This window comes from Synechococcus sp. CC9311, assembly GCF_000014585.1.
Taxonomy (GTDB): Bacteria; Cyanobacteriota; Cyanobacteriia; order PCC-6307; family Cyanobiaceae; genus Synechococcus_C.
The window spans coordinates 2,023,377-2,078,697 of the sequence record NC_008319.1 but is presented as its reverse complement, the minus strand read 5'-3'; the positions used below and the strand labels follow the sequence as shown (position 1 = coordinate 2,078,697).

Below are 55,321 nucleotides of genomic sequence, written 5' to 3'. Positions count from 1 at the left end.
GGCACGTCCACGGCCACCACCGTTGCCAAAGGCGCGGCCGTTGCCATTGCCCCAAGCTCGAGCAATGGTCTGGCCATCGCTGTGATCATTGACTCCTAATCGCGACCACGCGTCACTTGAGAGCTTCTCAATGCGCTGCTCCAGAGCATTCCCTAGATCGGGCTCGCTTAGAACAGCCGAGTGGGAGGCGTCTGTTAGGACAGCGCTCGAAGCGAGAATTGCAGCGACGCTCAGCAGAGTTGTTTTGTTCATGGGTGAAGTGAAATTTGAATGCTTTTTTAGGAATAAGGGCTCAGGAACCTTTGGATAATTCAGCTGTCGTTGCGAGCACGATGGTGAAGAAATCGCCGATCATGTTTTCGCTGAGACCAACCTGACTATCAGGACCAATCCACTTGTTGACGGCTGTGCGTACGTCTTTGTTGTCGTCCACATAAGCGGTCAGCATGCGACCGATGGCCAAGTTGCTGTAATTCAGTAGGTGAGGAGTGGTGTCTGCGATAACACAGCCCACGCTCGATCTTGCGTAAGGGAATGTGGGGACAAGATCAGCATCCGGAGCAGTGTCTTTGCGACTGGCTTTCAGCCAGAGAGTGTCCCCACCGAGAAATTCAATTGTTCCGTCCTTAAGACCTGCAAGAGCCTCTGTGGGGGTCGCGAAGAATTGGAATTGGGCGTCATCAACGGATTTAGCCAGTACTGCCGCTGCAGCCGTGTCTTTCACGACACCAATTGTTTTCCCTTTAAGGCTGTCTGGTGTTCCGTCATTTCCTTTGGGAGCTAAAACACGCGTGCCGCTTGTTGCGAAAGGCAAGCTGTAGGTGAGCGTTCTTTGTCTCTCCCAAGTGAAGGCAACGCCACAAGCAATATCAGCTTCTCCGGAACGAATTTTGTTCAGTCCATCCTGAGCAGACTTGATGGAAACAGGCTCGATCACAATGTCATCGGACTTGTTTTCTGGAGCTGATTTCAGCTGGTCGCGGATGGCATCAAGCACCACGAAAGAAAGGCCTTCGTATTTGCCATCTTTCTTGTCAACCATGGGAAGCACATCGTCCACAACGACGGCTCTGAGCTTTCCGGTCTCAAACACATTGCCTGTCTGACCTGACGCCTCTTTTTCACTCGTGGGAGCAGACTTTTGGCAGGCCACAAGGCCAACAGAAGCGAGCGCGATCAGGCCGGTAGCGGCCGCTTTAAACAAGCGCATGATCGAGATTTGATGATGTACCTATTGGTAGTAATAGACACGGCTTTGGGAGGTGTGCCAATCAGGATTGGATCATGCACGATTGGGATCAGCTTTCAGCCTTTGTGCCGCCGACTTCAACAGGAGCGATTTCTTCGTAGCGATCACCAGGCTTTTCGGTGCCTCGTTGGGATGCGTCTTGGTTGATACAAGCTGCCTTTTGCTCGTCTGTTTTTAGGTACTGACACACGCGAGCCCAAAGTTTGCTGCGGCTCCCGGTGGCACCACGACTGAACAAGACCTCGTCTTCTTGATCAGCGTTTTCATTGATCTCGATCTGACAGAGCTCGCAGCGAAGTTGCGCTTTTGACAGCACGGTCATGGCTCTGGTGAGAGGAAAGAGTTGATCAAACTAATGCCGTGCTTCTGCTGAAAGTGAGTTGAACGATGCTTGTGCTCCGTTCTCCAGAGCGGGGCCACTAGCGTGAAGATTCCCACGTGTTCCTGATTTTTGGCCGCCGGCATGAAGGTTTTCCAAATCATTCGCTGTTGTTGTCTGACAGCCCTTCTGGTCACGTCTTGCTTCGGCAGCCTTCCCGTTCAGGCGGCTGATCTCTCCTTTACAGCCAACGGGCACAGCTTTGTTGCCAATGCCGTCCGGGAGGTGGCGCCGTCGGTCGTACGTATTGACACCGAACGCTTGATTGAACGGCAGCCTTTTGATCCGAATCTGATTGATCCTCTCCTTCGTGATCTCCTGGGAGAACCTGGCTATGGGATTGGCCCTGAGCGACAGAGGGGTCAGGGGTCAGGGGTTGTGATCGATGGGCGTGGTTTGGTTTTGACAAATGCCCATGTTGTTGATCAAGTCAGCACTGTCAATGTGACCTTGTCTGACGGGGAACAGAGAGACGGGGAAGTGATTGGTCAAGATCCGGTCACCGATCTCGCGCTGGTCCGACTGTCTGGACGAGCTCTTCCTTCCCCGGCAACCTTGGGGGACTCCGAGGCCTTGGAGGTAGGTGATTGGGCGATTGCTCTAGGGACTCCCTATGGCTTGGAACGGACTGTCACGTTGGGCATTGTCAGCAGTCTTCATCGCAATATCAGCAGCCTCGGTTTTTCCGATAAGCGTCTGGATCTGATTCAGACCGATGCAGCCATTAATCCTGGTAATTCAGGCGGGCCGCTAGTGAATGCTTCCGGTGAAGTGATTGGGATCAACACGCTGGTTCGCTCTGGTCCAGGGGCCGGATTGGGTTTTGCGATCCCGATCAATTTGGCCTCCCGAGTTGCTGATCAACTCCAGAAGGACGGTGAGGTTGTACATCCCTACTTGGGAGTCCAACTTGTTCCGCTCACCGCTCGGATTGCGCGCGAGCACAACCGTGATCCCAATGCTCTCGTTGAATTGCCTGAACGCTCCGGTGCCTTGGTGCAATCGGTCCTTCCCGATAGCCCTGCTCAACGTGCTGGATTGAGGCGAGGTGATCTCATTGTTCAAGTTGGCAACGACACCATTCGAGACCCTCAGGATTTGTTGAAACAGGTGGATCAAGCTGAAATTGATCAGCCGTTGCTCTTGCAGGTTCTGCGCAATGGGGGAGATCTGCAGCTGTCGGTGAAACCGGCTCCTTTGCCAGGAATGAGCTAAGAGCTCTTGCTACGGTCTCGCCCTCAGCAGCTGATCGATGTCGGATCTCCAAACTCAAATGAAGCAAGCCGTCGCGGAGGCGGCTGTTGCACAGATTCGTGATGGCATGGTGGTGGGCCTCGGTTCTGGGTCTACTGCCGCTTTGATGATTGAAGGCCTCGGGGCCCGACTGGCAGCAGGTCAGCTTCGTGACATTGTCGGCGTGACCACGTCGTTTCAAGGAGAGGTGCTTGCCGCTGAGTTGGGGATTCCTTTGCGTGCTTTGAACGCCACTGATCGCATCGATTTAGCGATTGATGGTGCTGATGAAGTGGATCCTTCCTTTCAATTGATCAAAGGTGGTGGTGCCTGCCACGTCCAAGAAAAGCTTGTTGCTGACCGAGCAGAACGTTTCATTGTCGTGGTTGATTCCACGAAGCTTGTTCGGTGTTTAAATCTCGATTTCTTACTACCAGTTGAAGTGCTCCCAGGAGCATGGGTGCAAGTTCAATCCAGGCTCAAATCAATGGGAGGAGTTGCAGAACTGCGGATGGCAACCCGTAAAGCTGGCCCGGTGGTGACCGACCAGGGCAACCTTGTTCTAGATGTGCGATTTGAGAATGGAATCTCTGATCCGATTGCCCTCGAGCGTGACATCAACAATCTTCCAGGCGTTTTGGAGAACGGCCTCTTCGTCAACCTTGCTGACGAAGTTCTCGTTGGTGAAATCAAGGATGGCGTTGCTGGAGTCCGCAGCCTGGATCGTGTGGGTTAAGGCCGCTTACTGAAGACGGATCCGTACCGAATTGGCATGACTGTGGAGTCCTTCGCTCATGGCCAAGGTCTCCACAGCAACCCCTGTTGCATCAAGAGCTTCCTTGTTGAACTCGATGAGCGAAGTGTGACTCATAAACGTCTCCACGCTGAGGGCACCGCTAAACCGAGCGGCGCCGCAGGTGGGGAGTGTGTGGTTAGGACCAGCTAAGTAGTCTCCGACAGCTTCTGGACTCCATGGGCCAATAAAAATGGCACCTGCGTGGTTGATGCGGTCAGCCATCATTCTTGGTCGCTCGACAAGGAGTTCCAAGTGCTCTGGGGCGAAGCGATCGCTGAGATTTGCGCACTTTTCAAGGCTGTCGCAAGTCACGATCAGCCCCCATTGGCTTAAGGATTGCCGGCAAATGCTCTCGCGTGGATGGGACGCCAGCTGGCGTTCAATCTCCTCAGGGACGGATCGAGAGAGCTCCTCTTCAGTTGTGAGCAGGATGGCAGCTGCCAATGGGTCATGTTCTGCCTGAGCTAGCAGGTCGGCCGCCACCTGCTCTGGTTTGGCCGTTTGGTCGGCGATCACCAAGACTTCACTTGGACCTGCCAGAGAATCAATCCCTACCTGGCCATAGACCGACTTTTTGGCCAAAGTCACGAAAAGATTTCCTGGTCCACTGATGACATCAACCTTCTGGACGGTTTCTGTTCCGTAGGCCAGCGCCGCGATTGCTTGTGCACCGCCGACCCGATACACCTCCCGGATCCCAGCAATGTGAGCGGCTGCAAGAACAGTGGTGTTGATCAATCCGTTGGCACCAGCAGGGGTGACCATCGCGATTCGCTTCACGCCTGCAGCCTTTGCAGGCACGGCATTCATTAAAACTGTGCTGGGGTATGCAGCTCTGCCCCCTGGGATGTAAAGGCCTGCTGCATGGACTGGGCGCCAGCGCCGACCGATTTGCTCTCCGTGAACACCAGAAACGCTGAGGTCAGAGGGACGTTGCCGCTGGTGAAAGTCTTGGATGCGTCGGTGCGCGAGATCTAAGGCATCACGAAGGTTGGCAGGCGTGTCATTCCAGGCTTGCTCCAGCAGACCTGGATCGATGCGAAGAGGTTCTGGGCGGAAGCCATCAAATTTCTCTGTGAGGCTAATAAGAGCTTGATCTCCCTCTCTTTTGACCTGCTCCAAAATTTCTTGGACCCGAAGCTCCGCTTCTCTCTGGGTCGCTCCTGTTGTTCTTGTTGCGATCCGATCGAGTTCTTGTTCAGCTTGCGCTGCGGTGCTGATGCAGCGCATGAGACCGGCAGGCGGATGCTCATTGCTCAGCACTGTCATCACCTAATTAACGTTCTTGCTCAAACTAAGTGGCCCTTGAACCATGTGCTCGATGATTTGCATGGCGGTGGGTTATGGTCACAGATCGTCGAATTGAAATCCGGCTCTGTGGCCAATAACAAGTCATCGAAGAAGCGCGTCGAGATCGGCGAGCGCAATCGCTTACAGAACAAAGCGTATAAATCGGCGCTTCGTACTCTCATGAAGCGCTGTTTCACTGCCTGCAGTGCCTACATCGAGGCCCCAGGAGATGAGGCTAAAACCACGCTGACAACCAGCCTGAACGCAGCATTCAGCAAAATTGATAAAGCGGTGAAGCGTGGTGTGATGCATCGCAATGCAGGAGCTCATCAAAAGTCTCGTTTGAGTATTGCTGTCAAGCGCGCTATCGAGCCAAGCGTTAGCTGATCTCCCCCCGGCACAATGGGCCTGAAGGCGCGTTTCAGGTCCTGATCTGATGTCCACTCCCACCCTGATCGACAGTCACTGTCACATCGTGTTCCGCACGTTTGAAGATGATCTCGATGCGGTGGCTTTGCGATGGAGAGAGGCCGGTGTTACCGCTTTGCTGCATGCCTGCGTTGAGCCTTCGGAGATTCCGGCGATTCGTTCGTTAGCTGATCGTTTCCCTGAGATGCGTTACTCCGTCGGAGTGCATCCTCTCGATACGGAACATTGGGCTGCAGATACCGTTGAAGTTTTAAGCGCCGCTGCCAAGGACGATTCTCGTGTAGTGGCGATCGGGGAGCTTGGCCTTGATCTGTTTCGAGACAAGAATCTGGATCAGCAGCTGTCTGTGCTTAAGCCTCAATTGGATCTCGCTGTAGAGCTGGATCTGCCCGTGATTGTTCATTGCCGCGATGCAGCTGAACCGATGCTGGCTGAACTCCGTGAGAGACAGCTCAGAGGCAATTGCCCGCGGGGAGTGATGCATTGCTGGGGTGGAACTCCCTCGGAAATGGCAGCGTTTCTCGACTTTGGCTTTTACATCAGTTTCAGTGGCACGGTCACCTTCCCGAAAGCTGTTGACACGCACATCTGCGCCAAAGACGTACCGCAAGACCGATTTCTTGTTGAGACCGATTGCCCATTCCTTGCCCCAGTCCCTCGGCGCGGCAAGCGAAATGAACCTGCTTTTGTGGCATCAGTTGCCGAGCGAGTGGCCGAGCTGAGGGGGCAGACTGTGTTGGAAGTGGCGGATGCCAGCACTGCCAATGCCAGGCGCTTGTTCGCGCTTCCCTGACAAAGGTCTCGTTTGAATCGAGGTGGAAGTGTACGATGTTTAATCGGCCTGGCCAAAATGCAGTTTCTGTGTTTTCGGCCCCAGAAGCGTCCATTTCCTTCCGGTTCATTGACGACGTCATCTGTTCAGACCAAAAACCTCTAGAGCCATGGAGTACGGCAGTCGTTCCTTAATTGGGATGGCTGCCTCTTCTTGTGGTGATGGGTTTTGGATTTTTGAATATTTGATGGTCCTTCAGGCCTTTGTTCCCACTTTTCAACTGCAGGTCTCCGCATGAGCAGCAGCGCGATTCAAGTCGCCAAGACCGTCACTTACCTCCCCGATCTAGTGGAGGTACAGCGGGCAAGTTTTAAGTGGTTTCTGGATAAGGGCCTAATCGAGGAGCTGGAGAGCTTCTCACCCATTACGGATTACACCGGCAAGCTGGAGCTGCACTTCGTCGGCAGTGAGTATCGCCTGAAGCGTCCTCGGCATGATGTAGAAGAGGCAAAACGTCGTGATGCGACCTTCGCGTCTCAGATGTATGTAACTTGCCGTTTGGTCAATAAAGAAACGGGTGAGATTAAGGAGCAAGAAGTTTTTATTGGAGAACTTCCATTGATGACTGAACGTGGAACGTTCATCATCAATGGTGCTGAGCGGGTCATCGTCAACCAGATTGTTCGTAGCCCTGGCGTTTATTTCAAAGATGAGCAAGATAAAAACGGTCGTCGTACTTACAACGCAAGCGTGATTCCCAATCGTGGGGCTTGGTTGAAGTTTGAGACTGATAAAAACGACCTGCTGCACGTTCGTGTTGACAAAACACGCAAAATCAATGCCCACGTTTTGATGCGTGCGATGGGACTGTCCGACAACGATGTTGTCGATAAGCTCAGACACCCCGAGTACTACAAAAAATCGATCGAGGCCGCGAACGACGAGGGGATTAGCTCCGAGGATCAGGCGCTCCTTGAGCTCTATAAAAAGCTGCGTCCAGGTGAACCACCCTCTGTGAGCGGTGGCCAGCAGCTGTTGCAGACCCGCTTCTTTGACCCCAAGCGTTACGACCTCGGTCGTGTGGGTCGTTACAAGATCAATAAAAAACTTCGGCTCACGATTCCCGATTCAGTCCGCACCCTCACCCATGAGGATGTTTTATCCACCCTCGACTACCTCATCAATCTCGAGCTTGATGTTGGTGGAGCAAGCCTTGACGACATTGACCACCTGGGGAATCGTCGTGTTCGCTCTGTGGGAGAGCTTCTTCAGAACCAGGTTCGCGTTGGCTTGAATCGGCTTGAGCGGATCATCAAGGAGCGAATGACAGTTGGTGAAACCGACTCACTCACTCCTGCTCAATTGGTCAATCCCAAGCCGCTTGTGGCGGCCATTAAGGAGTTCTTCGGCTCCAGCCAGTTGAGCCAGTTCATGGATCAGACGAATCCCCTCGCTGAGCTCACCCACAAACGCAGGATTTCGGCTCTCGGCCCAGGCGGCCTCACTCGTGAACGCGCAGGTTTTGCTGTTCGAGATATCCACCCTTCTCATTACGGTCGACTTTGTCCGATTGAAACTCCAGAAGGCCCGAATGCTGGTCTCATCAACTCTTTGGCTACCCATGCCCGAGTGAACGAATATGGCTTCATCGAGACTCCGTTTTGGAGAGTCGAGAACGGAGTTGTTCAAAAGAGCGGAGACCCGATTTACCTCTCTGCGGATCTTGAAGATGAGTGTCGCGTCGCTCCCGGTGACGTTGCAACTGATGCAGACGGTCAAATTTTGGCTGAGCTCATCCCTGTTCGTTACAGGCAGGACTTCGAAAAAGTTCCGCCTGAGCAGGTCGATTACGTGCAGCTCTCCCCGGTGCAAGTGATTTCAGTGGCAACGTCACTGATTCCTTTCCTGGAACATGACGATGCCAACCGCGCCTTGATGGGGTCCAACATGCAGCGTCAGGCGGTGCCTTTGCTCCGTCCGGAACGACCTCTTGTTGGTACTGGTCTAGAAACTCAGGTGGCTCGTGACTCAGGCATGGTCCCAATTTCACGGGTGAATGGGACCGTCACCTTCGTTGATGCCACGGCGATTGTGGTGCGAGATGAAGAGGGCTACGACCACACGCATTTTCTGCAGAAATACCAGCGCTCGAACCAAGACACCTGCCTGAACCAGCGTCCCATCGTTCGACAGGGTGATCCAGTGATCATTGGGCAAGTTCTTGCTGATGGTTCAGCTTGTGAGGGCGGAGAAATTGCTCTCGGCCAGAATGTCCTGATCGCTTATATGCCCTGGGAGGGATACAACTACGAGGATGCGATCCTTGTGAGCGAGCGTTTGGTTAACGATGATCTATACACTTCCGTTCATATCGAGAAGTATGAGATTGAGGCTCGTCAGACTAAATTAGGGCCTGAAGAGATCACCCGTGAAATCCCCAACGTTGCCGAAGAAAGCCTCGGTAATCTCGATGAGATGGGGATTATTCGGATCGGTGCCTTTGTGGAAAGTGGAGACATCCTTGTCGGCAAAGTCACTCCGAAAGGTGAATCTGATCAACCTCCCGAAGAAAAACTGCTGCGTGCGATTTTCGGAGAGAAAGCACGTGATGTCCGCGACAATTCTTTGCGCGTTCCCAGTACCGAACGTGGCCGTGTCGTCGACGTAAGGATCTACACCCGTGAACAGGGTGATGAGCTACCCCCTGGCGCCAACATGGTGGTGAGGGTGTATGTGGCCCAGCGTCGCAAAATTCAGGTCGGCGACAAAATGGCTGGTCGCCACGGTAATAAGGGAATTATCAGTCGGATTCTTCCCCGTGAAGACATGCCGTACTTGCCTGATGGCACTCCAGTGGACATCTGTCTCAACCCCTTGGGTGTGCCGAGTCGTATGAACGTGGGACAGGTCTTTGAGTTGTTGATGGGGTGGGCGGCTGCCAATCTCGACTGCCGCGTCAAAATCGTTCCCTTCGACGAGATGTACGGCCCTGAGAAGTCCCAACAAACAGTTCAGGCTTACCTCAAGGAAGCTGCGAGTCAGCCAGGAAAAGATTGGATCTACAACCCCGAAGATCCAGGAAAACTCTTGCTGCGCGATGGACGGACTGGCGAACCCTTTGACCAACCTGTTGCTGTTGGATATTCCCACTTCCTTAAGTTGGTCCACCTCGTGGACGACAAGATCCATGCGCGCTCCACTGGCCCTTACTCCTTGGTGACTCAGCAGCCATTGGGTGGTAAGGCCCAGCAAGGGGGTCAGCGTTTGGGTGAAATGGAGGTGTGGGCACTTGAGGCCTATGGCGCCGCCTACACGTTGCAGGAGCTGCTCACTGTCAAGTCGGACGACATGCAGGGACGCAACGAAGCTCTCAACGCCATCGTCAAAGGCAAGCCCATTCCTCGTCCAGGAACACCTGAGTCCTTCAAGGTGCTCATGCGTGAACTCCAATCTCTTGGCCTGGATATCGCTGTATTCACCGACGAGGGCAAAGAAGTGGACCTGATGCAAGACGTGAATCCTCGCCGTAGCACCCCAAGCAGACCCACGTACGAATCCCTAGGCGTCGCGGATTACGACGAGGACTGACGGATCAACGAACGAAACGACACAACCGCCTTCATTCTTAAACGCCAATGACAAACAGCAATCTGCGTACAGAGAACCACTTCGACTACGTCAAGATCACACTCGCATCACCTGATCGGGTGATGGAGTGGGGCCAGCGCACCTTGCCGAATGGACAGGTGGTTGGAGAAGTGACCAAGCCTGAAACCATCAATTACCGCACGCTCAAGCCTGAGATGGACGGCTTGTTCTGCGAAAAGATTTTTGGTCCCTCTAAGGATTGGGAATGCCATTGCGGTAAGTACAAGCGAGTCCGTCACCGCGGCATTGTTTGTGAGCGCTGTGGCGTTGAGGTCACGGAGAGTCGGGTGCGACGGCACCGCATGGGCTTCATTAAGTTGGCGGCCCCCGTTTCTCATGTTTGGTATCTGAAAGGGATCCCCAGTTATGTGGCCATCCTTTTGGATATGCCTCTGAGGGATGTTGAACAGATCGTTTATTTCAACTGCTATGTGGTGCTCGATGCGGGCGATCACAAAGACTTGAAGTACAAGCAGTTGCTTACCGAAGATGAGTGGCTAGAAATTGAAGATGAGATTTACGCAGAAGATTCAGAAATTGAGAATGAACCCGTCGTTGGGATTGGTGCCGAGGCGCTGAAGCAGCTGCTTGAGGATCTCCAACTCAATGCTGTTGCTGAACAATTACGTGAGGAGATTGCTGGCAGTAAGGGACAGAAGCGCGCAAAGTTGATTAAGCGCCTACGGGTGATCGATAACTTCATCGCCACCAACGCCCGCCCTGAATGGATGGTGTTGGACGCGATTCCGGTTATTCCCCCAGATCTTCGCCCAATGGTGCAGCTGGATGGAGGCCGTTTTGCAACCTCTGACCTTAATGACCTCTACCGAAGGGTCATTAATCGCAATAACCGTCTCGCCCGCCTTCAAGAAATTCTTGCTCCGGAAATCATTGTCCGCAATGAAAAACGGATGCTCCAAGAAGCGGTTGATGCCCTCATCGACAACGGCCGACGCGGTCGCACTGTTGTTGGAGCTAACAATCGTCCGCTTAAGTCACTGAGCGACATTATTGAAGGCAAGCAGGGTCGTTTCCGCCAAAACTTGCTGGGCAAGCGTGTGGACTACTCCGGTCGTTCCGTCATCGTGGTGGGCCCCAAGCTGAAGATGCATCAGTGTGGTTTGCCTAAGGAGATGGCAATTGAGCTCTTCCAGCCGTTTGTGATCCATCGCCTGATTCGTCAAAACATCGTTAACAACATCAAGGCGGCCAAAAAGCTGATTCAGCGAGCTGATGATGAGGTGATGCAGGTGTTGCAGGAGGTGATCGATGGTCACCCAATCATGCTGAATCGCGCCCCCACTCTTCACCGGCTGGGGATTCAAGCTTTTGAACCCAAGTTGGTGGATGGCAGAGCGATCCAGCTTCACCCCCTTGTGTGTCCAGCGTTCAACGCTGACTTTGACGGTGACCAGATGGCCGTGCATGTGCCGCTCGCAATCGAGGCACAAACGGAAGCGCGCATGTTGATGTTGGCTAGCAACAACATCCTTTCTCCAGCAACGGGTGATCCAATCATCACGCCATCCCAAGACATGGTGCTGGGTTCCTATTACCTAACGGCTCTGCAGCCCCAAATGCACCCTATTGAATTCGGTGATCGCTCCCGCACCTACTCCAGCCTTGAAGATGTGATTCACGCCTTTGAAGACAACCGAATCACCCTGCATGACTGGGTTTGGGTGCGCTTTAACGGCGAGGTTGAAGATGAAGATGAGCGTGAAGAGCCCATCACCACTGAGACCCTCAGCGACGGCACGCGCTTTGAACAGTGGACCTATCGCCGTGACCGCTTTGACGAAGACGGCGCTTTGATTAGCCGCTACATCCTGACGACTGTTGGACGTGTGGTGATGAATCACACGATCATTGACGCGGTGGCAGCCACCTAAAGCCCCTCTCACAAAGCTTTCCCTTCCCTTCTGTTCCAAGCGCTGTCATGACCTCAACTCCTTCCAAATCCCGCAAGTCTGCTAAAGCCGCCAAGGCCGCCAAAGCTGAAGCCGCAGCTTTTGCTAAATCTCGGGCACTTTCTAAAACACCGCCTCCCTTCCGTAACCGTGTTGTTGATAAAAAGGTCCTGAAGGAACTTGTTGCTTGGGCCTTTAAGAATCACGGAACGGCTGCTACCGCGTCGATGGCTGATCAACTCAAGGACCTTGGTTTCAAGTACGCCACTCAGGCGGCTGTGTCGATTTCGGTGAACGACCTTAAGGTCCCTGCTGCGAAGAAAGATCTGCTCGATCAGGCTGAAGAACTGATTACTGAGACCGAGGAGTCCTACAGGCTTGGTGTCATTACAGAGGTTGAGCGTCACACCAAGGTGATCGATACCTGGACTGAGACCAACGAGCGCTTGGTTGATGCTGTCAAAAAGAACTTCAATGACAACGATCCGCTCAACTCGGTTTGGATGATGGCCAACTCCGGGGCTCGGGGCAATATGTCCCAAGTCCGTCAGCTGGTGGGCATGCGCGGTTTGATGGCGAACCCTCAAGGGGAGATCATTGACCTTCCGATCCGCACCAATTTCCGAGAGGGACTCACGGTCACGGAGTATGTGATTTCTTCCTACGGCGCCCGTAAGGGATTGGTGGACACCGCGCTGCGTACTGCTGACTCCGGTTACCTCACCCGTCGTTTGGTAGACGTCGCCCAAGACGTGATTGTTCGTGAGGACGACTGCGGAACCATGCGCTCGATCATGGTTAAGGCGGAGGACGGTCGTTTTGGCAATCGTCTGGTCGGACGGTTGACCGCTGATCAAGTGCTTGGAGCTGATGGTGAGGTCATTGCTGAGCGCAACAGCGAAATTGATCCACCCCTCTCTAAACGCTTTGAAGCTGCTGGTGTCTCAGCGCTGATGGTTCGTTCTCCGCTCACTTGTGAAGCGAATCGTTCCGTATGCCGCAAGTGCTATGGCTGGGCTCTTGCCCATAATCAGCTGGTTGATTTGGGCGAAGCGGTTGGAATCATCGCCGCTCAATCCATTGGCGAGCCTGGTACTCAGCTCACCATGAGAACATTCCACACCGGTGGTGTGTCAACCGCTGAGAGTGGCGTGGTGCGCTCAAAATTTGAAGGCACTGTTGAATTTGGATCGAAAGCGAAAGTTCGTCCCTATCGCACACCGCATGGTGTGAATGCACAGCAGTCTGATGTGGACTTTTCGCTCACGATTAAGCCCAGTGGAAGTGGCAAGCCACAGAAGATCGAAATCACGAATGGTTCCCTTCTGTTTGTTGATGATGGTCAAAAGATCGCCTCTGACGTGACAGTGGCAACCATCGCGGCTGGTGCCGTGCAGAAGAGCGTTGAGAAAGCAACTAAAGATGTCATCTGCGACCTGGCTGGTCAGGTCAGCTATGACCCCACCATTCAGCCCCGCGAGGTGACTGACAGGCAGGGCAACATCACCCACAAAGCTCAGCGTCTTGGCCGGATGTGGGTTCTTGCCGGTGATGTGTACAACTTGCCGCCAAACGCGCGCCCTGTTGTCTCGTCTGGCGGGTCCGTCATCGAGTCTCAGGTGTTGGCGGAAGCCAGTCAGGCCAGTGAGTATGGCGGTGCGATTCGCTTGCGCGAAGCCTTGGGTGATTCGCGTGAGGTGCAGATTGTTACCACCTCAATGACGCTTCGCGATTTCAAGCTTCTCGGTGAATCAACCCATGCTGGTGAGATTTGGAATCTTGAAGCGAAGGATGGGACGCGTTATCGCCTTAACACCATCCCCGGAAGCAAAATCGGTAATGCAGAGGTGATTGCCGAGCTTGCTGATGATCGCTTCCGAACACAAACCGGTGGATTGGTCAAATTTGCCCCGGGTCTTGCCATTAAGAAAGCTCGTTCGGCCAAAAATGGTTACGAGGTCAATAAGGGCGGCACCTTGTTGTGGATTCCTCAGGAAACCCATGAAATCAACAAAGATATTTCTTTGCTGATGATTACTGATGGTCAATGGATTGAAGCCGGCACCGAAGTGGTGAAGGACATCTTCAGCCAGACTGCAGGCATCGTTAGTGTGACTCAGAAGAACGATATTCTTCGCGAGATTATTGTTCGTAGCGGTAGTTTCCATCTCTGCACTGAGAAGAAGGCTTTAGAACGTTTCCAGGGCGATGGCGTCATGGTTAACCCCGGCGAAGCGATCGCCAAGGGCATCAGCTCCGACGCGATGGTGTTTGTGCAGGCGGTTGAAACTCCTGAGGGCACCGGCCTATTACTACGTCCTGTTGAGGAGTACACGATTCCAAATGAGGCCCAGCTTCCTGATTTGGGTCATGTCAAGCAGCCCAATGGACCCCATCTCGGGATCAAGGCCACACAACGTCTGGCCTTCAAAGACAACGAGTTGGTCAAATCGGTTGAGGGTGTTGAGTTACTGCGAACTCAATTGATGTTGGAAACGTTCGACACCACTCCACAGATGACTGTTGACGTGGAAGCGGTTCCTGATAAGAGGGCCAAAACGATTGAGCGTCTTCAGCTTGTGATTCTGGAAAGCATTTTGGTGCGTCGTGACACCATTTCAGACTCCAGCCATGGCTCCACTCACACCGAACTACAGGTGGAGGATGGACAGTCCATTAAGGCGGGTGATGTTGTTGCAACCACTCAGATTCTCTGCAAGCAGGCTGGTGTGGCTGAGATGCCTGAAGCCACAGAAGATGAGCCCGTGCGTCGTTTGATCGTTGAAAGGCCTGAAGACACAATCACGATCAACACCTCTGGAGCCCCTGTCGTCACCGTTGGACAGCGTGTTGTGGATGGCGAAGAGCTGGCTCAGGGTCAGCCCTCTGATTGTTGCGGTGAGGTTGAGCAGGTGAGCGCTAACTCCGTCACCATGCGGTTGGGGCGTCCTTACATGATTTCGCCCGACTCGCTGTTGCATGTCCGCGACGGAGATCTTGTCCAGCGCGGTGATGGCTTGGCTCTTCTGGTCTTTGAACGTCAGAAAACAGGTGACATTGTTCAGGGTCTACCTCGTATTGAGGAGTTGTTAGAGGCAAGAAGACCTCGTGAGTCTTCGATCCTTTGCAAAAAACCAGGAACCGTTGAAATCAAACAGGGTGAAGACGATGAGTTCACCACGGTGACCGTGATCGAATCTGACGATGCGATCGCTGAATACCCGATCCTTCTTGGTCGGAACGTGATGGTGAGTGATGGCCAACAGGTGAACGCTGGTGAACTTCTCACAGACGGGCCTATCAATCCCCATGAGTTGCTGGAGTGCTTCTTTGAAGACCTGCGCAGCCGAAAGCCCTTAATGGACGCAGCTCAGGAAGCGATTGCCAAGCTTCAGCATCGTCTTGTGACTGAAGTCCAGAACGTTTACAAGTCGCAGGGAGTGTCGATTCACGACAAGCACATCGAGGTGATTGTTCGTCAGATGACCAGCAAAGTTCGGATCGAAGATGCCGGTGACACCACTCTTCTCCCCGGAGAGTTGATCGAACTCCGCCAAGTGGAAAACACCAATCAGGCGATGTCGATTACGGGTGGAGCTCCTGCCGAATTCACACCGGTTTTGCTTGGTATCACCAAGGCATCGCTCAACACCGACAGTTTCATCTCGGCGGCTTCCTTCCAAGAAACCACACGTGTGCTCACCGAAGCAGCGATTGAGGGTAAGAGTGATTGGTTGCGTGGTCTCAAGGAAAACGTGATTATCGGTCGCTTGATTCCTGCAGGTACGGGCTTCAGTGGTTTTGAAGAGGAGTTGAGAGCGGAGGCCGGTCCTCATCCCGATATCCTCTCGGAGGATCCTGCTGGTTACCGCCGTATGCAGAATCTTCGCCCTGATTACACCGTTGATATGCCGGCAGCTCCTGCCGCTAAATCGACGGCTTTATTGGATGATCCCAGCGCCGCAGATTTAGAAGCCACCCGCAGCCGCCATGGGATTGAGGCAGAGGCCAGCAATTTTGCTGCCTTTACCCGTCCAGATGCCGATAACGAGCTTGCCGAAGAGCAAGTTCTTGACCCCGCTGCGGTTGAGAATCTTCAGGAGCAAGGTCTCTTAAGCGATGAATGATTCTTTCGCTCGCATGAGCGGCCCTTACCGCTTCAAACTGTTGCTTCTTATCGATTTCGCTCATGATTGAGCCCTCTTTGATCCCAAAGCGGAAACTTCCCCGCTTTGGGTTTCATACCCACACTGAAAAGCTGAATGGTCGTGCTGCCATGCTCGGCTTTATCGCCTTGTTGGTTGTGGAGTTCAAAATTGGTCACGGCTTGTTGATCTGGTGATCAGCGCGCTTCTCGGTCGCAGTAAGTCCGAGCTTGAAGAGTGGGCGGTCGCCCAGGGCCAGCCCGCATTCCGTGGCCGGCAACTCCATGATTGGCTATATGCCAAAGGGGTTCGGGATCTTCAAGGCATCACGGTGCTTCCCAAGGCTTGGCGCGCATCCCTCCAAAACGAGGGGGTGTCAGTGGGTCGTTTGCATGAGCAAGAGCGACGGGTGTCAGCTGATGCCACCACCAAATTGCTGTTGGGCACCGAGGACGGCGAAACCTTGGAAACGGTTGGTATTCCGACCGATCAACGCCTCACGGTTTGTGTATCGAGCCAGGTCGGATGTCCGATGGCCTGTCGTTTTTGCGCCACTGGTAAAGGAGGGTTGCAACGCTCATTAGCGGGCCATGAAATTGTTGCCCAAGTGCTCAGTATCCGAGAGGTCATGGAGCGTCGTCCCTCCCATGTGGTGTTCATGGGCATGGGTGAACCCTTGCTCAACATTGAGGCTGTGCTCGAGTCCATTCGCTGCCTCAATGATGATCTGGGCATTGGTCAACGTCGGATCACAGTGAGCACCGTTGGAGTGCCGCATACGCTTCCTCGTCTTGCTGATTTAGCGCTCAAACAGTTGGGGCGCGCTCAGTTCACCTTGGCAGTGAGTCTTCACGCACCCAACCAAGCGTTGAGGGAGGAGTTGATTCCTACGGCTAAGACCTATCCCTACGACGCACTTCTGGATGATTGTCGTTACTACCTCAACAAAACGGGTCGGCGGGTAAGTTTTGAGTACATCCTCTTGGGTGGGGTCAATGATCATCCGCACCACGCATCCGAACTCGCTGATCGGGTGGGTGGTTTCCAGAGCCATGTCAATCTAATTGCCTATAATCCCATTGAGGAAGAGGAGTTTCAGCGACCAACGACGCAGAGGATTGAGGGCTTTCGGCGCGTCCTGGAGCGTCGCGGCGTTGCCGTGAGTCTGCGAGCTAGCCGCGGCTTGGATCAGGATGCAGCTTGTGGCCAGTTGCGTCGCAACCGACGGTCTTAGAGGAGACTGCAAAAGCAGACTTGATTGGATCCGATGGCACCGATTGACTGGTTTCTGCTGGTCTTTTACTTAATCGGAACTTTGTTCCTCGGGCTTTGGCTGGCTCGACGCAATCAGGGTGAAGATGACTATTTCGTCGCTGGGCGAAGCTTGAGCGGTTGGTTGGCTGGCGCTTCGATGGCTGCCACGACCTTCTCCATCGACACACCGTTGTACGTCGCGGGTTTAGTAGGAACAAGAGGACTGGCGGCGAATTGGGAGTGGTGGGGGTTCGGTCTTGCCCATGTGGCGATGGCTGTGGTGTTTGCGCCCCTTTGGCGACGCAGCGGCGTGATGACAGATGCTGCCTTTACGGAACTCCGCTATGGAGGAGCCACGGCGGCTTGGTTGCGGGGCACAAAAGCATTTTTGCTCGCCCTTCCGATCAATTGCATTGGTATCGGCTATGCGTTTTTGGCGATGCGCAAGGTGGTGCAAGCGCTGGGGATTGTGTCTGATCAGCCCGTGCCAGCACTCGGAGGTCTTCCCGACACGGTGCTGTTGCTCACGATTGTGGCTGTTTTGGTCCTCGTTTATACGGTTGCAGGTGGCCTTTGGGCCGTTGTGATCACTGATTTTGTGCAGTTAATTCTGGCGATGGTGGGGGCTCTGGCTGTGGCTTGGGCCGCCATTCATGCTGCTGGCGGGATGGATGCTCTGCTCACCAGTCTCAATGCTTTGGGGCGTCCCGAGGTGTTGTCGCTTGTGCCTTGGCGTTGGACTGATTCTGGTTTCGATTGGATTGGAGGGGCAGGCATCAGTGCTTCTACCTTCTTGGCCTACCTCACGGTGCAGTGGTGGAGTTTCCGGCGCAGTGATGGCGGTGGTGAATTCATTCAACGGATGCTGGCTACCCGCGATGAACGCCAGGCCCGGTTGGCGGGCTGGGTGTTCCTTGTGGTCAATTATCTGCTGCGCAGCTGGCTCTGGGTTTTGGTGGCCCTAGCCGCACTAGTGCTGCTGCCCGATCAGGCGGACTGGGAATTGAGTTATCCGGCTCTGGCGGTCACCTATCTCCCACCTGTGGTGCTTGGCCTGGTGGTGGTGTCCTTAGTGGCTGCTTTTATGAGCACGGTCAGTACATCTGTGAACTGGGGTGCGAGTTATCTCACCCATGACCTCTATCAGCGTTTTGTTCGGCCTAATGCCTCCCAGAAAGAGCTTCTGTTGGTTGGACAAGCCACCAGTGTTCTTTTGTTGGTGTTAGGGGTGTTAACAGCTTTGATCAGCGACAGCATCGGCACTGTGTTCCGACTAGTGATCGCGATTGGTACCGGACCTGGCGTGGTTCTGGTCTTGCGTTGGTTCTGGTGGCGCATCAATGCTGCGGCTGAGCTGTCATCGATGGTGTGTGGATTTTTTGTTGGCTTGGCCACGTCTGTGATTCCCGTTCTTCAAATCTCGGACTACGGACACAGATTGATGGTCACCACTGCTATTACGGCAGTGGTTTGGGTGGGAGTGATGTTGATGACTCCCCCTGAGTCAGAGGAGGTGCTTGAGCGGTTCGTGCAGCGCGTTCAGCCACCAGGGCCTGGCTGGAGTCATTGGCGTCGGCGCTTTGAGGTGGAGGCGTCTGAATCGCTGCGAGATCTCCTTGCGCGATTTTTATTGAGTAGTTGTGTTCTCTTTGGGGCGTTGCTTGGCTCGGGTGCATTCCTTTTGCACCAGCAAATGGCAGGTTGGTCCGGTTTGATCCTCACGGTTGTGTCCCTGTCTCTCCTCTTGCGCGGACGACACTCTCGTCTTGCCGTTTAGTCACCATTCACAATGGATTGAAAACTGGAACCGTGAGTTTTTTTCGCAGCACCATTCTTCCTGTTCTGATCGTGGCTTTATTCGGCCTTGCTTTGTTTGCGGTGAGTGCACGCATCTGGTTGCCTGGTGACATGCTTGCGCCAGCTCCGGTCAGTTGACCTGATGCTTCTACGATCAATGTCATGACCGATCGCCTGCCCCTGGATCGTGAACCACGTGTGGCCAATCTGGCCATCGATCCTGATGTGCTCGCCCGTGAGCTTGAAGCGGAACAGGTTGGTGACCCCCTCGACGAAATCGATCTCGATGATCCAGAGCAGGATGCTCTGGAAGCCATTCGTCAGTGTGATGAAGCTCTGAAGTGGTTGCAGCAGGGGCATGACCAGCGGCTTCAAGGGTTACGGGTGTTCTGTGAACATCGAGATCCCCGTTCGGTTCCGCTTTTACTGCCTCTCCTCGACGAGGTCTGCCCCGTTGTGCGCATGAGCGCTGTCTACGCCCTCGGTCGTAACCCTTCCCCCCCTGCTGTGGGGCCCCTTTTGAAATTGCTGCAAGAGGACAGCAATGCCTATGTGCGCAAAGCTACAGCGTGGAGTCTTGGCAATTATCCCGATGCACCAGTACTGAATCCCTTGATTCGTGCCTTGCAGACGGATGTGGCGGCTGTGCGCTTGTGGGCGTCGGTTTCTCTTGCTGAAGCTGGTGTGACCTCTGCTGCCAAGGCAGATCCGGCGGCTGGTCAGTTGTTGATTAGCTTGCGAATCGACAGTGAATCTGTGGTGCGAAGCAATTGCATCTGGGCTCTCGGCCGCTTGCTTGAACATTTAGTTGAACCACGTCGCGCTGAAGTGATTGAGGTGTTTGTGCGTGCGCTTCTTCAAGATTGCGAAAGGTCTGTTCGCGATGAAGCCCGCACTGCTCTCGAGCAGATGGAATCTCCCGATGTTTTGGATCGACTCCAAACCTTGATGGACGAGGGATTGTTCAGTTGATACGGGGAACTGACACCACAACCCCATCAGCTTCGCGTTATCGCCTTTAACATCTGTTCACTGTTGGGTGTGGTGCATGCCTGAGCGCACGCTTCGTTTCCGAATTCGTCCAGACGGTCGCGTCGAGGAGCAAGTGGAAGGCGTTGTCGGTGACGTTTGTCTGCAACTGACGGAACGGTTGGAATCAGCGTTGGGCACGGTGGAACGCCGTCAGCCAACGTCTGATGCCTACGTCACAACCCAAACCCAGTCCCAGTCCCAGTTTGTCGAGCCTTCCTGATGTCCCATTTCAGTACAGTCAAAACCGAACTTCGCCAGCGTGAGTCCTTGGTTTCCGCCCTCGAAGACCTGGGGTATGAGCCCAAGCAGGGAGGCCATCCCGTTCGGGGATATCGCGGTCAAACCGTAGAAGCTGAACTGGCGGTCACTCTTCAAGATTCTGCTGATTTCGGTTTCGTTTGGAACGAAGCCAATGGCTCCTATGAGTTCGTGACCGATATGGATTTGTGGCGTCAATCCATGCCGATCGAACGTTTTTTGTCTCGCCTCACGCAGCGCTATGCCCTCAACACGGTGTTAAAGGCTTCTCTCACTGAGGGCTTTGACGTTGCCGAGCAGCGTGATTGCCAAGATGGATCCATCGAACTTGTTGTAACCCGTTGGGATGCCTGATTCGCAGCGGGCGGGGGATCAATCCTTGAACGACTCGGCTGGTAATCCCTCTGCTGCTTACAGCGCCTCCTCTCTTGAGGAGCGTCAATCCACAGGTATGGAACCCGTTTTAGGGGGTGCCCTTGCTGAAAAAGCTGTCTGGGTTGATGAGGCTGTTTGTATTGGCTGCAGGTATTGCGCTCACGTGGCCTGCAACACCTTCATTATTGAGCCCAATTTGGGACGCTCCCGAGCGATTCGTCAGGACGGCGATAGTTCTGAGCGAATTCAAGAAGCGATCGAAACCTGCCCTGTTGATTGCATTCATTGGGTTGCCTTTGATGATCTCAAAGGCCTTCAGGAACAGCTTGACTCTCAAGAGCTTTTTCCGCTTGGGTTGCCCTCACCTGCTCGCCCACGACGCATCCTTCCTCGGCAGTCGCACGACTGAATTGCGATGACAACACAGGCTTCCCTGGCTTTGCCAACACGGCGTTTTGGTCGGACAGAACTTGCTATGCCCGTTCTATCGCTTGGGGGCATGAGGTTTCAGCAAAGCTGGTCAGACCTTGAGGCTGACCTGATTACTCAGGAGGCTCAACGCACGGTGGCAGACACTCTGCAGAGGGCAGTGGAGCTTGGGTTTCATCATCTGGAAACGGCCCGGCATTACGGCAGCTCCGAGCGGCAACTTGGTTGGGCCCTCCCCCATTCTCCTGATCCCAATCGCATTGTTCAAACCAAAGTGCCGCCCCGGGACGACCCTGCGGAGTTTGAAGCTGAGCTCGAACTCAGCCTCGAGCGCTTAAACGTTCAGCGAATCGAGTTGCTAGCGATCCATGGAATCAACAGGCTGGATCATCTAGAGCAAACGGTGCGACCAGGGGGGTGTATGGAGGTGGTTCGGCGTTGGCAGCGAGAGGGTCGTATCGATCATGTGGGCTTTTCGACGCATGCTGAAACCAGCGTCATCGAAGCTGCGATCAAGACCGATGCCTTCGATTATGTGAACTTGCATTGGTACTACATCCGGCAAGACAACGAACCAGCTCTTATTGCAGCCCAACGCCATGACATGGGCGTGTTCATCATTAGTCCCACCGATAAAGGTGGCCATCTTCATACCCCTTCGCTGCTGTTGAAGCAGCTCTGCGCTCCCCTTCACCCGATCGTGTTTAACGATCTGTTTTGCCTGCAAGATTCACGGGTTCACACCATCAGTGTTGGTGCATCCAGACCGAGTGATCTCGATCTTCATCTTGAGGCTGTTGGGCAACTTGATCAAGCGGAATCGCTCATTGCTCCGATTCAAGATCGGTTGCAGGCGCAAGCGCGCAAGGCCCTGGGTGAGCCTTGGTTGATGACCTGGCGTGAAGGGTTGCCCCATTGGCAAGACACGCCAGGGGGCCTCAATCTTCCTGTGTTGCTCTGGCTTCACAATCTGGTTGAGGCTTGGGATTTAGAGGGTTATGCCAGGGCGCGTTATGGAATTCTTGGTCATGCAGGACATTGGGCCCCAGGTGCCAATGCTGATGCCTTGGACCAGGAGGTCAGCGAGAAAGACCTCCGCGCTGTTTTGAACCAAAGCCCTTGGGCTGACACGATTCCAGGATTGCTGAGGGGGTTAAAGGAACGGGTTGGTGGTGTCCCTCAGGAACGCTTGTCGTCTGCCTGATTTCCGAGGGGAAGACGGTTGGGTAGCCCAACGGGACGGGGGTAGCTCTTCGGGCAAGGCGCGATGGATTCAATGCGAATCAATGTGCGCAGCCCCCGTCCAGCTGGCAGGTTGATCTGCTTGCAATCCGCCAGTTTGGCTTTGAGAGGAACCAAGGCTCGTTTCAGGTTGGCTTCGTCGTCGTTACTCCAATGGCCGCGATAGAGCAACGCCTGGCCTTGATGAGCCAAAAGGGGCACGAGATACTCCGCGACCACGGGGGGTGTGGCTACGGCTCTGGCCATCGCCAAGTCGAAGGTCCCTCGACAGGACCGCTTCTGACCCGTCACCTCAACCCGCTCGGTGCGTACGTCTACGCGTGTCCCTAAACCAAGCGCGTTGGCCATGGATTCCACGGCCGCAGTTTTGCGGCCGACTGAATCAACAAGGGTGAGCGAGGTCCCGGGTAGGGCAATGGCAACAGCGAGGCCAGGGAACCCGCCTCCAGTGCCGACATCGATGCAGCGACGCGTCAGATCGGGGGTTCGTAGCTCCTTTTCGAGGGGCCAAAGGCTGTCAAAAACCTGGGCAATCCAAAACTCTTCGTTCTCTACCAAACGGGTGAGATTGACTCTGCTGTTCCAGTGGCGTAGCAGGGCTTGCAGCTCTTTGAGTTGCGAGAGCTGGTTTTCATTGGGTTGCCAGCCCAGACACTGCCATAGATCAGGCCCGGCATCAGAAAAGGTATTTGCTTCTGGCATGGCTGCCAGGGCAGCGACTCTTCCTACAATGCACCTTCGTGATTCGGCTTGAACGGGATGTGATGTCGGCCTCGACCCATTACGAACGGTTAGGGGTAGATCGTGGAGTCGACGCTGAGACATTGCGTCGGGCCTTTCGACGACGCAGCAAGACGGTGCATCCCGACACCACTACGTTGCCGGCTGAGGAAGCAGCGCGCCAATTCCAGCTGTTGCGTGAGGCCTATGTCCAATTGGCTGATCCTTCCTTGCGTCGGATCTATGACGCTCAACTCATCCAGCAGGATCAGCTTTGGCAACAACGGCTTACCCCACCGCCTTCGCATGTCGTGCCGCCTTCAACCGCTATTGGTGAGCGGCGACCACTCTCAGGTGGGGAGTGGTTGTCGCTGCTGATGTTGCTAGGGGCTTTGCTTCTTTGTTTATCGCTTGGAGTGGGAGTGGCTTGGAGTCGGGGCATAGAACTTCAGGTTCAGCCCAGTTGGCTGGTGGCCGAGCAGACTCAAGATGAGCCGTTGATTAGGGAAGTCCTTGATGGTGTCGATGCCTCCAGCCGAAACTCCTTTAAATCAGCATTCGCTTCAGGCTCTTGAGCATTGGCTCCAGCAACTTGGAGCGCAGCGTTTAGACGATGATCCGTGTGGCTGGACCTGGGAGGAACAGGGATGGACGGCGGAGATCCGGCTGCAACAAACGGATCTCGCTGTGATCTGGAGCCCTAAGGAAGCACCTCGTCCCTGCGTGTTTCCCTATGGACTGTCCCGCGCTGACGTCGAGGCGGCCCTGCGGCTCGGACCCTGAGGGCTCAGTTTGTGCCGGTACAGCTCACGACTTCTTGCCCTTACAGAAGGTTGATCGCCTCCTGGATGACGGAGTAACAGTGATCGAGCTGCTCATCGCTGATGCAAAGCGGTGGAAGTAGGTACACCACTTGGCCGAGAGGCCGCAGCAGGACACCCCGTTCTCTCGCCAGCTTGCGCAGCACCTTTCCAGCAGGATTGAGGTAGCCCTCTTGGTCGGTGACGACAAGATCAAAGGCTGCGATGGTCCCGGTGACGCGCACATGCCTGATCCCTGGATGGCGAGCCAAGTGCTCTAGGCGCGATCGATGCCTCGCTTCGAACCCCAGGTATTTGTCAGGTTCAGCTTCGAGTAAGTCCAAACTGGCGTTTGCTGCGGCACATCCCAGGGGATTGGCAGTAAAGCTGTGGCCATGCCAGAGCGTCAAGCTCGGATCTTGGCCGACAAAGGCGCCGAAGACAGCACCGCTTGCCATGGTGATTCCCATGGGAAGGAATCCTGCGGTAAGTCCTTTGGACAAAGCGACGAGATCAGGTTGGACCCCTGCCCTCTGGGTTGCTAAAAAATCCCCGCAACGGCCAAAGCCCGTAAGGACTTCGTCGGCGATCAGCAGTGTTTCAGCGTTGCGAACGCGCTTTTCTACTTCTTGCAGAAAGGTGGGGCGCACCATGCTCATTCCGCCGGCGCCTTGGACAAGCGGCTCGAGGATGACAGCAGCAGTGGGTGTCTTGAGAGCTTCTTCAAGCTGGTTGAGTGCTGTTTGTTCGTGCTGTTCGACCTGATCGTCGTCCCACCACGTTGCTGGCCATGGGATGCGGGCGACCGGGAATAACAGTGGGTCAAAGGGTTCGCTGAAAAGGCTGCGCGCCCCGACGGCCATCGCTCCAAACGTATCTCCGTGATATGCCCCGTCGAAGGCGATGATCTGCTGCCTCGGTTCTCCCTTGTTATGCCACCACTGAATGGCGATTTTGAGTGCCACTTCCACAGCAGTGGAGCCGTTGTCGGAGAAAAAGACCCGCTCTAACCCGGTTTTAGTGGCTAATCGATTGGCGAGGCGTTCAGCTTGAGGATGGGTGAATTCAGCGAAAATAACTTGCTCAAGGGTCTCGGCCTGATGAGCGATTGCTTTGGCGATATGAGGGTGGGAATGGCCATGCAAGGTGACCCACCAACTGCTAATCGCGTCGATTAATGGAGGACCTTCATCGCGGTAAAGAAGGGCGCCATCTCCTCGAAGCACTCTTTCTAAAGGGGGCGTTGTGGAGACCTGGGTGAACGGAGGCCAGAGGTGGGGATGGTGGTTCTGAGGCACTTCGTTGTCACAGCTGCCAGTGGATGGATTCGTTTCTGCTGAGCTCAGCGGCACATTTCGCTGTTTTGTTCGGATTCAGTTGCGATCGGGCCACAGTTAAACCAGCGCACAAGTCCAACTTCGACGTCCGTAAACAGCACCAAAATGCCTGTGCACAGGAGTGCAACAGCCACGGCGGCTCCGGTTTGACGGCGATTCATCTCGAAGCCTGGAAACGATTGATCTCGGTTTCGACCTTAGCTTTCACGTTCTGAACATGCCATTGCCTTGTCAAAGCCGCGGCATTGAGTTCTTCCAGAGGTGGTAATTCGCACAGCAAAGGAACCTCGCCGAGTTCGTTCAGAGTGCGGGGATTATCGGCATGGTGAGGGCCATTGATCACCAGTCCAAGGATCGGAATGCTCCGTTTCCTCAGTGCTTCCAGGCTGAGAAGCGTGTGGTTCAAGGTGCCAAGTTCACTGCGGGCTACCAACACCACGGGAAGCTGCCACCGTTCGAGTTGTTGGATTTGTAGCCAGTCGCGTGTGAGTGGCACCATCAGGCCTCCAGCGGTCTCTACTACCAACGGTCCATCGATAGCTGGCAACTGAAGCTGGTTGAGATCAATGCACTGCCCCTCTCGTTCTGCAGCCCAGTGCGGAGAAACGGGAGCTTGGAATACATAGGCTTCACGATGCCACCTCTGCTTTGGAAGCCCCAGAAGATCGATGACTCGTTGACGATCACCACCACCTTCGGTTCCGCTTTGGACCGGTTTCCAATAGGTGGCCTCTAATCCTTGAACAAAGAGGGCGCTGACAACGGTTTTCCCGACATCGGTGTCTGTTCCGCAAATCACCAATCGAAGGGGAGGCGTGTTCATCGCTCGATCACCAGGAGTTGGATCAACCAGGTCAATCTGACTTGCCCGTCTGTTGAACGCTCAGGCCACTGGGCGCTGAGTTGACGCCATTGCTTCACGCTGAGAGCTGAGCGTTTGCTTGTGCCGGCGCCAATGGTTCGCATGGGTCGCAAGAGAGCTGTGATGTGGCTGGCTTGTTCACTGAAGCTGAGCTGTTGTTGTTGTCTGATTTGTTGCTTTGGCAAACAGTCCATCAACGCTTCGGTTGTTGGGAAGCGAAGAGCTGAACAGGGAACTGCGGCTTGACGGGCCGCTTCGTGCCACTGCGGGAAGCAGCCTTCAACGGGCAACGCCACGACTAACCAGCCACCTGGGGCCAGACACTCGAACCATTGCTTCAGAGTTGTTCCTGGATCGGACAACCAGTGGAGGCAGAAACTGGAGGCGATCAGCGTTGGAGCGACGTCCCAGGATTGAAGGGGTTGATTTAAATCCCACAGCTGGGTGTGATCTGGACGAGAGCTACGAGCCAGCATGGATGGGCTTCCATCGATGCGTTCCACCACCCTGCCTGGGTTTCGTTGTTCGATGGCGTCGGCCAGCAATCCCGTTCCACTCCCGAGATCCAGCCATCGCCCCAATGGAATAGGGAGTCGTTGGCAGTGCCCAGCCAGTCGCCAGGCCAAGGCTGTTTGAAGACGCGCTGCCCGGTTGTATTGGGTTGCTGCGCCATCGAAGCTGCGTAGAACCTTCGCCCCCCAGGTGTTGCTCATCGCTTTTCAGGGGGCTGATCAAGCCATCGCTGGATGCGCATGAGTAAATCTGGCACCAACAGTGCATGGCCGCTACCAGGCAGGCACCAGTGCTCTGCTGGATGCTTCAGTCGGGTCTGAACTGCATCGCGCAGCTCTTGCTGGGCGGCGGGCACCACAATGGCGTCTTTCTCTGCTTCTACCACCAGCACTTTGGTTGATGGTTGCAGTCCTATCGGTAACTCTGCGCTTGCGATGAGCTGATCTAAGTCGTCGGTTAAGCGTTGACGGCCCTCTTGCGATAGCCCTTCATGAATGGGGCCGCTTGGGAGGCCGTCTGGTGACGATGGCGCTGCCGCTCGCTTTAAGAAGGTGGTGAGCATTTCGGCTTCAGCGTCGCTACCAAGGCAGCGGCGCATGCTCTTTAAACCGGTTTTGAGAGCACGACCTTTGGGCCCTTCCGGCACAAATCTGGAAAAACTTGCCAGCAACACCACATCAGTGGCTTGAGCCAAGACGGCCTCCGGGAGCAAATGTGGCCCCAGCGAGTGAGCAATCACCACGCGGCGTTGCAGCTCAATGGCATCTTGATCGTCATGCCAAAAGGGCATGTGCTCTTGTCGCTTTCCATAACCACGTTCGCCGCTTTGCCAAGACCAATGGTGATGCTTGAAATGTCGGATCCAGGACACCCATGCATGGCTGTCTCCGCTCCAGCCATGCATGGCGATGACCTGTTTCATTTGGACGACCTATGCGCTCAAAGAGAGGGCGTGCAGTAGTGCATCCAATGTCCCATCGGGCAGGAGCCGACGCACTACCAAACGGAGTCGGGCCGTTCCTTCGGGAACGGTGGGGGGGCGGATCGCAATGCTCAAAAGTCCCTCTGCTTCCAGGGTCTTTTGTCGATCAAGAGCTGCTTGGTCTGAGCCGATGACAAGAGGAAGAATTGGACCTGTCCCGCCTGGACGTGTCCATCCAGCAGTAGCGAGCGCGGAGCGCCACTGTTGGCTCGTTGCTAGGAGCTCTTCCGACCAATGGGGATGGCGTTGCATCAGCCTTAACGCTGCGAGAGCTGCTGCGGCAAGGGGTGGTGCTAACGCCGTGGTGTAGCGAAAGGCGCCACTGGTTTGGAGCAGGGTTTCCCCGAGGTCTGCATCACAGGCCAGAAAGGCTCCACCGCTTCCAAAGGCCTTCCCAAAGGTGCCACTGAGCATGGTCACAGCCTTGTTTGGAAGGGCATGGCTGAGGCCACGTCCTCCATCTCCCAAGACGCCGAGGGCATGGGCTTCATCGACTAGGAGTCGGGCCTCATGGCTAGAGCAGAGCTCTGCCATGGCACTCAGGTTGGGACTGGTTCCCTCCATGCTGAACAGACTTTCTGTGATCACCAGCGGTTGGTGCCCTGGCTGCCGATCCCGGCAGCGTTCCAGCTTGTGGTTGAGATCGACAAGGTCGTTGTGGGCAAAGCGCTGAAGGCGCGCCCCACTGGCTTGCACTCCTGTGAGTAAGGAGTGATGGCAGAGCCTGTCCGCCAGCACTGGTGTATGGCGGTCGGCGAGTGCAAGAACGGCGGCAAGATTGGCTTGAAAGCCGCTCGGGTAGAGCAGAACGCGATCTCGATTTAACCAGTGCGCTAGTTGTTGTTCGAGTTGGTCATGCACCGGGCGGCTGCCGCTCACCAGCCGGGACCCACCGGCTCCCACGCCGCTTCGGTTGATCTCTTCGGTCGCTGCCGCAATGAGCTCTGGGTGCCGAGCCAGATTGAGGTAATCGTTGCTAGCTAAATCCACAAGGCAACATGGCGTTTCATCTCCTTGATCGGTCGCGTTGACCGGAAGAAGCCCTGATCCATCTGGATTGGGCCTCCAAGTGCGGAGCTGACGTCGGCGTGCTTGAGACGGGCTACTCATGTTGGCCAGTTTGCTGCTCCCTGCTCGCGCAATCTCTAGGATCCAGCGATGGTGTCACCGGATGTTTCCCAGCTGTTTCCATTCCCTTTGGATGGGTTCCAGTTGGAATCGATTGATGCCTTGAATCAAGGGCATTCCGTTGTGGTGAGTGCGCCCACGGGATCTGGCAAGACTTTGGTAGGCGAGTACGCGATTCATCGGGCGATTGCCCATGGCCAAAAGGTGTTTTACACAACACCGCTCAAGGCCTTATCCAATCAAAAGTTGCGCGATTTTCGCGAACAGTTTGGAGCTGAAAATGTTGGCTTGATGACGGGTGACTTGAGCGTTAACCGCGAGGCTCGAGTGGTGGTGATGACCACCGAGATTTTCCGCAACATGCTCTATGCCGAAGCGGATGAGCATGACGATCCTCTTGCCGATGTTGAGTCGGTCGTGCTCGATGAGTGTCACTACATGAATGATTCTCAGCGGGGCACCGTCTGGGAAGAATCGATCATTCACTGTCCACCTTCAGTTCAATTGGTGGCGTTGTCCGCCACCGTGGCCAATGCGGGGCAACTCACCGACTGGATCGAGAAGGTGCACGGTCCGACGCGTCTGGTACTCAGTGATTTTCGTCCGGTCCCTCTGCAGTTCAGTTTTTGTAGTGCCAAGGGTCTCCATCCACTTTTGAATGAACAGGGAACTGGAATTCATCCCAATTGCAAGGTTTGGCGTGCTCCAAAAGGGCATAAACGTAAAGGTCGTTCGCCAAGGCCGCCTCAGCCGGAAGCACCACCGATCAGCTTTGTGGTGGCGCAAATGGCACAACGGGAGATGCTCCCCGCCATTTATTTCATTTTCAGCCGCCGTGGTTGCGACAAGGCCGTTCGTGACCTTGGAGTTCAGTGTTTGGTCACGGAGGCCGAGCAATCCATCATTCGCGAGCGGCTGGAGGCTTACACCGTCGCAAATCCTGAGGCTGTTCGCGATGGCCAGCATGCTGATGCTTTGCTGCGTGGGATTGCATCCCATCACGCTGGAGTCCTTCCTGCCTGGAAAGAGCTGATCGAGGAGCTTTTCCAGCAGGGGTTGGTAAAGGTGGTGTTTGCCACCGAAACGTTGGCGGCGGGCATCAATATGCCAGCGCGCAGCACTGTGATCGCCTCGCTCTCGAAGCGCACGGAACGGGGGCATCGCCCCTTGATGGCTAGTGAATTTCTGCAGATGGCTGGTCGCGCGGGCCGTCGCGGCTTAGATACGCAGGGTTACGTGGTGACGGTTCAGAGTCGATTTGAGGGGGTGCGTGAGGCGGCTCAGTTGGCTACGAGCCCCTCTGATCCGTTGGTGAGTCAATTCACCCCCAGCTACGGCATGGTTCTCAACCTGTTGCAGCGTCACGACTTAGCTAAGGCCAGAGAGCTGGTGGAGCGCAGCTTTGGCCGCTACCTCGCCAGCTTGGATTTGGTGGAGGAAGAAGAACATCTTGGTGAGTTGCGGATGCAGCTAGCCCAGTTGCAAGGCACGGCAGGTGATGTGCCGTGGGAAGACTTTGAGGACTATGAAAAACAGCGCGGCCGTCTCCGCGAGGAGAGGCGTCTGCTCAGGATTCTTCAGCAGCAGGCTGAAGAAACCCTGGCCCACGAACTGACGATCGCCCTCCAGTTCGCAAGCGTCGGAACCTTGGTAAGCCTTAAATCTCCCCGGCTGCGTGGAGGGGTAACGCCGGCCGTGATCGTGGAGAAATGCGATGGCCCCGGGCAGTTCCCATTGCTGCTTTGTTTAACGCTGGACAACGTTTGGATGATGTTGCCTTGTCAGGGGGTCGTGAGTTTGCATGCGGAATTGAGCTGTTTGCAGGTTGATGGCGTGAAGTCGCCTGATCTCAGCCGTTCCGGCGAGCTCCGTCATGGTGATCAGGACAGTGGCCGTTTGGCATTAGCGGTGGCTCACATGGCACGTCGTCATGACATGACCACAGCTCAGTACGACTTGGCTGGCGAAGTGTTGTCTCAGGTGCGCTTAGTTCAGGAATTGGAAGATCAACTGGAGGGGCATCCGGCTCATCGCTGGGGAGATCGCAAGCAACTCAAGAAGCACCGGCGACGTATGGAAGATCTTCAGCACGAAATTCGTGAGCGCCAGCAATTGCTCCATCACCGCTCCAACCGGCACTGGGAGATATTTTTAGCTCTCATTGAGATCCTGCGGCACTTTGGCTGCCTGGATGACTTGGAACCAACGGAGATAGGTCGCACCGTTGCCGCTCTTCGTGGTGACAACGAGCTCTGGCTTGGTCTGGCACTGATGAGTGGTCATCTCGATGAGTTGCCTCCAGCAGAACTGGCTGCAGTGTTTGAGGCCATCAGCACGGAGGTCAATCGTCCAGATCTTTGGAGTGCATTCCCGGCGCCTCCTCTTGCGGAAGAGGCTCTGCATGATTTGTCTGGTATCCGTCGGGAGCTTTTGCGGGCTCAGGAGCGTTTCAAGGTGGTGGTGCCAGCTTGGTGGGAGCCTGAATTGATGGGCTTGGTGGAGGCTTGGGCGAAGGGAACATCCTGGAATGATCTGATTGCTAACACCTCTTTGGATGAAGGAGATGTGGTGCGGATCATGCGGCGCACGGTGGATTTACTGGCTCAGGTGCCCTACTGCGAGGCGATTAGTGAGCAGCTGCGCAAAAACGCCCGTGCGGCCTTAATTGCGATTAATCGTTTCCCGGTCGCGGAGGCTGACCAGGTACTGAAGGCCGCGGCTGCCGAATCCAGCGGTCTCAATGCCGCGACTGAACGGGCTGCCTGACCGCTTCAAGGATTCGTCATGGCTGCGGGATCAATAATTCGATCGAATTCCGTTGCATTCACGTAGCCCAGTTCTAGGGCTGCATCGCGCAGGCTTGATCCCTGTTCGTGGGCATACTTAGCGATCGCACTGGCCTTGTCGTACCCGATCACAGGTGCAAGCGGAGTAACGAGCATCAGGGATTGCTCCACATCGCGTTGGATCCGACTGAGGTTGGGTTTGATGCCTTCCACCATTGCCACCCTGAAGGAATGGCAGGCATCGGTGAGCAGCGTGATCGTTTGCAGCAGGTTGAAGCCGATCAGTGGTTTGTAGACATTCATCTGCAGGTGGCCGCCAGCCCCGGCCATTGCAACGGCTGCATCAAGGCCGATCACCTGGGTGCAAACCATCGCCATCGCTTCGCACTGGGTGGGGTTCACCTTGCCAGGCATGATCGAACTGCCTGGTTCGTTCTCAGGCAAATGCAATTCCGCTAGGCCGGCGCGTGGGCCGCAGGCGAGGAGACGGAGGTCGTTGGCGATCTTCAGCAAGCTCACCGCGAGGAGTCGCAGCTGGCCCATGGCATTCACTAGGCCGTCATGGCTTGCCATCACAGCAAACTTGTTCGGAGCCGAGATCAAGGGCAAGCCGCTCAAGCGTGCCAGTTCAGTCGCTGCTTGGTAGGCGAAGCCTTCTGGGGCATTGAGGCCCGTTCCAACCGCGGTGCCACCGAGCGGGAGCGGGTATAGCTCCTGCAACGATGTTTCGATTCGGTTCCTGGCACTGCTGAGTTGATCGCGCCAAGCAGAAGCTTCTTGGCCAAGGGTCAGCGGCACCGCATCCTGTAGGTGGGTCCTGCCAATCTTCACGATGTCTTGCCAGGCCTCACTCTTGGTGGCAAACGCCTCGCTGAGTTGTTGGACTTCCGGCAACAGCCGGTATTGAATGCCGGCTGCAGCAGCGATGTGGATCGCTGCTGGGAAGGCGTCGTTGGTTGACTGCGAGCGGTTGACGTGATCGTTGGGGTGTACCGGCTGATGGCTGCCTAATGGTTCTCCCACGCTTCGCGACACCAGGTTGCTGATCACCTCATTGACATTCATGTTTGTTTGGGTGCCGCTACCCGTTTGCCAAACCCTTAGGGGGAACTGATCGTCGTGACGACCCTCGGCAATGTCGGCCGCCACCTTCACGATCAGGTCGCGTCGGTTGTTATCCAACACCCCCAGGCGAGCGTTCACGATCGCTGCCGCCTGTTTGATTTGCGCTAAGGCATGGATTAGATCAACAGGAATGCGGTCATCGCTAATGGCGAAGTTTTGGAGAGAGCGTTGGGTCTGCGCCCCCCAGAGGGCTTTGGCCGGCACCTCTACAGGCCCCATGCTGTCGTATTCAGTCCTTGTTGTTTGGGTCATGACTTTGCGTCAGGGCGAAGGACCACCACGATGATGAGCAGCATCCCGCTCACGCTCACCACCACATAAATCCAGTCGGCATAGGGAGTCCAGAACATTGACTCAGAGGCCGAGTCGGTCCCAGACCACCCCTAGGTTGGCTTGGTGCAGCTGGGTGCTGAAACACTCCGCCAGTTGGTCTGCATTGAGCTTGTTGCTCACCTCGGGATCGCTTTGAAGGTTGGCGCGGAAGTCACCACCATTGGTGTTCCAAGCGCTGTGGGCGTTGCGCTGCACCACTTCGTAAGCATCCTCCCGGCTCATACCCCCATCCACGAGGGCAAGCAGTACCCGTTGGCTGAAGACCACCCCGCCGTAGACATTCATGTTGCGGATCATGTTTTCTGGGTAAACGCCGAGGCCAGAGATGACGGCGGTCATCTCTCGCAGCATGAAGTGCAGGGTGACAGAGCAGTCCGGCAGCATCATCCGTTCTGTTGAGCTGTGGCTGATGTCACGTTCGTGCCAGAGAGCCACGTTTTCCAGAGCCGCCACAACGTAGCTGCGCAGCACGCGCGCTAATCCGCTGATCCGTTCGCTGCGAATCGGGTTGCGTTTATGTGGCATGGCCGAGCTTCCTTTCTGCCCCTTGGCGAAGCTTTCTTCGACCTCCAGAACATCAGTGCGCTGCAGGTTGCGAATCTCGGTTGCGAATCGATCGAGCGAGGCTCCAACCAGGGCGAGGATCTGCACATAGTCGGCATGGCGATCGCGGGAGATCACCTGAGTGCTTGCCGTGTCGGGAGTGAGGCCGAGAATCTCGCAGGTGAGCTTTTCCACCTCCGGATCCGTATTGGCGTAGGTGCCCATTGCCCCGCTCACTTGGCCTACGGCTACATCACGCTCAAGGCGAGCCAGACGCTCACAATTTCGGCGGGTTTCGGCCAACCAACCAGCCAACTTAAAGCCAAAGGTGATCGGTTCTCCATGGATCGCATGAGAACGGCCGATCATCACGGTGGCTTTGTGTTCGGCCGCCAGCTTGGCAATCGCTTCGTCCAAGGCTCTCAACTCCTTGCGCAGAAGAACGACTGAGGCTTTCAACTGCAGCGCCAGGCCTGTATCGAGAACGTCGCTACTGGTCATGCCGACGTGGATGTACCGTCCTGCATCGCCAACGTGCTCATTCACATTGGTCAAGAAAGCGATGACGTCGTGGCGGACCTCGGCCTCGATCTCAAGGATCCTTTCCGGTTCAAATGCCGACTGTTCGCGAATCGTTTGCATCGCATCCTTTGGGACACGACCAAGCCTGCAGTTGGCCTCACAGGCTGCAACCTCAACATCCAGCCAACTTTGGTATTTGGCACGGTCTGTCCAGATCTCGCCCATCTCGGGCAGGGTGTATCTCTCGATCAAGGGCCAGCGCGTGGCGACAACTCAACCAATGTATGGCGCTGAAGGCTTGAACATTGCAATTAGCTCTAAGCCGATGTGAGGCGGCGATGCTCAACTTCCCACTGAACGTTCTGTCCCCAGGCTTGCTGACGCACCCAGCAGAGGCCGCCACGACATTCAATGACTTGAAAGGGTGGGAGGTCTTGGGGGTGATTGTCGAGTGTTACAAAAGATCCAGGGGCCAATAGCTCAAGTACGCGGTTCGACGCCTCGCTGGACTTGCGACAAATTTTGGCCCGAAGGGACTGGCGGCGTCCGCTTTTGATGTTGAAGATGTTGTTGGCTGACACGGACTTGCGTGCGGCTTGCGAAGATCTTCAGGGAAGTCTGCGGAACTCCGGGTGGAACTCCGGTATTTGTTTCGGTTTCACGGTGCTTTTATGTCGAAATGGTTCGTAAACAGCGTTTAGATCTCCACATGCTGACGTTGGGCTTGGCTGCATCCCGTCAGCAGGCGCAACAGCTCATACGCGCCGGCAAGGTCAGAGATCATCGGGGTCAGCTGCTCGACAAGCCAGGTCAAACCGTTTTGATCGATCTGGAATTGATTGTGGAGCAGCCTCCTCGGTTTGTGTCTAGAGGTGGTGAAAAGTTGCTAGCAGCGTTGGAGGCTTTCCCTGTCTCGGTGGAGGGGCGCACCTGTCTTGATGGTGGAATTTCGACGGGTGGCTTCACCGATTGCTTGCTGCAACACGGAGCCCATCGGGTTTATGGCATCGACGTTGGCTATGGCCAGACTGCCTGGAGTTTGCGTATTGATGAACGCGTTGTTCTCAGAGAGCGCACCAATTTGCGTCGACTGACCGCAACTGAGCTCTACGGGCCTGAAGATGAACTCCCCACTCTGGCTGTTGCAGATGTGTCGTTCATATCATTGTCACTTGTTCTTCCAGCTATTCGCGCCTTGCTGAAACCGCAGGGGAGTGAAGCATTGGTGTTGGTGAAGCCTCAGTTTGAGGTGGGCCGCGATCGGGTAGGTAAAGGTGGGGTGGTGCGAGATGGATTGGCTCACAGGGATGCGATTGCCTCAGTAATCGCTTCCGCACATTCCCTGGGCTGGAATGCCCTGGGAGTTGTGGGGTCACCGATTACCGGTCCTGCCGGCAACCACGAATACCTGCTGTGGTTAAGCGAGCTTGAACCACAACAGATCTCAGATGAAAAGGTTCGACAGGTAATTCAGGACACCCTGAAATCAGAGGGCTGAACTGTCACGATCGCCGGTGCGAATCCTTACGACCGTGTCGACAGAAGAAACAAAAATCTTGCCGTCGCCAATTTCTCCGGTTTTCGCTGCTTCCGCAATGGCGTTGATTACTGCCTCGACGCGGTCATCGTCGATCACAACGTCAACTTTCAGCTTCTGCAGAAATTCAACAGTGAATTCAGAACCGCGATATCGCTCTACTTGACCCTTCTGGCGACCGAATCCGCGCACTTCGCTTACGGTCATGCCAACGATGCCGGCATTAACCAAAGCCAATTTGACGTCCTCAAGTTTGAAGGGACGGATGACGGCTTCGACCTTTTTCATGATTTGTTGAGTGATCGTTCGCTTGAGTGTGTCAGGAATTGAGCTGGGATGACAGGGCCGGGAGAGGAGAAAGGTTCAATCCGGCGTTTGAGGCATCTTTAATAAGCTCATTGGCATTGGACCAACTCACCGTGGCAAGGCCCTCAGCGAGTTGGTCCCAATGGGACTTCTCGAAGTGAGTTTGAAGCCACAACATGCCGTGAACGCTCTCAGGCTGTAGACGGAGAGCCTGTCCCTCGGTAATCAGACTGAGATCCATTGAAAGCAAGTCCAACACACCCCTATTAGGCCTGAATTCCGGTCTATGAGTTGTACGTGTTGATACCAAATCAAGCAGCGCTGAGCTCCACTCAACAGTTGTGGAGGGCTGGCTTTAGGGTCAGTCGCTGGAGTTTTCCGTATTCGTTCAATGAGCAATCCCGCCACTGAGCTCACCAAAACTCCTCTGTATGGCGAAAGAGCTATCGCAGATGCGGAGTTGATCTGTTTCGACAACCCAAGGCCCGGGCGCCCCTATGAGGTGTCAATCGAATTGCCGGAATTCACTTGCCTCTGCCCCTTCTCTGGTTATCCGGATTTCGCGGTATTGCACTTGATTTATCAGCCTGGACCTCGAGTGGTCGAGCTGAAAGCGATCAAGTTGTACATCAATCACTTTCGCAACACTTCGATCTCCCATGAAGAGGTGGCGAACAAAATTCTTGATGATTTAGTGGCGGCCTGTGCTCCTGTTTGGATGCAGCTCGAAGCTGATTTCAACCCTCGTGGCAACGTTCATACGGTTGTGAGAGTCAGTCACGGGACTCGTCAACCCTGCTGATCAGTCTTGGCAATTCGGCAGCTAAGCCAGCGAGATTTCGATTGCAAAGTCCGCCAATGTGCAGCTTTCTGTTGGATGGCTGAAATGGTGCTGGGTCGAGCACGGCCCATAGCTGTCGGGTTGCGATCAAGCTGAGGCCTCCGCCAAGCAATGTGATCGCGAAACCTGCATAAACGAGAGGGACACCTGGGTCACGCTTAAGGAGCAGCCCGCTTGCAGGCATGATGTTTGCCACCCTCAGGGGAAGTCCTTTGATTTCAGTGGATGCTCCGCCAGGTCGGAGGTTGCCGAGCAGAGATCCGTCTGCATCGAACACCTGAACAGGGCCTTGTTCACTGCTTGTGCTCATCAGCACAGGTTCGGATCCATCCGGCCGTGTGGGAAGCACCAGACCCCAAATTTGTTCACCGAGTTCGGGAAAACTACGGAGGGGTAATTGCAGTTCAGGACTCTTGCCGATCTGCACGGTGATCGCAGCTAGCGACCAATCCGCTTGATAAACAGTCATCCCTCGATAGCGGAGCGGATGATTCACGCTGATCATGCGCTGCTCTGAAGGCCCTCCTGGTGGATCGAGCCTCAGCGTTGATCGGAATTGTTCGGTGCGTCCCGCTGGATCACGCTCAATCGCGAAGCGCTCGAGGGTGAGCGAAAGCCGGTTGTTGCCAGATGGATCAAGTAGGTCGAGAGCTCGGCCGGGCGCAAGGAAGCGTTCCAAGCGGTTTCCTGAAAGTGCTCCCCATGCAGCCCCGATTAGCAGCAGCACCAAGCCGGTGTGAACCAATAAGGGTCCAACCTTGCCAATCACGCCGCGCCGCGCCGCCAGGCGATCCTCATTCCTCTGGACCTGCCAGCCTTGCTTTTGAAGTTCCTCGCTCAGTGTGTCTAAGGCCGACTCACCGTTGGAACAGAGAATGGATTCGGCCAACGCTAACTTGCTCAGTTGCCTGGGTTGGCGGTAGTCAATCCAGCGCGTAGTGGCGAGCAGTGCTGGCCATTGACGACGCCAGCTGCACAAGATCAAGGCCAATCCCAGCCAAGCTAAAAGGCTTAAAAACCACACGCTCGAATAGATGCTGTCCAACTGCAGTTGCAACATCTGTTCGCCATTGATCATTCCGAGCCATGGGTCTGCATTAAAACGCTCGAGATACAAATCAGGCGCTTCGTTCTGCGGAAGAATGGTCCCAAGGGCGCTTGCTCCCGCAATCAGCAGAAGGAGCAGAATTGCTAATCGAAGATCCGAGAGCAGGGCGAAGAGTCGGCGCAGTGCAGGCATCGGATCAGGTCAATCTTGCTAACAACGTGAGCGTGCCTGTGGCAAGCAGGACCACCCCACTGATTGGAGGAACCCACCGGCCGATGGGCCGTAACGCCAGCAACCGTGGGAGTGAGGCTGCCAAGTTGCCCGCAAGGAGGAGAGGTAGCACTTGACCAATCCCGAAGCTTGTGAGCATCAGCACTCCAAGGAGGGGACGTCCCGTGCTGGCAATCCAGCCAAGTAGCACAGCCAGTACCGGAGTTGTGCAGGGTGAAGCAGCGAGCCCAAACGCCAATCCGGCTGCAACCGGGGCTAGCGGAGCGGGCACCTTGCTGGTCCAACGCATCGGGTCGGGTCCTGCGGGAAGGGGGATTCGAACCACGCCCAGAAGATTGAGCCCCATCACCATTGCTAGGACTGCAACAAGGGTTGGTACCAAACCAGGGATTTGACCGTAGATGCGGCCCAGCAATCCACTCAGGCTGCCCAGCACAACCAGGGCTCCCACGATGCCAGCACAAAACGAAAGACTGCGTTGCCAAGGCTTTTGCTTGCTATCGAAGCCGGCTAGGTACGCGAGCGTGACAGGTAGCAAAGACAGGGAACAGGGGCCCAGGCTGGTTAAAGCTCCTCCGGCAAAGACAAGAGCCACCGTGATTGGACCAGGCTGCTGCAGCGCATGGTTGAGCAGTTGCTCGCTGCTGCGGGCAAGGTCGGACAGTGCCAGCTCGAATGAGGAAATGGTTGTACCGGTGCGACCGGGATCAATTCAAGATCACCTTATCCATGACGCTGTTGCTCGCGAAGGCTGCGACTACCGATTAAGCCAGTGGATTCGAGTGAGCATCGGATTAATAAGCCAATAATCACCATGCTGGAGAGCAATGAATTGCCTCCGTAGCTGACCAGAGGTAGGGGAAGGCCTGTTGTGGGCATGGCTCCGGAGGCCACTGCAATATTCATCAATGACTGCCCCACGAGAAGGGTTGAACAGCCAATGGCTGTAAGTCTTGCCTGGTTGCTTCGGCAGCGCAAAGCAACACGAAGCCCTAAGAAGCCCATCAGCATCAAAAACACAAGCAACATCACAGACCCCACGAAACCAAACTCTTCGGCATAGACAGCGAAGATGAAATCTGTGCTTTGAATGGGCAGATATTGCAGTTTCTGGGTTGATAGGCCGAATCCCTGGCCAAAAATCCCACCTGATCCAATCGCGAGCAGGCTTTGAATGAGTTGATATCCATCACCCTGGGGATCGTTCCAAGGATTCAGAAACGAGATCACTCTGATGCGTTGGTATTCATTAATCAGGATGCTGCTGATTCCGAGCATGCCTCCAGCTAGTGCGGTTCCAAACAGTTGAAGCAAGGGAAGCCCTGCAGAAAATGCCATCAACCAGATCAACAGACCGATCAGAGCCGCGGTACTGAGATTCGGCTGTTTGAGGATCAGTAGAACGAGGATGGCGAAGCTTGCTAGCCAGAGCAGTTTTTGATCGAGTGCGTTCCGTTTCCAATGGGCGAAGAGGTTGGCAGCTTGAAGAACCACAAATGGTTTGACCAACTCTGATGGTTGGATCTGGATGGGACCAATCACGAGCCACCGACTTGCTCCATTCACGGTGGTGCCCATCACCAAGGTGGCAGCCACCATCAGACAGCCGATCCAGAGACCAGGGCCGGCGATTTTGAGCCAACGTTTCAGTGTTGTAGATGCAACGAACGTCATCAGGCTCCAGCTAGCCACCATCCAGACCAATTGGCGTTTGAGGTAGTAAGCCCCTTCTCCCTGTTCGCGAGCGGCAACCCACCAGCTTGCAGATGCCAATACCAATAATCCAGCAACACACCAGATGGCAGTGAGACTGAGCAGGAGCCTCGCTTCTGTTGGCCAAAGAGACCAATTGAGAGGTAACAAACGTTGCCAGAATCCATGCGGAGTGGATGCTGAATCCTTAGGGCTTTTAAGACCCCCCTTCCGCTTGGGTCGGCTCTTTCTGGAGGTCACGCTGGTGTCGCTCAAGAGATCTAGAGATGAAGAGTCCGGCTTCTATTGAGCCGTCCTCTGAACGTTTTGCCAAGCCAAAACAACAAAAAACCCGACCTAGGCCGGGTGGGTGTGATGCATTGAAACGAGTTGGTGATTAATTCCCAACGTTGACCTGAAGGCCACCTGTACAAAGTTCAACTTTGATGATGCGGCCACCTTGCTTCTGGATTCGCTGTTGTTCAGCGAACCAGCTCTCGTAGGGAACCCACTTGGTGAAAAAAGTGTTCTGCAACTCTCGCTGCGAACGGACCTTCTCAGGAGAGGGGATGCAGGCTGTGACCTTGAAGAGACGCATCAGTTGCCCAGACCAGAACAGATGTAGTCGAAGTAGACACCCATCTCTTTGCCGGCATCAGGGCCGACCAGGGAAGCGGTGACTTCTTTCATGGCTTGGATGGCCTGGACGGTTGCGCCGATCGGAACTCCCAAGGAGTTGTAGGTCTCTTTGAGACCGTTCAGAACACGCTCATCAAGGATGGAGGTGTCACCAGCGAGCATCGCGTAGGTGGAATAGCGCAAGTAGTAATCAAGGTCGCGTATGCAAGCTGCATAGCGACGCGTGGTGTACATATTGCCGCCTGGACGTGTGATGTCTGAGTACAGCAGGGATTTGGCTACAGCTTCTTTGATGATTGAAGAAGCATTGGCACTGATCGTTGCTGCAGCTTTAACTCTCAGTTCACCACTGGTGAAATACTGCTCGAGGCTGGTCATGGACGTGGTGTCCAAATACAAGCCTTGAACGTCGGACTTGTTAATAACGTTGGTGATCGCGTCTTGCATGGATCAGATGAAGTGGCGTGGAAGATTGGTGATTCCGATGATTCAGGCGAGAGCGCCGATCACGTAATCGAAATAGAAGCCAGCCTCTTCGGCATCTGAGCCCGTGAGGATACTCATGGCAACTGATTTCATTTCGCGCACGGACTCAGCCATGGCTTCAAGAGGTGTGCCAAGAGAGCGATAAAGCTCACGGGCACCAATCACGCCAATCTCTTCGATCGGTGTGACATCGCCAGCAACGACGCCGTAAGTGACAAGACGGAGGTAGTAATCCATGTCACGCAAGCAGGTTGCGGTCATCTCTTGGCCGTAGGCATTGCCACCAGGGGAAATGACATCGGGACGTTTCTGGAACAGCTGACCACCTGCTGTTTTGACGATGCGCTCACGGCTCTCGCTGAGAACCTGAGCGACACGCAAACGGCGTTGTCCGCCACTGACAAAGGACTTGATCTGGTCCAATTCGCCAGGATTGAGATAGCGGGCTTCGGCGTCCGCGTTGATGATCGAGTTGGAGACGATGCTCATGCAGTTCTACCTCGAAACAAGCGGCCGCCCGAAGGAGGCCGATATGCCGGTGAATGTGGGGTGAATATGGTGATCTCTAAGAGATCAGTAAGCAGCTTAAGGGCTGCTTGGGGGTTGGACGGGTAATCCAGGCCGAAAAGGGTGCAGATGTTGTATCTGTTGACCTTTCTCGAAGAAATTGGAAGTGGCAGCAGCCGTATCCAACTTTCGCCCCTTCATTCTCCTTCAACAGCAAGAATCGCCTCTGAGTCGGTAACAGATCTTCATTGCTGCCGAATTGGTTGCATGCCTCCTTGTATTAAGAAGTTTATGGGCGATACTCCTGAATTCACAAACACGAAATGCAAAAGGTTGCTTCGAGTGTTTCAAGCCCTTTTGTCTTCCGTTTTGGAGAGCTGGGGTGTTGATTTTTGAGTACCTTCTTTCAAGGGTTAAGGTTTATTTGTCTGCTTGTTTTGCGTTTGCAGGCATAATATGCATTTATTTTGCGAGGAGTAAGTATTCCTTGCTTTGGTCTAATTGATCAATGTACCCAATGGTTGTTAATGGGCGGGCTGTTGTATGGCTAGGTCTTGGATCATTGAATGAAGCTTATAGGGGCGAATCCATGGGTGGGTTAAGCCCTGCATTCCCTCTGTAAAGCATTGACGTGCGGATAACGGTGGCTTGGTCCTGTCCTGGTGACGTGTTCATTCCATTGATTTGTGGAACTTCATCTGCATCTTCTTCCTTCCTTTTATTGAGGAAGTAAAGAGTTGCTTGTTGTTGGCCATCGCGAGCACGGGTGATTAAAAACTCTGAGACTTCTGCGGGTGTGCTGGCGCGACCGAGTAATGCAAGGCCTGCTGCCGCAGCTGCGCGGAGAGGAGACATGCTGAATAAGCGGTTTTGAAAAGCATCGCCCATAGCTATAGATTTCACAAATCCCGAGAGGTCAATATCCATGTTGCGTAATTGTGATTCGGCTGTGTCTAAGCGCTCATTGTCAAGGGGTATCCTGTTTAAAAGTTGTCTGTAAGTTTCGCTTACCGCAATTTGTAGTTCTTCCTCGGTGAATGGAGCTTTAAGTTGAATAGATGAGGAGATTCCACCTCTACGTGAGAAGCCACTCGCATCTTTCGTCTGAAGAGCATTCGCTAGGCCAGGCTGTTGTCTTTCCTGTATTGAAACTGCAAATGCTTGTTTGCTGAAGGGTTGACTTGTCGTTGAGTCGAATTTGGAGCGTGAGCTTTCTTTAGAGGGGAAAACTAAAGCTTCAAGTTGGGAGCCAGTGGTGAGCTCGGTGGGAGCAAGTATTTGCTCTCCCCTCATCTTCTTCAAATTGCTGAAGGGTGTTCTTCCTGAGAAAGAACTGAGCTTGATCTGGAGAAGGCGATTGCAATCAGCAGGGTTTCGACGTTTCATCAGGTTGCTAATGGCCTGACGTTGACCTTCTTCTGCTCGTGTCTTCAAAAATTCAGCTACCTCAGATGGGCTAGCCGTTCTTCCAAGGAGGGCCAGACTTGCGGCAGGTGCAACTTTTAGTGGGGCGATTCGAGAGAGCCTTTGTTGGAATGTGTCGCTCATTGCGACGGCTTCTATGAATTCCGCCAAATTAATATCTAAGTTGCGTAGTTTCGACTCAGCACTAGTAAGCCTCTCGCCTTCAAATGGTATGAAATCCAGTAGTTGCCTGTAAGTTTCTTCGACCGCATATTTTAATTCGTCTTCAGTGAATGGAGGCCTGAGCTCAATCCAGGACGAAATACCTATTTTGCTGGCGAAGCCTGCTACATCCTGGCTGTCAAGAGCTCGACTCAGACGTGCACCTGGCACCTCTGGAGATGCCGACCCTTTGAAACTAACTTTCGCAGTCCAAGAGGGTTGCTTTTGATTAGTTGTAGTGCTCTCAGGTTTGGTGAGTGCGATGGACGATTCACGGGAATCAGATTTGGGGAGTGGTGCCGATCGAACCCAATTATCAATCGAGCTGTTTGCTTTGGACTGAAGATTCCTTGGGGTTATGTCACCAGTAGTCTTGAAGCTGCTTCCTGATTTGATTTCAGGGCGTGTTCTTAGGTTGAACTCAATTTGGGCTTCAAGATTGAGTTGCTCTTTCCATGTCGGCGCACGTCGACTGGTGAGGTCCTTTGGAGTGATGAAGCGTTCGTACGGAACGGTGTCATCACCGAAGCATTCTGAAAACTCTGGACTATTGATAAGAGCATCGACCAAGCCATAGAAACCCTGACGCGCAGCGGTGTCGAATAGAGCATCGATTTCCCAGCGGCCAAATGTGGGGCGACCAAGCAGACGCCGGTGCATGACTTCGATGGCCTTGGTGATGTACAGGCCTTCCCAGTAGCGACGACGGAATGGACTCGACCGAGCAACTAGGCGAATGAATTCACGCAGATTGATATCACCGTTTTCAAGTCTGTTTTCTGCGCTTTCAACTCTCTCAGTGGCGTAACCGGTATTTCCAAGAACCTGAACATAAACAGCTTTAATCACTGCTTGCGTACTTGACTCAGTCCCACGGATGCTGGGTTGTCCAGCTCGGCGTGGGATCGAGTTCCCCCCAGTTGCGATCTGTTGAAGACGCACAACCGTGGGCCCAAGTCGGCGAGGTCTGCTACTGCGGAACTGGGGGCTGTCCATTTGACCCGGTTGGGTCAGGCCATTACTCACCAATAGTCGCCTGGTGTCGTATCCGAAGGGGGCTGGGCGTGTGGAAACTGATGCAGTAGCCGACGGGAAAATCGCTCCGTATTGATTGCCGATTGGATCATTCCCACCTCCGTAGACGTGCTGGTCTCCTAAAGGCTGTCGGTAGGCCGCATAAAGGGTGACGTATTGAGGTGCAGACTCAAAAGGAGCGCTAAATCGGAATAGGCGGCGATTTGAACCCCAGCCAGCACTTTCCTGTGCCTCTTCGCCGAGATCACGGAGGTAAGGAACGGTCTCTTCTCCGAAGGTTTGGGCGTACTCCGCACCGTTGATCAAGACATCGACAAGACCATTGAGGCCTTGATTGCTAACGATCGAGAAGGCCTTTCGAAATTCTTCGAGGGAACTGATTCCGCGGCCAAGAAAATGTCTGTAAGCAAGTTCTACGACTCTGCTGTTGACGAAGCGGCCATAAAACTGGGTCCTGTATTCCTTGCTTTTCCCCAGTGCGCGAATGAATTCGCGCATGGATAATTTGCCCTGAACGAGCTGGCTGGCTTCCACTTCACAAGGGGTTTGCGAGTAACCCTTAGCGATGTCCCGTTCGAAAACCTGCCTGTAGGCAGCGCGAATAATCTCCGCTTTTTCAGCGCCGGAAAGTCCTGAACGCATTTCAAAACGCTGAGCTGTTTCGGAAGCCAACGCATAGATCGCAGGGAGTTGAAGACCCTGGCGTACGGAACTGCCTAACTTCTGACGTGTCGAAGGTGTTGGGACTGCAAGCTCTTTGAGCAGGACGTCAAAGCATTCGATGGTGAGACGACGGGCCTCAGGGCGATCCCTTAATAAGGCGGCAGATGCTGCACGCATTTCTTGGAGGGCCACGTTCGTTGCCAGCAGGGAGCAACCCTTTTCAAGTAGGTCCCTTAATCCGCGTGTATTGACAGCAAGAATGCTTGGGTCTCCGGCTACTAAGGCGTAGCCGACATAGCGAAGGAACCAACCAAGATCGCGCACGGATTTGCGCATGTTCCCTGGGCCGTATTTCGCCACACTGATGGCTGTGAAACCAGTTGGCAAAACGATGCGTACATCACCATCGTCGTTGCCCTGGAGCAGTCTGCTCAGGAAGTTGCCCTTGCTAGCGCTGGACTCAGTGCCTGTGAAGGTGCGCACTGAGTCTTGAAAAGCAACCTGATCAGCGGCTAATGGAGTGGCGTCTTTGGATGACACCTCTCCAGAGCTAAGTGGCGCCTCCAAAAACGAGAGGGGAGTGCCGCCTACAAAAATTCGATTGGCGGCACGGGCAACGATTGATTCAGCATTGCTTGCTAAGAGGCGAGCTGCGTCAAGTCGATCATTCCCACTTCGGAAAAACGTGATCAGAGTGTCGAGCTCACCACCGTCTGGAAAGCGGTCCTGCTGCTCAGCCTGACGGACACTGGAGAGCGGCAGGGTGTCGTACAGCTGAGGGGAAACCCTTGGGCTGCCGCTACTGGCGGTCACTGTCATGAACGAGAGCAAGCCGGATTGCGTCAGGTTACGGCCCATCTCTCAGGGTTCTGGGCAGCCATGAACAAATGTTTGCAGCTCTGATGAGGTTTTGGGTGCAAGGGCGAGCTCCCGTGAAATGCTCCCTTGAACGACTCCTTCCAGAATTGGCGGCTTTATGAACACTCCTCCCTCGGATGTAGCGACTCCTGTGGTGAGCGCTTTTTATGACCGCTTTCCCTATCCAGGAGACCCCCTTCAAGACGGCCCTCCCCCTGGATACAACTGGCGCTGGTGCCACGACAGCGTGCTCGCTGTTGTGCGAGGAGGACTTGAATCGCGGGATTCAAACCTTGGTCCGATTCGAATTCTTGATGCGGGGTGTGGCACTGGCGTCAGTACGGACTATCTCTGCCATCTCAATCCAGGGGCGGAGATTTTGGCCGTGGATATCAGTGCGGGAGCACTCGACGTGGCACGAGAGCGCTTGCGTCGTTCAGGCGGCGCTGAACAGGTTCGATCCCTGCGTCAGGAACAACGAAGCCTGTTGGACCTTGACGATGAAGGTTGTTTTGATTACATCAACTCAGTAGGTGTTTTGCATCACCTGCGCGACCCGCTGGCTGGATTGAAAGCGCTTGGACAGCGTCTAGCCCCTCATGGACTTTTGCATCTGTTTTTGTATGCCGATGCTGGCCGTTGGGAAATTCACCGTACGCAGCAAGCCCTGGCGCTTTTGGAAGCGGGGATAGGTGCGGACGGCTTGAGGTTGGGGCGTGAGCTGTTGTCTGAATTGCCTGAGACCAATCGTTTGCGCCGTATCCACGAACAACGTTGGGCGATTGACACCCATGCGGATGCCAACTTTGCCGACATGTATTTGCATCCTCAAGAAACCAGTTATGACCTCGAAAGGTTGATGGCTTTAATTAAGTCATCAGGCCTTTACTTCGCTGGGTTTTCGAACCCTTCTGTCTGGGACCCAGCTCGATTGCTCAAGGGTGACTTGCTATCAAGAGCGCAATCTTTACCGCCATCAGACCAATGGGCACTTGTTGAGCAGCTCGACCCTGATATCAGTCACTTTGAGTTTTTTGTGAGTGCTCAACCTGTTCATCCTTTGTGCTGGGAGAACGATGAAACGCTGCTTCAAGCGTGTGGTCGACGCCAGTCATGTCTGTGGGGGTGGCCTTCCAAAAGCATGCTGGGTCCAGATCTCGAACCCATCTCCCTTTCAGATGAGGAATTGAGCTTGCTCCGTCTAGTGGATGAAAACCCCAACGTTCCACTAGGAATCCTTAGTGGAGACCACACAACTGCCTCTTTAGCCAGAGAGCTCATGAGCAAAAAATTGCTTTTGCTCGAAGCCGATGATGGGTTGTTTAGTGGAATCACGTGATAGATTCCGCCCGCTTTCTCAGGCGCACTTTGCAAGCCTTGCCCTCCTCAGATTCAGCTGCGGTTAATAACCCGGCTGGAAATGGAATGGAGTCTTTCGCTCGGCTTCAAGTGCGTTTGTTGCTGGCCACAGTGATCGTGTCTGTCGTTGCGATTTTGTTCGCTTCGTTTTACTTCGATCTTTTTGTTGCCAGAAGCCTGCTTGTTGGAGCTGTCGCTGGTCTTTTTTACTTGCGTCTACTCGCCCGCAGCGTGGCCCGGCTCGGTGGAGGTTCCCGTCAAGTTGGTCGTTTTCAGCTCGTTGTTCCGATTGTCCTCATCGTTTCGGCAGCTCGATTCCCCCAACTCGACCTCTTACCTGCATTTGTAGGTTTTCTCCTGTACAAGCCCGCCTTGATTCTTCAGACCGTTTTCGACGGCTGATCTCGCGCATCCCTCTTCTGCATTCATGGCTTTGCTGCCTTTCACACTGCCGTTAGCCGAACTGGAGGTTGGTCACCATCTGTATTGGCAGATCGGTAACCTCAATCTGCACGGCCAGATTTTCCTCAGCTCTTGGATTTTGATCGGTGCCCTGCTGGCCTTTGTGCTGGTTGGTACTAAAAATCTTAGTCGCGATCCAAAAGGTGCGCAGAACCTTCTTGAGTTCTTGTGGGATTACATTCGTGATCTCTCTCGTGATCAGATCGGAGAGAAGTACTACCGCGAATGGCTCCCGTTCATCGGCACCCTGTTTCTGTTCATTTTTGTCAGTAACTGGGGTGGCGCACTGATTCCTTGGAAGGTGATCGAACTCCCAGAAGGAGAACTTGGTGCTCCAACTGCAGACATCAACACCACGGTGGCGATGGCTCTGCTTGTGACACTGGCCTATTTCTACGCCGGTTTGAGCAAGAAGGGTTGGAGATTCTTCGAGCTGTATGTGGAGCCGACCCCCATCATGCTCCCGTTCAAGATCATCGAGGAATTTACCAAGCCTCTGTCTCTTTCTTTCCGTCTTTTCGGAAACATCCTTGCTGATGAACTGGCAGTAGGTGTGCTTGTTTATCTGGTGCCCCTGATTGTTCCCCTTCCGGTGATGTTGCTCGGCCTCTTCACCAGCGCTATTCAGGCTCTTATTTTTGCGACTCTTGCGGCCTTCTACATCGGTGAAGGTCTTCACGAAGCGCATTAGTTGATCAACGGCCTTTTCGAAGGCTCGTCTGCTAGAAAATTTTGCGCGCAGGTCCGACCATCAACATTCGGGCCCACTTTCCTCAGTGAAGGTGTCCCTGCGCAGGGTGATCTAACTCCCACTTCATAACTCTCAGCGCCTTCCGGCGCGCCCCCAAACGCACTCAACATGGATTCCATCACTTCTGCAGCCTCCGTCGTTGCTGCTGGTCTGGCTGTAGGCCTGGCTGCCATCGGTCCTGGTATCGGTCAGGGCAGCGCTTCCCAAGGTGCTGTTGAAGGCATTGCTCGTCAGCCTGAAGCCGAGGGCAAGATCCGCGGCACCCTGCTGCTTTCTCTGGCATTCATGGAGTCTCTGACGATCTACGGCCTTGTGGTGGCCCTGGTGCTTCTGTTCGCCAACCCATTCGCATGATGCAGAGTTGGGGGCCGTCCCTTTTTTTAGGGTCGCTCCCCGTATAACTCTCTACGTAATTCCTTGCTCATCTCCAGCTCACCTCTTCCATGACCTGGCTTCTGTTCGCTGAAGCGGCGGTTCCGGAGGGAGGTCTCTTTGACCTCGATGCCACCTTGCCTTTAATGGCTATTCAGGTGGTTCTCCTAACCTTTCTGCTCAATTCTCTGTTCTTCCGGCCAGTTGGCAAGGTCGTGGAAGATCGTGAGGGATATATCAATACGAGTCGTGCTGACGCCAAGCAAAAGCTTGAGCAAGTTCGACGACTCGAGGCCGACCTTCAAGATCAACTACGAGGCGCTAGACAAGCTGCACAATCAGCCATTGTTGATGCAGAAACGGAAGTTGATTCTCTTTACCGCGAGGCATTAGCTGCTGCGGAAACTGAAGCTAATCGCACTCGAGAACAAGCTCGTAAAGAAATTGAGTCTCAACGTGAATCTGCCCAAGCAAAGTTGATGGCTCAGGTTGATCAACTCAGCTCACAGATCATTAAACGACTGCTAGCTGCCTGATGACTCTTTTATTTCCTTTAATTGCTTCTGAGGGTGGATTCGGAATCAACCTCAATCTTTTTGAAACCAATCTGATCAACCTGGTCATCGTGATCGGTGTTTTGTATTGGTTTCTGAAAGGATTTCTGGGGGGGATGCTCGAGCGCAGACGCGAAACCATCCTTAAGGATCTTCAAGATGCTGAAAAGCGTTTGAAGACGGCCACAATTGAACTCTCTAAAGCTCAAGAAGAGCTTTCGGCTGCTCAACAAAAGGCTGAAAAAATCCGCCTTGATGGCCAAGCTCGTGCTGAAGCGATTCGCGCTGACGGTGAAAAGAGAACGATTCAGGCCATGGCTGCACTCAAGCAAGATGCCTTGGCTGATCTCACTGCAGAAGGTGCTCGCCTCACTGAGCAGCTCCGTCGTGAAGCGGCTCTTTCAGCTATCGACAAGGCTTTGGCTGAACTTCCCAACCGCCTTGACAGCAAGGCTCAAGCGAAGCTCATCGACTCCTCTATTTCTAACTTGGAGGACGTCTAAATGCCTCTTCTAAATTCTCTAGCCACCCCTTACGCCGACGCTCTGCTTCAGGTCACTGACGTCCGTCAGGAATCAGAAGAAGTCGCTAATCAGTGCAAGGACCTTCTTTCTGCTTGGGAAAGTTCAGAGCCTCTTCGTGATGCAATGACATCTCCTGTTCTCGAGCCAGAGGCAAAGAAGAAAGCTTTAACCAGTCTTCTTTCAGAGCAAGTCACCCCTTCGTTGATGAACTTGCTCAAGGTTTTGGCTGATCGCCAGCGACTACCGGCCCTTGAAGCGGTGCTTTTGCGCTATCTCGAGCTCTATCGGGAGTCTCGGAATATTGCTCTAGCGCATGTACGCGCCGCTCAACCGCTGACTGAAGAACAGCAGGCCGCATTGACCACCAAAGTCCAGTCAATGGCTGGAACCAATGCTGTTGAAATCGATCTCAAGGTCGATCCATCGTTGATTGGTGGCTTTGTCGTCAACCTCGGTTCTCAGGTGATCGATGCCAGCCTCTCCGGTCAGGTTCGACGCCTTGGTCTTGCACTCGCTAAGGCGAGCTGAGCTAAGCCACCCCTTCATCTCGCCCTTTCACTCACCACCCGCTCCTGGGTTTTCCCGCCATGGTTTCCATCAGACCCGACGAGATCAGCGCCATTCTCAAACAGCAGATCGAGGACTATGACAAGTCCGTATCTGTCACCAACGTCGGCACTGTCCTCCAAGTAGGTGACGGCATCGCCCGCGTCTATGGCCTTCAGCAGGTGATGGCTGGTGAGCTGGTTGAGTTCGAAGACGGCACCGAAGGGATTGCCCTCAACCTCGAAGATGACAACGTTGGCATTGTGCTGATGGGCGAGGGCCTTGGCATTCAGGAGGGAAGCACCGTCCGAGCCACAGGCAAGATTGCTTCCGTTCCCGTTGGTGACGCCATGCTGGGACGCGTGGTTAATCCACTTGGTGTTGCAATCGACGGCAAGGGTGACCTCGCTACGACTGAATCCCGATTGATTGAGTCTCCAGCTCCTGGAATCATTCAGCGTAAGTCTGTTCATGAGCCGATGCAGACAGGCATCACGGCTATCGACGCCATGATTCCAATTGGTCGTGGTCAGCGGGAGCTGATCATTGGTGACCGTCAAACCGGTAAGACAGCCATTTGTATTGACACGATCCTGAATCAGGCTGATCAGGACGTTGTCTGTGTTTACGTTGCCATCGGACAGAAAGCCGCCTCTGTGGCACAGGTCACTGAAGTGCTGCGTGAGCGTGGTGCTCTTGATTACACCGTTGTGGTGGCAGCAAACGCATCAGAACCTGCGGCCCTGCAGTACCTAGCTCCTTACACAGGGGCATCGATTGCTGAGTACTTCATGTACAAAGGCAAGGCAACGTTGGTCATCTATGACGATCTGACCAAGCAAGCTCAGGCCTACCGCCAGATGTCATTGCTTCTGCGTCGTCCGCCGGGTCGTGAGGCTTACCCCGGTGACGTGTTCTATTGCCACAGCCGTTTGCTTGAGCGTGCTGCAAAGCTCTCTGACGCTATGGGCAAAGGTTCGATGACCGCCCTGCCGATCATTGAGACCCAGGCCGGTGACGTTTCTGCTTACATCCCAACCAACGTGATTTCGATTACGGATGGTCAGGTCTTCCTCAGTTCTGACTTGTTTAACTCAGGACTACGGCCTGCGATCAACGTTGGTATCTCTGTGAGTCGTGTTGGCGGTGCAGCCCAGACCAAGGCGATCAAGAAGATTGCCGGCACCCTGAAGCTTGAATTGGCTCAGTTTGATGAACTAGCTGCGTTCTCTCAGTTTGCTTCGGATCTTGATGCCGCTACACAGCAGCAGCTCAGCCGAGGCAAGCGTCTTCGTGAGCTTCTGAAGCAGCCTCAATTCAGTCCATTGATTCTGGCTGAGCAGGTGGCCATTGTTTATGCAGGTGTCAAAGGCCTGATTGATGATGTCCCTGTTGAAGAGGTTGTTCAGTTCTCCCGTGAGTTGCGTGAGTACCTCAAGAGCAACAAGCCTGAGTTCATCAGCAAAATCCAAACAGAGAAGGTCTTGAGCCCTGAAGCCGAGACCACTCTGAAAGAGGCAATTGCGGAAGTTGTGTCCACCATGCTGGCCTCCGCCAACTGAGGGCTTAAGCCATGGCAAATCTCAAAGAGATCCGGGACCGGATTAAATCGGTCAAGAACACCCGCAAGATCACTGAGGCCATGCGCCTCGTGGCTGCGGCCAAAGTTCGTCGTGCCCAAGAACAAGTGCTGCGTAGCCGTCCGTTTGCCGATCGGCTCGCACGTCTTCTCGAAAATCTCCAAGCGCGCATGCGCTTTGAAGATGCTGATGCTCCTCTGTTGGAGCAGCGTGCTGTTCAAACCATTACCTTGATGGCCGTTACTGGTGACCGTGGTCTTTGTGGTGGTTACAACTCCAATATCATCAAGCGCACAGAGAAACGTTTTGCTGAGCTTCAACGCCAGGGTTACAAAGTCGCTCTTGTGTTGATTGGACGCAAAGCAATCAGCTATTTCACCAACCGTAATTATCCAATTCAAGCTACTTTTACGGGCTTGGAGCAGGTACCTACTGCTGATGAAGCTGGTTCCATAGCTAGCGAGATTTTCGCTGAGTTTCTGTCTGAGACTTCTGATCGAGTTGAGATCATCTTCACCAAGTTCATTAATTTGGTGAGCTGCAAGCCTGTGGTTCAAACGCTTCTGCCTCTTGACCCTCAAGGGATTGCTGAGGCAGATGATGAAATCTTCAGGCTTACCACAAAAGAAGGTCGCCTATCTGTGGAAGCAGGAAGTGCACCTGAGAATTCTCAACCTGCTTTGCCTTCAGACATCGTGTTTGAGCAAAGTCCTGATCAATTGTTGAATGCGTTGTTGCCTTTGTATTTGCAAAATCAACTCCTGCGTTCGCTGCAGGAGTCGGCAGCCTCCGAGTTGGCAAGTCGCATGACTGCAATGAACAATGCAAGTGACAATGCCAAGGAGTTGGCCAAGACGCTCACCCTTGACTACAACAAAGCGCGTCAGGCAGCCATTACCCAGGAAATCCTGGAAGTGGTTGGTGGCTCAGCTGCTGCAGGCGCCTAGGTTTCTTTTCACCATTCTTTTGCCGGCCGAAGGGCCGGCTTTTTTAATGGAGAGATGACTTTGACTCTTCACCAGCTTTTCCCAACGGTTGTGGCGACAACCAAGCTGGCAATCGATCCGATTGACCTTGCTGGGCATTTACAGACACTGCTGGCTCTCAGGGGTGAGGCGGTGGGTAACCCCTGTGAGGGATGCGCTTGGACTGGTGATATCAACGGTGTTTGGCAGTTGCATCGCCAACCTGAGTTTGCTCCCTTGGTTCAAAAAGTGGCAGAGCAGGCCATGCGTTATTTGGGGGCGGTTGGGTTTGATTGCAGCCGAGTGGCGTTGCATCTTCAGCGCTGCTGGCCTGTGCTGAGCGACTGGGATCAGCTCGTGGGACGCCATCACCATCCCAATGCCCATCTCAGTGCGGTGTTGTATCTCACTGGGGATGGTTCGGGTGAGGAGGGTGTGCTTCGTGTTCATTCCCCACTGCAAAGCAATGAACTCGTGTCGGGGCTTGCCGCTGGCCATGGGGGGCCGATTGCTAAAGATCACCCTTTTAATGCGGAAACCTGGGACTTGGCTCCAGAGGGTGGACTGCTGGTTTTGTTCCCTTCCCGGCTTGACCACAGCGTGTTGGCGAATGGTGATCCTGAATCGCTCCGCTGCTCGATCAGTTTCGACTTTGTTCTCACCGCCCCTGAGCAGGGAAACCCACCGGAATACCTAGCCCCCCATCCTTCTCAATGGAGTCTTTGCGCAGATCTGAGGTCAGAGGGACTGTTGCCCTGAGAAGATGAATGACCAAGGCTTTTCTTTCAGGATGAGCGATCACGCCAGTGTTGCTGTCACTTACAACGTCAGCATCGAAGTGGATGCTGTTGAACACAGCTTTTCCTGTCGTTCTGATCAAACCGTGTTGGCGGCTGCGGAAGAAGCCGGGGTCATGCTTCCGAGTTCTTGCTGTTCAGGCGTTTGCACGACCTGTGCTGCTCGTCTGAAAAGCGGAGCAGTGGAGCAACCGGATGCGATGGGTGTCAAGGAAGACCTACGCGCTGAAGGGTTCACCTTGCTTTGCGTTGCCTTCCCTTGTTCTGATCTGCGGCTTCTAGCGGGTCAAGAGGATGCACTCTACGAAGCTCAGTTTGGTCAGTACCAGAAATGAGCTTGGCGTCGAAAACGTTGACTTTGCCTTGGCCGAAAGATCTAAAGGCGTCTGATTTGCGCGCTTGGGTGAAAGATCAATTGTGCCTTCATGGTGCCCCCCTGCGCTGGGCTATTACCGCTGTCAATCATTCAGGGCAGGAACGGGGTGCTGTCTTGCAGATTGAAGCGGTGTTGATCGAGTGAGTGAGGGGCTTGCCTTGGGATCTCCCCTGCCCACGTTGATGCTGATCCCAACGGGGATTGGTTGTGCGATCGGCGGGTATGCCGGCGATGCGCTACCGAGTGCCAGGCTTTTGGCTGCCGCCTCCGGGTGTTTGATCACCCATCCCAACGTGATGAATGGGGCTTCTCTGTATTGGAAAGATCCACGCATTCACTATGTGGAGGGCTATGGACTCGACCGCTTTGCTACCGGCGATTGGGCGCTGCGATCTGTGCGCCAGCAGCGGATTGGCTTGCTTCTGGATGCCGGTATCGAACCTGAGTTGCGTCAACGCCACCTGCAGGTAGCCGATGGTTGTAGAGCAACGCTGGGCATTGAAATTGGCCCTGTGGTGACTAGCGATGTGCCCTTAGGTGTGCATTTGGGACTAGGCCAGAGCGGGGCGAGTTGGGGCACCCTTGAGCGCCCCGATTCCCTATTGCGGGCAGGTGAACGCTTAAAAGCCAACGGTGCATCGGCGATTGCGGTGGTTGCTCGCTTCCCCGACGATCAGGGAAGTGAGGCTTTGGATGCCTACCGCCATGGCAGTGGTGTGGATGCCTTGGCGGGCGCCGAAGCAGTGATCAGCCATCTACTGGTGCGCCACCTGCAGATACCCTGCGCCCATGCACCGGCCTTGTCGCCGTTGTCGCTGGATCTGCAGTTGGATCCTCGTGCTGCAGCGGAAGAGTTGGGTTACACCTTTTTGGCGTGCGTGTTGGTGGGTTTAAGTCAGGCACCAGCGTTGATCCAGCGTGCAGCTGCCAACCCAAGTGATCTTGTCGCTGATGATTTGGGAGTGTTGGTTGTCCCAGAGGGTGCTCTCGGTGGAGAAGCGGTGTTGGCTTGTCTTGAGCGCAGGGTTCCTGTGATCAGTGTTGTCAATCCGTCCGTGCTGGAGGTCACGTCAACAGCTCTTGGTGTGGGATCTGAAGTGTTGAAAGCAGGCTCTTATCTGGAGGCGGCTGGATTGGTGCTAGCTCTACGCGAAGGTGTCGCCTTATCCGCATTGATGCGACCCTTGCCTGCCTTGACGGAGCTCAAGCAATGGTAAGAGCTACTGGTTTCGGAGCATTGAAAAGTACAGAGCCATGCCCTTGCTTGAGTGGAATGAGTTACGACAGCTGTTGCGAACCTCTGCATCGTGGGGAGCGATGGGCGATCACTGCTGAACAGTTGATGCGTTCGCGTTATTCGGCTTTTGCGTTCGCTGAAGTTGATTATTTGATAGAAACACATCCCGACACAGCAACGTCTTTGGCGCAACGTCGCAAGGAGTTGCGGAAGAATTGCCACGATGTGCGTTGGTTGGCACTGAAGATCAAATCCGTGGAGGCTGGCGGAGTGGATGATCTTCAAGGCACGGTGACGTTTGAAGCAACATTTGGGTTGGCTGGTCAACGCAATGTGATGACTGAGACGTCACTGTTCCAACGGAGGGATGGGGATAGGAAGGGGGATTGGTTGTACATCAAGCCTCTGTAGAAACAAGGGTCTTGATTGCCCTCTTCTGT

58 protein-coding genes and 2 pseudogenes (1 of these 60 running past the window's edge) are annotated in these 55,321 nt (G+C 54.4%); 35 read left to right on the top strand and 25 right to left on the bottom strand.

The window, feature by feature from the left end; translation table 11 throughout:
- The 3 genes from grrA to SYNC_RS10845 all read right to left on the bottom strand — a co-directional run.
- Window positions 1-252 carry the 5' portion of a GrrA/OscA1 family cyclophane-containing rSAM-modified RiPP gene (gene grrA / locus SYNC_RS10855; RefSeq protein ID WP_011620274.1) on the bottom strand. Its footprint begins 63 nt before the window's first position, so only the first 252 of its 315 coding nucleotides appear in the window; it begins with the start codon at window positions 250-252; the stop codon falls past the left edge of the window.
- Window positions 253-292: 40 nt separating this feature from the next.
- Window positions 293-1,210, bottom strand: coding sequence for an extracellular substrate binding-like orphan protein GrrP (gene grrP, locus SYNC_RS10850; RefSeq protein ID WP_011620273.1), 918 nt, complete (start codon window positions 1,208-1,210; stop codon window positions 293-295).
- Between the two features lie 88 nt (window positions 1,211-1,298).
- Window positions 1,299-1,571, bottom strand: coding sequence for a hypothetical protein (locus SYNC_RS10845; protein ID WP_011620272.1), 273 nt, complete (start codon window positions 1,569-1,571; stop codon window positions 1,299-1,301).
- Window positions 1,572-1,712: 141 nt separating this feature from the next.
- Here SYNC_RS10845 and SYNC_RS10840 point away from each other — a divergent pair, with 141 nt between their 5' ends.
- Both SYNC_RS10840 and rpiA read left to right on the top strand, forming a co-directional pair.
- Complete coding sequence (locus SYNC_RS10840) at window positions 1,713-2,843, top strand: trypsin-like peptidase domain-containing protein (protein WP_011620271.1); 1,131 nt, start codon at window positions 1,713-1,715, stop codon at window positions 2,841-2,843.
- A gap of 37 nt (window positions 2,844-2,880) precedes the next feature.
- Window positions 2,881-3,597: a ribose-5-phosphate isomerase RpiA gene (gene rpiA / locus SYNC_RS10835; RefSeq protein WP_011620270.1), complete on the top strand. Its 717-nt coding sequence runs from the start codon at window positions 2,881-2,883 to the stop codon at window positions 3,595-3,597.
- Between the two features lie 6 nt (window positions 3,598-3,603).
- Here rpiA and hisD read toward each other — a convergent pair whose 3' ends face one another.
- The gene (gene hisD, locus SYNC_RS10830) at window positions 3,604-4,887 is read right to left on the bottom strand and encodes a histidinol dehydrogenase (RefSeq protein WP_011620269.1); all 1,284 of its coding nucleotides are present in this window, start codon (window positions 4,885-4,887) and stop codon (window positions 3,604-3,606) included.
- 147 nt (window positions 4,888-5,034) lie between these two features.
- On the opposite strand from hisD, the gene rpsT reads away from it, so the two are divergent.
- The 14 genes from rpsT (at window position 5,035) to SYNC_RS10765 (ending at window position 22,200) form a co-directional block, all read left to right on the top strand.
- Entirely contained in the window at window positions 5,035-5,334 is a 300-nt protein-coding gene (rpsT, locus tag SYNC_RS10825) for a 30S ribosomal protein S20 (RefSeq protein ID WP_011620268.1), read from the top strand.
- Window positions 5,335-5,383: 49 nt separating this feature from the next.
- Complete coding sequence (locus SYNC_RS10820; protein WP_011620267.1) at window positions 5,384-6,169, top strand: TatD family hydrolase; 786 nt, start codon at window positions 5,384-5,386, stop codon at window positions 6,167-6,169.
- Window positions 6,170-6,442: 273 nt separating this feature from the next.
- Window positions 6,443-9,736 carry a DNA-directed RNA polymerase subunit beta gene (gene rpoB / locus SYNC_RS10815; protein ID WP_011620265.1) on the top strand — a complete coding sequence of 1,098 codons (3,294 nt, stop codon included), beginning with the start codon at window positions 6,443-6,445 and terminating at the stop codon, window positions 9,734-9,736.
- 47 nt (window positions 9,737-9,783) lie between these two features.
- Complete coding sequence (locus SYNC_RS10810) at window positions 9,784-11,688, top strand: DNA-directed RNA polymerase subunit gamma (protein WP_011620264.1); 1,905 nt, start codon at window positions 9,784-9,786, stop codon at window positions 11,686-11,688.
- A gap of 47 nt (window positions 11,689-11,735) precedes the next feature.
- Window positions 11,736-15,833, top strand: a complete 4,098-nt coding sequence (locus SYNC_RS10805; protein WP_011620263.1) for a DNA-directed RNA polymerase subunit beta' — start codon at window positions 11,736-11,738, stop codon at window positions 15,831-15,833.
- Between the two features lie 62 nt (window positions 15,834-15,895).
- A complete protein-coding gene (locus tag SYNC_RS10800) occupies window positions 15,896-16,048 on the top strand; it encodes a high light inducible protein (protein WP_006854361.1) in 153 nt (50 codons plus the stop codon).
- The gene (rlmN, locus tag SYNC_RS10795) at window positions 16,045-17,085 is read left to right on the top strand and encodes a 23S rRNA (adenine(2503)-C(2))-methyltransferase RlmN (RefSeq protein WP_011620262.1); all 1,041 of its coding nucleotides are present in this window, start codon (window positions 16,045-16,047) and stop codon (window positions 17,083-17,085) included. The genes SYNC_RS10800 and rlmN overlap by 4 nt, the downstream gene beginning before the upstream one ends.
- Window positions 17,086-17,118: 33 nt before the next feature.
- The gene (locus SYNC_RS10790) at window positions 17,119-18,882 is read left to right on the top strand and encodes a sodium:solute symporter family protein (RefSeq protein ID WP_011620261.1); all 1,764 of its coding nucleotides are present in this window, start codon (window positions 17,119-17,121) and stop codon (window positions 18,880-18,882) included.
- A 32-nt stretch (window positions 18,883-18,914) separates the two neighbouring features.
- Window positions 18,915-19,040, top strand: coding sequence for a hypothetical protein (locus SYNC_RS15175; protein ID WP_255321986.1), 126 nt, complete (start codon window positions 18,915-18,917; stop codon window positions 19,038-19,040).
- A gap of 24 nt (window positions 19,041-19,064) precedes the next feature.
- Window positions 19,065-19,874, top strand: coding sequence for a HEAT repeat domain-containing protein (locus SYNC_RS10785; RefSeq protein WP_011620259.1), 810 nt, complete (start codon window positions 19,065-19,067; stop codon window positions 19,872-19,874).
- Window positions 19,875-19,950: 76 nt separating this feature from the next.
- Window positions 19,951-20,154, top strand: a complete 204-nt coding sequence (locus SYNC_RS10780; RefSeq protein ID WP_041426696.1) for a DUF2997 domain-containing protein — start codon at window positions 19,951-19,953, stop codon at window positions 20,152-20,154.
- Window positions 20,154-20,546, top strand: a complete 393-nt coding sequence (locus SYNC_RS10775; protein ID WP_011620257.1) for a DUF1257 domain-containing protein — start codon at window positions 20,154-20,156, stop codon at window positions 20,544-20,546. The genes SYNC_RS10780 and SYNC_RS10775 overlap by 1 nt, the downstream gene beginning before the upstream one ends.
- Window positions 20,539-20,976 (top strand): ferredoxin, encoded by a 438-nt coding sequence (locus tag SYNC_RS10770; protein WP_049750356.1) that lies wholly within the window; start codon window positions 20,539-20,541, stop codon window positions 20,974-20,976. Before SYNC_RS10775 ends, SYNC_RS10770 begins: the two co-directional genes overlap by 8 nt.
- A gap of 6 nt (window positions 20,977-20,982) precedes the next feature.
- Entirely contained in the window at window positions 20,983-22,200 is a 1,218-nt protein-coding gene (locus SYNC_RS10765) for an aldo/keto reductase (protein ID WP_041426695.1), read from the top strand.
- Here SYNC_RS10765 and rsmG read toward each other — a convergent pair.
- The gene (rsmG, locus tag SYNC_RS10760; RefSeq protein ID WP_011620254.1) at window positions 22,176-22,940 is read right to left on the bottom strand and encodes a 16S rRNA (guanine(527)-N(7))-methyltransferase RsmG; all 765 of its coding nucleotides are present in this window, start codon (window positions 22,938-22,940) and stop codon (window positions 22,176-22,178) included. The genes SYNC_RS10765 and rsmG overlap by 25 nt on opposite strands.
- 62 nt (window positions 22,941-23,002) lie before the next feature.
- Here rsmG and SYNC_RS10755 point away from each other — a divergent pair, with 62 nt between their 5' ends.
- Window positions 23,003-23,533 (top strand): J domain-containing protein, encoded by a 531-nt coding sequence (locus SYNC_RS10755; protein ID WP_011620253.1) that lies wholly within the window; start codon window positions 23,003-23,005, stop codon window positions 23,531-23,533.
- Complete coding sequence (locus tag SYNC_RS10750; protein ID WP_049750355.1) at window positions 23,484-23,741, top strand: DUF3143 domain-containing protein; 258 nt, start codon at window positions 23,484-23,486, stop codon at window positions 23,739-23,741. The genes SYNC_RS10755 and SYNC_RS10750 overlap by 50 nt, the downstream gene beginning before the upstream one ends.
- A gap of 40 nt (window positions 23,742-23,781) precedes the next feature.
- On the opposite strand, the gene bioA is transcribed toward SYNC_RS10750, so the two are convergent.
- The 6 genes from bioA to SYNC_RS10725 are packed head-to-tail and all read right to left on the bottom strand — an operon-like array spanning window position 23,782 to window position 28,562.
- Entirely contained in the window at window positions 23,782-25,056 is a 1,275-nt protein-coding gene (gene bioA, locus SYNC_RS10745) for an adenosylmethionine--8-amino-7-oxononanoate transaminase (protein ID WP_011620251.1), read from the bottom strand.
- A gap of 44 nt (window positions 25,057-25,100) precedes the next feature.
- The gene (locus SYNC_RS14775) at window positions 25,101-25,256 is read right to left on the bottom strand and encodes a hypothetical protein (RefSeq protein ID WP_011620250.1); all 156 of its coding nucleotides are present in this window, start codon (window positions 25,254-25,256) and stop codon (window positions 25,101-25,103) included.
- Window positions 25,253-25,918: a dethiobiotin synthase gene (gene bioD / locus SYNC_RS10740; RefSeq protein WP_011620249.1), complete on the bottom strand. Its 666-nt coding sequence runs from the start codon at window positions 25,916-25,918 to the stop codon at window positions 25,253-25,255. The genes SYNC_RS14775 and bioD overlap by 4 nt, the downstream gene beginning before the upstream one ends.
- Window positions 25,915-26,670, bottom strand: a complete 756-nt coding sequence (locus tag SYNC_RS10735) for a methyltransferase domain-containing protein (RefSeq protein ID WP_011620248.1) — start codon at window positions 26,668-26,670, stop codon at window positions 25,915-25,917. The genes bioD and SYNC_RS10735 overlap by 4 nt, the downstream gene beginning before the upstream one ends.
- Window positions 26,667-27,392, bottom strand: coding sequence for an alpha/beta fold hydrolase (locus tag SYNC_RS10730; RefSeq protein ID WP_011620247.1), 726 nt, complete (start codon window positions 27,390-27,392; stop codon window positions 26,667-26,669). The genes SYNC_RS10735 and SYNC_RS10730 overlap by 4 nt, the downstream gene beginning before the upstream one ends.
- Window positions 27,393-27,401: 9 nt before the next feature.
- On the bottom strand, window positions 27,402-28,562 hold the full coding sequence (locus SYNC_RS10725) for an aminotransferase class I/II-fold pyridoxal phosphate-dependent enzyme (RefSeq protein ID WP_011620246.1): 1,161 nt from the start codon (window positions 28,560-28,562) through the stop codon (window positions 27,402-27,404).
- Between the two features lie 48 nt (window positions 28,563-28,610).
- Here SYNC_RS10725 and SYNC_RS10720 point away from each other — a divergent pair, with 48 nt between their 5' ends.
- Complete coding sequence (locus tag SYNC_RS10720) at window positions 28,611-31,346, top strand: RNA helicase (RefSeq protein WP_041426693.1); 2,736 nt, start codon at window positions 28,611-28,613, stop codon at window positions 31,344-31,346.
- Window positions 31,347-31,351: 5 nt separating this feature from the next.
- Here the strand turns inward: SYNC_RS10720 and fumC are convergent, their stop codons facing one another.
- The 4 genes from fumC to SYNC_RS10700 all read right to left on the bottom strand — a co-directional run bounded on the left by fumC (window position 31,352) and on the right by SYNC_RS10700 (window position 34,470).
- Window positions 31,352-32,743: a class II fumarate hydratase gene (fumC, locus tag SYNC_RS10715; RefSeq protein WP_011620244.1), complete on the bottom strand. Its 1,392-nt coding sequence runs from the start codon at window positions 32,741-32,743 to the stop codon at window positions 31,352-31,354.
- Window positions 32,740-32,841, bottom strand: a complete 102-nt coding sequence (locus SYNC_RS10710) for a hypothetical protein (protein WP_011620243.1) — start codon at window positions 32,839-32,841, stop codon at window positions 32,740-32,742. Before SYNC_RS10710 ends, fumC begins: the two co-directional genes overlap by 4 nt.
- A gap of 4 nt (window positions 32,842-32,845) precedes the next feature.
- The gene (purB, locus tag SYNC_RS10705) at window positions 32,846-34,141 is read right to left on the bottom strand and encodes an adenylosuccinate lyase (RefSeq protein ID WP_011620242.1); all 1,296 of its coding nucleotides are present in this window, start codon (window positions 34,139-34,141) and stop codon (window positions 32,846-32,848) included.
- 65 nt (window positions 34,142-34,206) lie between these two features.
- Window positions 34,207-34,470, bottom strand: a complete 264-nt coding sequence (locus SYNC_RS10700; RefSeq protein WP_011620241.1) for a hypothetical protein — start codon at window positions 34,468-34,470, stop codon at window positions 34,207-34,209.
- Window positions 34,471-34,568: 98 nt separating this feature from the next.
- Here SYNC_RS10700 and SYNC_RS10695 point away from each other — a divergent pair, with 98 nt between their 5' ends.
- Window positions 34,569-35,387, top strand: coding sequence for a TlyA family RNA methyltransferase (locus tag SYNC_RS10695; RefSeq protein ID WP_011620240.1), 819 nt, complete (start codon window positions 34,569-34,571; stop codon window positions 35,385-35,387).
- Here SYNC_RS10695 and SYNC_RS10690 read toward each other — a convergent pair.
- Together SYNC_RS10690 and SYNC_RS10685 are read right to left on the bottom strand one after the other, a co-directional pair.
- On the bottom strand, window positions 35,376-35,714 hold the full coding sequence (locus tag SYNC_RS10690) for a P-II family nitrogen regulator (protein WP_011620239.1): 339 nt from the start codon (window positions 35,712-35,714) through the stop codon (window positions 35,376-35,378). The genes SYNC_RS10695 and SYNC_RS10690 overlap by 12 nt on opposite strands.
- A 31-nt stretch (window positions 35,715-35,745) precedes the next feature.
- Complete coding sequence (locus SYNC_RS10685) at window positions 35,746-35,973, bottom strand: hypothetical protein (RefSeq protein ID WP_011620238.1); 228 nt, start codon at window positions 35,971-35,973, stop codon at window positions 35,746-35,748.
- Between the two features lie 150 nt (window positions 35,974-36,123).
- Between SYNC_RS10685 and queF the strand changes: the two genes are divergently transcribed.
- On the top strand, window positions 36,124-36,534 hold the full coding sequence (gene queF / locus SYNC_RS10680; RefSeq protein ID WP_011620237.1) for a preQ(1) synthase: 411 nt from the start codon (window positions 36,124-36,126) through the stop codon (window positions 36,532-36,534).
- Here queF and SYNC_RS10675 read toward each other — a convergent pair.
- The 8 genes and pseudogenes from SYNC_RS10675 to SYNC_RS10645 all read right to left on the bottom strand — a co-directional run.
- Window positions 36,506-37,813, bottom strand: coding sequence for a cytochrome c biogenesis protein ResB (locus SYNC_RS10675; RefSeq protein WP_011620236.1), 1,308 nt, complete (start codon window positions 37,811-37,813; stop codon window positions 36,506-36,508). The genes queF and SYNC_RS10675 overlap by 29 nt on opposite strands.
- A gap of 4 nt (window positions 37,814-37,817) precedes the next feature.
- Window positions 37,818-38,486 carry a cytochrome c biogenesis CcdA family protein gene (locus SYNC_RS10670; RefSeq protein WP_193328855.1) on the bottom strand — a complete coding sequence of 223 codons (669 nt, stop codon included), beginning with the start codon at window positions 38,484-38,486 and terminating at the stop codon, window positions 37,818-37,820.
- 89 nt (window positions 38,487-38,575) lie between these two features.
- Window positions 38,576-39,820 carry an FtsW/RodA/SpoVE family cell cycle protein gene (locus tag SYNC_RS10665; protein ID WP_011620234.1) on the bottom strand — a complete coding sequence of 415 codons (1,245 nt, stop codon included), beginning with the start codon at window positions 39,818-39,820 and terminating at the stop codon, window positions 38,576-38,578.
- A 121-nt stretch (window positions 39,821-39,941) separates the two neighbouring features.
- On the bottom strand, window positions 39,942-40,142 hold the full coding sequence (locus SYNC_RS10660; RefSeq protein ID WP_011620233.1) for a phycobilisome linker polypeptide: 201 nt from the start codon (window positions 40,140-40,142) through the stop codon (window positions 39,942-39,944).
- Window positions 40,142-40,630, bottom strand: coding sequence for an allophycocyanin subunit beta (apcB, locus tag SYNC_RS10655; protein WP_011620232.1), 489 nt, complete (start codon window positions 40,628-40,630; stop codon window positions 40,142-40,144). The genes SYNC_RS10660 and apcB overlap by 1 nt, the downstream gene beginning before the upstream one ends.
- 42 nt (window positions 40,631-40,672) lie before the next feature.
- Window positions 40,673-41,158 (bottom strand): allophycocyanin subunit alpha, encoded by a 486-nt coding sequence (locus SYNC_RS10650; protein WP_011620231.1) that lies wholly within the window; start codon window positions 41,156-41,158, stop codon window positions 40,673-40,675.
- Window positions 41,159-41,749: 591 nt separating this feature from the next.
- Window positions 41,750-42,199 (bottom strand): annotated as a pseudogene (locus SYNC_RS15280) (phycobilisome rod-core linker polypeptide); the annotation flags it as partial.
- 351 nt (window positions 42,200-42,550) lie between these two features.
- A pseudogene (locus tag SYNC_RS10645) lies at window positions 42,551-45,319 on the bottom strand (phycobilisome rod-core linker polypeptide); the annotation flags it as partial.
- A gap of 157 nt (window positions 45,320-45,476) precedes the next feature.
- Here SYNC_RS10645 and SYNC_RS10640 point away from each other — a divergent pair.
- From SYNC_RS10640 to SYNC_RS10575, 14 genes are all read left to right on the top strand, one after another.
- A complete protein-coding gene (locus tag SYNC_RS10640; protein ID WP_011620228.1) occupies window positions 45,477-46,697 on the top strand; it encodes a bifunctional 2-polyprenyl-6-hydroxyphenol methylase/3-demethylubiquinol 3-O-methyltransferase UbiG in 1,221 nt (406 codons plus the stop codon).
- Between the two features lie 86 nt (window positions 46,698-46,783).
- Window positions 46,784-47,119, top strand: a complete 336-nt coding sequence (locus SYNC_RS10635) for an ATP synthase (RefSeq protein WP_041427095.1) — start codon at window positions 46,784-46,786, stop codon at window positions 47,117-47,119.
- Between the two features lie 25 nt (window positions 47,120-47,144).
- On the top strand, window positions 47,145-47,870 hold the full coding sequence (gene atpB / locus SYNC_RS10630) for a F0F1 ATP synthase subunit A (protein WP_011620226.1): 726 nt from the start codon (window positions 47,145-47,147) through the stop codon (window positions 47,868-47,870).
- A gap of 168 nt (window positions 47,871-48,038) precedes the next feature.
- Window positions 48,039-48,284: an ATP synthase F0 subunit C gene (atpE, locus tag SYNC_RS10625; protein ID WP_006854325.1), complete on the top strand. Its 246-nt coding sequence runs from the start codon at window positions 48,039-48,041 to the stop codon at window positions 48,282-48,284.
- A gap of 89 nt (window positions 48,285-48,373) precedes the next feature.
- Window positions 48,374-48,838, top strand: a complete 465-nt coding sequence (locus SYNC_RS10620; RefSeq protein WP_011620225.1) for a F0F1 ATP synthase subunit B' — start codon at window positions 48,374-48,376, stop codon at window positions 48,836-48,838.
- Window positions 48,838-49,359: a F0F1 ATP synthase subunit B gene (locus SYNC_RS10615; protein WP_011620224.1), complete on the top strand. Its 522-nt coding sequence runs from the start codon at window positions 48,838-48,840 to the stop codon at window positions 49,357-49,359. Before SYNC_RS10620 ends, SYNC_RS10615 begins: the two co-directional genes overlap by 1 nt.
- Window positions 49,360-49,908 carry an ATP synthase F1 subunit delta gene (gene atpH, locus SYNC_RS10610; protein ID WP_011620223.1) on the top strand — a complete coding sequence of 183 codons (549 nt, stop codon included), beginning with the start codon at window positions 49,360-49,362 and terminating at the stop codon, window positions 49,906-49,908.
- Between the two features lie 59 nt (window positions 49,909-49,967).
- Window positions 49,968-51,488, top strand: coding sequence for a F0F1 ATP synthase subunit alpha (gene atpA / locus SYNC_RS10605; RefSeq protein WP_011620222.1), 1,521 nt, complete (start codon window positions 49,968-49,970; stop codon window positions 51,486-51,488).
- A gap of 11 nt (window positions 51,489-51,499) precedes the next feature.
- Window positions 51,500-52,453: a F0F1 ATP synthase subunit gamma gene (locus SYNC_RS10600; protein WP_011620221.1), complete on the top strand. Its 954-nt coding sequence runs from the start codon at window positions 51,500-51,502 to the stop codon at window positions 52,451-52,453.
- A 54-nt stretch (window positions 52,454-52,507) separates the two neighbouring features.
- Entirely contained in the window at window positions 52,508-53,230 is a 723-nt protein-coding gene (locus SYNC_RS10595; RefSeq protein WP_011620220.1) for a TIGR02466 family protein, read from the top strand.
- A 31-nt stretch (window positions 53,231-53,261) separates the two neighbouring features.
- Window positions 53,262-53,603: a 2Fe-2S iron-sulfur cluster-binding protein gene (locus SYNC_RS10590; protein ID WP_011620219.1), complete on the top strand. Its 342-nt coding sequence runs from the start codon at window positions 53,262-53,264 to the stop codon at window positions 53,601-53,603.
- Window positions 53,600-53,788 carry a hypothetical protein gene (locus tag SYNC_RS10585; protein WP_011620218.1) on the top strand — a complete coding sequence of 63 codons (189 nt, stop codon included), beginning with the start codon at window positions 53,600-53,602 and terminating at the stop codon, window positions 53,786-53,788. Before SYNC_RS10590 ends, SYNC_RS10585 begins: the two co-directional genes overlap by 4 nt.
- 38 nt (window positions 53,789-53,826) lie before the next feature.
- Window positions 53,827-54,861: a DUF3326 domain-containing protein gene (locus SYNC_RS10580; RefSeq protein WP_041427093.1), complete on the top strand. Its 1,035-nt coding sequence runs from the start codon at window positions 53,827-53,829 to the stop codon at window positions 54,859-54,861.
- Window positions 54,855-55,292 carry a YchJ family protein gene (locus tag SYNC_RS10575; RefSeq protein WP_011620216.1) on the top strand — a complete coding sequence of 146 codons (438 nt, stop codon included), beginning with the start codon at window positions 54,855-54,857 and terminating at the stop codon, window positions 55,290-55,292. The genes SYNC_RS10580 and SYNC_RS10575 overlap by 7 nt, the downstream gene beginning before the upstream one ends.
- Window positions 55,293-55,321 lie beyond the last annotated feature (29 nt).

What these genes read in the sequence shown, in the direction of transcription:
- SYNC_RS10805 (WP_011620263.1), top strand. Translation starts at nt 11,736, where the DNA reads ATGACCTCAACTCCTTCCAAATCCCGCAAGTCTGCTAAAGCCGCCAAG.
- queF (WP_011620237.1), top strand. Translation starts at nt 36,124, where the DNA reads ATGAGCAATCCCGCCACTGAGCTCACCAAAACTCCTCTGTATGGCGAA.
- SYNC_RS10730 (WP_011620247.1), bottom strand. Translation starts at nt 27,392, where the DNA reads ATGAAACAGGTCATCGCCATGCATGGCTGGAGCGGAGACAGCCATGCA.
- grrP (WP_011620273.1), bottom strand. Translation starts at nt 1,210, where the DNA reads ATGCGCTTGTTTAAAGCGGCCGCTACCGGCCTGATCGCGCTCGCTTCT.
- SYNC_RS10590 (WP_011620219.1), top strand. Translation starts at nt 53,262, where the DNA reads ATGAGCGATCACGCCAGTGTTGCTGTCACTTACAACGTCAGCATCGAA.
- SYNC_RS10685 (WP_011620238.1), bottom strand. Translation starts at nt 35,973, where the DNA reads ATGGATCTCAGTCTGATTACCGAGGGACAGGCTCTCCGTCTACAGCCT.
- SYNC_RS10785 (WP_011620259.1), top strand. Translation starts at nt 19,065, where the DNA reads ATGACCGATCGCCTGCCCCTGGATCGTGAACCACGTGTGGCCAATCTG.
- SYNC_RS10640 (WP_011620228.1), top strand. Translation starts at nt 45,477, where the DNA reads ATGAACACTCCTCCCTCGGATGTAGCGACTCCTGTGGTGAGCGCTTTT.
- hisD (WP_011620269.1), bottom strand. Translation starts at nt 4,887, where the DNA reads ATGCGCTGCATCAGCACCGCAGCGCAAGCTGAACAAGAACTCGATCGG.
- SYNC_RS10650 (WP_011620231.1), bottom strand. Translation starts at nt 41,158, where the DNA reads ATGAGCATCGTCTCCAACTCGATCATCAACGCGGACGCCGAAGCCCGC.
- SYNC_RS10845 (WP_011620272.1), bottom strand. Translation starts at nt 1,571, where the DNA reads ATGACCGTGCTGTCAAAAGCGCAACTTCGCTGCGAGCTCTGTCAGATC.
- SYNC_RS10660 (WP_011620233.1), bottom strand. Translation starts at nt 40,142, where the DNA reads ATGCGTCTCTTCAAGGTCACAGCCTGCATCCCCTCTCCTGAGAAGGTC.
- SYNC_RS10585 (WP_011620218.1), top strand. Translation starts at nt 53,600, where the DNA reads ATGAGCTTGGCGTCGAAAACGTTGACTTTGCCTTGGCCGAAAGATCTA.
- SYNC_RS10620 (WP_011620225.1), top strand. Translation starts at nt 48,374, where the DNA reads ATGACCTGGCTTCTGTTCGCTGAAGCGGCGGTTCCGGAGGGAGGTCTC.
- bioD (WP_011620249.1), bottom strand. Translation starts at nt 25,918, where the DNA reads ATGAACACGCCTCCCCTTCGATTGGTGATTTGCGGAACAGACACCGAT.
- SYNC_RS10755 (WP_011620253.1), top strand. Translation starts at nt 23,003, where the DNA reads ATGTCGGCCTCGACCCATTACGAACGGTTAGGGGTAGATCGTGGAGTC.
- SYNC_RS10635 (WP_041427095.1), top strand. Translation starts at nt 46,784, where the DNA reads ATGGAGTCTTTCGCTCGGCTTCAAGTGCGTTTGTTGCTGGCCACAGTG.
- SYNC_RS10675 (WP_011620236.1), bottom strand. Translation starts at nt 37,813, where the DNA reads ATGCCTGCACTGCGCCGACTCTTCGCCCTGCTCTCGGATCTTCGATTA.
- rpoB (WP_011620265.1), top strand. Translation starts at nt 6,443, where the DNA reads ATGAGCAGCAGCGCGATTCAAGTCGCCAAGACCGTCACTTACCTCCCC.
- rsmG (WP_011620254.1), bottom strand. Translation starts at nt 22,940, where the DNA reads ATGCCAGAAGCAAATACCTTTTCTGATGCCGGGCCTGATCTATGGCAG.
- SYNC_RS10780 (WP_041426696.1), top strand. Translation starts at nt 19,951, where the DNA reads ATGCCTGAGCGCACGCTTCGTTTCCGAATTCGTCCAGACGGTCGCGTC.
- SYNC_RS10725 (WP_011620246.1), bottom strand. Translation starts at nt 28,562, where the DNA reads ATGAGTAGCCCGTCTCAAGCACGCCGACGTCAGCTCCGCACTTGGAGG.
- SYNC_RS10595 (WP_011620220.1), top strand. Translation starts at nt 52,508, where the DNA reads ATGACTTTGACTCTTCACCAGCTTTTCCCAACGGTTGTGGCGACAACC.
- SYNC_RS10770 (WP_049750356.1), top strand. Translation starts at nt 20,539, where the DNA reads ATGCCTGATTCGCAGCGGGCGGGGGATCAATCCTTGAACGACTCGGCT.
- SYNC_RS10775 (WP_011620257.1), top strand. Translation starts at nt 20,154, where the DNA reads ATGTCCCATTTCAGTACAGTCAAAACCGAACTTCGCCAGCGTGAGTCC.
- atpH (WP_011620223.1), top strand. Translation starts at nt 49,360, where the DNA reads ATGCCTCTTCTAAATTCTCTAGCCACCCCTTACGCCGACGCTCTGCTT.
- apcB (WP_011620232.1), bottom strand. Translation starts at nt 40,630, where the DNA reads ATGCAAGACGCGATCACCAACGTTATTAACAAGTCCGACGTTCAAGGC.
- fumC (WP_011620244.1), bottom strand. Translation starts at nt 32,743, where the DNA reads ATGACCCAAACAACAAGGACTGAATACGACAGCATGGGGCCTGTAGAG.
- rpiA (WP_011620270.1), top strand. Translation starts at nt 2,881, where the DNA reads ATGTCGGATCTCCAAACTCAAATGAAGCAAGCCGTCGCGGAGGCGGCT.
- SYNC_RS10750 (WP_049750355.1), top strand. Translation starts at nt 23,484, where the DNA reads ATGCCTCCAGCCGAAACTCCTTTAAATCAGCATTCGCTTCAGGCTCTT.
- SYNC_RS10575 (WP_011620216.1), top strand. Translation starts at nt 54,855, where the DNA reads ATGGTAAGAGCTACTGGTTTCGGAGCATTGAAAAGTACAGAGCCATGC.
- SYNC_RS10580 (WP_041427093.1), top strand. Translation starts at nt 53,827, where the DNA reads ATGCTGATCCCAACGGGGATTGGTTGTGCGATCGGCGGGTATGCCGGC.
- SYNC_RS10840 (WP_011620271.1), top strand. Translation starts at nt 1,713, where the DNA reads ATGAAGGTTTTCCAAATCATTCGCTGTTGTTGTCTGACAGCCCTTCTG.
- SYNC_RS10790 (WP_011620261.1), top strand. Translation starts at nt 17,119, where the DNA reads ATGGCACCGATTGACTGGTTTCTGCTGGTCTTTTACTTAATCGGAACT.
- SYNC_RS10710 (WP_011620243.1), bottom strand. Translation starts at nt 32,841, where the DNA reads ATGTTCTGGACTCCCTATGCCGACTGGATTTATGTGGTGGTGAGCGTG.
- SYNC_RS10690 (WP_011620239.1), bottom strand. Translation starts at nt 35,714, where the DNA reads ATGAAAAAGGTCGAAGCCGTCATCCGTCCCTTCAAACTTGAGGACGTC.
- SYNC_RS10810 (WP_011620264.1), top strand. Translation starts at nt 9,784, where the DNA reads ATGACAAACAGCAATCTGCGTACAGAGAACCACTTCGACTACGTCAAG.
- SYNC_RS10765 (WP_041426695.1), top strand. Translation starts at nt 20,983, where the DNA reads ATGACAACACAGGCTTCCCTGGCTTTGCCAACACGGCGTTTTGGTCGG.
- atpB (WP_011620226.1), top strand. Translation starts at nt 47,145, where the DNA reads ATGGCTTTGCTGCCTTTCACACTGCCGTTAGCCGAACTGGAGGTTGGT.
- SYNC_RS10820 (WP_011620267.1), top strand. Translation starts at nt 5,384, where the DNA reads ATGTCCACTCCCACCCTGATCGACAGTCACTGTCACATCGTGTTCCGC.
- SYNC_RS14775 (WP_011620250.1), bottom strand. Translation starts at nt 25,256, where the DNA reads ATGAATCGCCGTCAAACCGGAGCCGCCGTGGCTGTTGCACTCCTGTGC.
- atpE (WP_006854325.1), top strand. Translation starts at nt 48,039, where the DNA reads ATGGATTCCATCACTTCTGCAGCCTCCGTCGTTGCTGCTGGTCTGGCT.
- SYNC_RS10600 (WP_011620221.1), top strand. Translation starts at nt 51,500, where the DNA reads ATGGCAAATCTCAAAGAGATCCGGGACCGGATTAAATCGGTCAAGAAC.
- SYNC_RS10720 (WP_041426693.1), top strand. Translation starts at nt 28,611, where the DNA reads ATGGTGTCACCGGATGTTTCCCAGCTGTTTCCATTCCCTTTGGATGGG.
- SYNC_RS10695 (WP_011620240.1), top strand. Translation starts at nt 34,569, where the DNA reads ATGGTTCGTAAACAGCGTTTAGATCTCCACATGCTGACGTTGGGCTTG.
- SYNC_RS10735 (WP_011620248.1), bottom strand. Translation starts at nt 26,670, where the DNA reads ATGAGCAACACCTGGGGGGCGAAGGTTCTACGCAGCTTCGATGGCGCA.
- atpA (WP_011620222.1), top strand. Translation starts at nt 49,968, where the DNA reads ATGGTTTCCATCAGACCCGACGAGATCAGCGCCATTCTCAAACAGCAG.
- SYNC_RS10800 (WP_006854361.1), top strand. Translation starts at nt 15,896, where the DNA reads ATGATTGAGCCCTCTTTGATCCCAAAGCGGAAACTTCCCCGCTTTGGG.
- SYNC_RS10615 (WP_011620224.1), top strand. Translation starts at nt 48,838, where the DNA reads ATGACTCTTTTATTTCCTTTAATTGCTTCTGAGGGTGGATTCGGAATC.